The sequence below is a fragment of the Candidatus Nitrosopumilus sp. bin_68KS genome (assembly GCF_054095825.1).
On the sequence record NZ_JBSWSP010000021.1, the window covers coordinates 1 to 54993 of the forward strand.

General features: G+C 34.7%; 75 protein-coding genes and 2 tRNA genes (1 of these 77 only partly in view). 51 read left to right on the forward strand and 26 right to left on the reverse strand.

The genetic code is table 11. From position 1 onward, the window contains the following. The 4 genes from ACW9W3_RS08350 to ACW9W3_RS08365 all read right to left on the reverse strand — a co-directional run. On the reverse strand, positions 1 to 91 hold a 91-nt coding region (locus tag ACW9W3_RS08350; RefSeq protein ID WP_457765768.1), incomplete at its 3' end, for a VOC family protein. A gap of 44 nt (positions 92 to 135) precedes the next feature. Then, entirely contained in the window at positions 136 to 615 is a 480-nt protein-coding gene (locus ACW9W3_RS08355; RefSeq protein ID WP_457765690.1) for a 50S ribosomal protein L11, read from the reverse strand. A gap of 35 nt (positions 616 to 650) precedes the next feature. Next, positions 651 to 1109, reverse strand: a complete 459-nt coding sequence (locus tag ACW9W3_RS08360) for a transcription elongation factor Spt5 (RefSeq protein WP_457765691.1) — start codon at positions 1107 to 1109, stop codon at positions 651 to 653. A gap of 2 nt (positions 1110 to 1111) precedes the next feature. After that, positions 1112 to 1285, reverse strand: coding sequence for a protein translocase SEC61 complex subunit gamma (locus ACW9W3_RS08365; protein ID WP_457765692.1), 174 nt, complete (start codon positions 1283 to 1285; stop codon positions 1112 to 1114). A gap of 39 nt (positions 1286 to 1324) precedes the next feature. Between ACW9W3_RS08365 and ACW9W3_RS08370 the strand changes: the two genes are divergently transcribed. Both ACW9W3_RS08370 and ACW9W3_RS08375 read left to right on the forward strand, forming a co-directional pair. Then, the gene (locus ACW9W3_RS08370) at positions 1325 to 2101 is read left to right on the forward strand and encodes a D-aminoacyl-tRNA deacylase (RefSeq protein WP_457765693.1); all 777 of its coding nucleotides are present in this window, start codon (positions 1325 to 1327) and stop codon (positions 2099 to 2101) included. Further along, complete coding sequence (locus ACW9W3_RS08375; protein WP_457765694.1) at positions 2098 to 2397, forward strand: methylated-DNA--[protein]-cysteine S-methyltransferase; 300 nt, start codon at positions 2098 to 2100, stop codon at positions 2395 to 2397. Before ACW9W3_RS08370 ends, ACW9W3_RS08375 begins: the two co-directional genes overlap by 4 nt. Here ACW9W3_RS08375 and ACW9W3_RS08380 read toward each other — a convergent pair. Both ACW9W3_RS08380 and ACW9W3_RS08385 read right to left on the reverse strand, forming a co-directional pair. Further along, positions 2394 to 2849: a 50S ribosomal protein L19e gene (locus ACW9W3_RS08380; protein ID WP_457765695.1), complete on the reverse strand. Its 456-nt coding sequence runs from the start codon at positions 2847 to 2849 to the stop codon at positions 2394 to 2396. The two genes, ACW9W3_RS08375 and ACW9W3_RS08380, sit on opposite strands and share 4 nt — an antisense overlap. Then, complete coding sequence (locus ACW9W3_RS08385; RefSeq protein WP_457765696.1) at positions 2833 to 3237, reverse strand: 50S ribosomal protein L32e; 405 nt, start codon at positions 3235 to 3237, stop codon at positions 2833 to 2835. The genes ACW9W3_RS08380 and ACW9W3_RS08385 overlap by 17 nt, the downstream gene beginning before the upstream one ends. Before the next feature lie 148 nt (positions 3238 to 3385). Between ACW9W3_RS08385 and pckA the strand changes: the two genes are divergently transcribed. Next, complete coding sequence (pckA, locus tag ACW9W3_RS08390; RefSeq protein ID WP_457765769.1) at positions 3386 to 4990, forward strand: phosphoenolpyruvate carboxykinase (ATP); 1605 nt, start codon at positions 3386 to 3388, stop codon at positions 4988 to 4990. 1 nt (position 4991) lies between these two features. Here the strand turns inward: pckA and ACW9W3_RS08395 are convergent, their stop codons facing one another. Then, a complete protein-coding gene (locus ACW9W3_RS08395; protein ID WP_457765697.1) occupies positions 4992 to 7013 on the reverse strand; it encodes a S8 family serine peptidase in 2022 nt (673 codons plus the stop codon). A 78-nt stretch (positions 7014 to 7091) separates the two neighbouring features. Here ACW9W3_RS08395 and ACW9W3_RS08400 point away from each other — a divergent pair, with 78 nt between their 5' ends. The 18 genes from ACW9W3_RS08400 (at position 7092) to ACW9W3_RS08485 (ending at position 18692) form a co-directional block, all read left to right on the forward strand. Continuing rightward, on the forward strand, positions 7092 to 7712 hold the full coding sequence (locus tag ACW9W3_RS08400; protein WP_457765698.1) for a superoxide dismutase: 621 nt from the start codon (positions 7092 to 7094) through the stop codon (positions 7710 to 7712). 93 nt (positions 7713 to 7805) lie between these two features. After that, a complete protein-coding gene (gene pfdA / locus ACW9W3_RS08405; RefSeq protein WP_457765699.1) occupies positions 7806 to 8231 on the forward strand; it encodes a prefoldin subunit alpha in 426 nt (141 codons plus the stop codon). 3 nt (positions 8232 to 8234) lie between these two features. Then, on the forward strand, positions 8235 to 9602 hold the full coding sequence (ftsY, locus tag ACW9W3_RS08410) for a signal recognition particle-docking protein FtsY (protein ID WP_457765700.1): 1368 nt from the start codon (positions 8235 to 8237) through the stop codon (positions 9600 to 9602). Continuing rightward, positions 9599 to 10513 (forward strand): ornithine carbamoyltransferase, encoded by a 915-nt coding sequence (gene argF / locus ACW9W3_RS08415; RefSeq protein ID WP_457765701.1) that lies wholly within the window; start codon positions 9599 to 9601, stop codon positions 10511 to 10513. The genes ftsY and argF overlap by 4 nt, the downstream gene beginning before the upstream one ends. A 36-nt stretch (positions 10514 to 10549) precedes the next feature. After that, positions 10550 to 11032, forward strand: a complete 483-nt coding sequence (locus tag ACW9W3_RS08420) for a 50S ribosomal protein L18 (RefSeq protein ID WP_457765702.1) — start codon at positions 10550 to 10552, stop codon at positions 11030 to 11032. 2 nt (positions 11033 to 11034) lie between these two features. Then, complete coding sequence (locus ACW9W3_RS08425) at positions 11035 to 11754, forward strand: 30S ribosomal protein S5 (protein ID WP_457765703.1); 720 nt, start codon at positions 11035 to 11037, stop codon at positions 11752 to 11754. A 6-nt stretch (positions 11755 to 11760) separates the two neighbouring features. Beyond that, positions 11761 to 12228, forward strand: a complete 468-nt coding sequence (locus ACW9W3_RS08430; RefSeq protein WP_457765704.1) for a 50S ribosomal protein L30 — start codon at positions 11761 to 11763, stop codon at positions 12226 to 12228. Position 12229: 1 nt separating this feature from the next. Next, positions 12230 to 12655, forward strand: coding sequence for an uL15 family ribosomal protein (locus tag ACW9W3_RS08435; RefSeq protein WP_457765705.1), 426 nt, complete (start codon positions 12230 to 12232; stop codon positions 12653 to 12655). After that, entirely contained in the window at positions 12648 to 14078 is a 1431-nt protein-coding gene (gene secY, locus ACW9W3_RS08440; RefSeq protein WP_457765706.1) for a preprotein translocase subunit SecY, read from the forward strand. Before ACW9W3_RS08435 ends, secY begins: the two co-directional genes overlap by 8 nt. Beyond that, positions 14056 to 14643, forward strand: coding sequence for an adenylate kinase (locus ACW9W3_RS08445; protein ID WP_457765707.1), 588 nt, complete (start codon positions 14056 to 14058; stop codon positions 14641 to 14643). Before secY ends, ACW9W3_RS08445 begins: the two co-directional genes overlap by 23 nt. Positions 14644 to 14646: 3 nt before the next feature. Continuing rightward, a complete protein-coding gene (locus ACW9W3_RS08450) occupies positions 14647 to 15276 on the forward strand; it encodes an EMC3/TMCO1 family protein (RefSeq protein ID WP_457765708.1) in 630 nt (209 codons plus the stop codon). Then, positions 15273 to 15833, forward strand: coding sequence for a cytidylate kinase-like family protein (locus tag ACW9W3_RS08455; protein ID WP_457765709.1), 561 nt, complete (start codon positions 15273 to 15275; stop codon positions 15831 to 15833). The genes ACW9W3_RS08450 and ACW9W3_RS08455 overlap by 4 nt, the downstream gene beginning before the upstream one ends. Continuing rightward, positions 15830 to 16831, forward strand: a complete 1002-nt coding sequence (locus tag ACW9W3_RS08460; RefSeq protein WP_457765710.1) for an RNA-guided pseudouridylation complex pseudouridine synthase subunit Cbf5 — start codon at positions 15830 to 15832, stop codon at positions 16829 to 16831. Before ACW9W3_RS08455 ends, ACW9W3_RS08460 begins: the two co-directional genes overlap by 4 nt. 21 nt (positions 16832 to 16852) lie before the next feature. Beyond that, positions 16853 to 17299 (forward strand): hypothetical protein, encoded by a 447-nt coding sequence (locus tag ACW9W3_RS08465; RefSeq protein WP_457765711.1) that lies wholly within the window; start codon positions 16853 to 16855, stop codon positions 17297 to 17299. Positions 17300 to 17361: 62 nt separating this feature from the next. Beyond that, positions 17362 to 17463: transfer RNA gene (locus ACW9W3_RS08470), tRNA-Ser, on the forward strand. Between the two features lie 107 nt (positions 17464 to 17570). Continuing rightward, positions 17571 to 17873, forward strand: coding sequence for a hypothetical protein (locus ACW9W3_RS08475; protein WP_457765712.1), 303 nt, complete (start codon positions 17571 to 17573; stop codon positions 17871 to 17873). Between the two features lie 76 nt (positions 17874 to 17949). Further along, positions 17950 to 18249, forward strand: coding sequence for a hypothetical protein (locus tag ACW9W3_RS08480; RefSeq protein WP_457765713.1), 300 nt, complete (start codon positions 17950 to 17952; stop codon positions 18247 to 18249). A gap of 134 nt (positions 18250 to 18383) precedes the next feature. Further along, positions 18384 to 18692: a hypothetical protein gene (locus ACW9W3_RS08485; RefSeq protein WP_457765714.1), complete on the forward strand. Its 309-nt coding sequence runs from the start codon at positions 18384 to 18386 to the stop codon at positions 18690 to 18692. Between the two features lie 66 nt (positions 18693 to 18758). On the opposite strand, the gene ACW9W3_RS08490 is transcribed toward ACW9W3_RS08485, so the two are convergent. The 3 genes from ACW9W3_RS08490 to ACW9W3_RS08500 all read right to left on the reverse strand — a co-directional run bounded on the left by ACW9W3_RS08490 (position 18759) and on the right by ACW9W3_RS08500 (position 22289). Continuing rightward, the gene (locus tag ACW9W3_RS08490) at positions 18759 to 20366 is read right to left on the reverse strand and encodes a hypothetical protein (protein ID WP_457765715.1); all 1608 of its coding nucleotides are present in this window, start codon (positions 20364 to 20366) and stop codon (positions 18759 to 18761) included. A gap of 51 nt (positions 20367 to 20417) precedes the next feature. Then, the gene (locus tag ACW9W3_RS08495; protein WP_457765716.1) at positions 20418 to 20861 is read right to left on the reverse strand and encodes a universal stress protein; all 444 of its coding nucleotides are present in this window, start codon (positions 20859 to 20861) and stop codon (positions 20418 to 20420) included. Between the two features lie 117 nt (positions 20862 to 20978). Then, positions 20979 to 22289, reverse strand: coding sequence for an NAD(P)/FAD-dependent oxidoreductase (locus ACW9W3_RS08500; RefSeq protein ID WP_457765717.1), 1311 nt, complete (start codon positions 22287 to 22289; stop codon positions 20979 to 20981). 86 nt (positions 22290 to 22375) lie between these two features. On the opposite strand from ACW9W3_RS08500, the gene ACW9W3_RS08505 reads away from it, so the two are divergent. After that, positions 22376 to 22657: a hypothetical protein gene (locus ACW9W3_RS08505; RefSeq protein ID WP_457765718.1), complete on the forward strand. Its 282-nt coding sequence runs from the start codon at positions 22376 to 22378 to the stop codon at positions 22655 to 22657. Between the two features lie 26 nt (positions 22658 to 22683). Next, complete coding sequence (locus ACW9W3_RS08510; protein WP_457765770.1) at positions 22684 to 23058, forward strand: ChuX/HutX family heme-like substrate-binding protein; 375 nt, start codon at positions 22684 to 22686, stop codon at positions 23056 to 23058. A 37-nt stretch (positions 23059 to 23095) separates the two neighbouring features. Here ACW9W3_RS08510 and ACW9W3_RS08515 read toward each other — a convergent pair whose 3' ends face one another. Continuing rightward, a complete protein-coding gene (locus ACW9W3_RS08515) occupies positions 23096 to 23242 on the reverse strand; it encodes a hypothetical protein (protein WP_457765719.1) in 147 nt (48 codons plus the stop codon). A 9-nt stretch (positions 23243 to 23251) separates the two neighbouring features. Next, a complete protein-coding gene (locus ACW9W3_RS08520) occupies positions 23252 to 24220 on the reverse strand; it encodes a 2-hydroxyacid dehydrogenase (protein ID WP_457765720.1) in 969 nt (322 codons plus the stop codon). A gap of 52 nt (positions 24221 to 24272) precedes the next feature. Here ACW9W3_RS08520 and ACW9W3_RS08525 point away from each other — a divergent pair, with 52 nt between their 5' ends. The 4 genes from ACW9W3_RS08525 to ACW9W3_RS08540 are packed head-to-tail and all read left to right on the forward strand — an operon-like array spanning position 24273 to position 27825. After that, positions 24273 to 24422: a hypothetical protein gene (locus ACW9W3_RS08525; RefSeq protein WP_179372231.1), complete on the forward strand. Its 150-nt coding sequence runs from the start codon at positions 24273 to 24275 to the stop codon at positions 24420 to 24422. A 49-nt stretch (positions 24423 to 24471) separates the two neighbouring features. Continuing rightward, a complete protein-coding gene (locus ACW9W3_RS08530; protein WP_457765721.1) occupies positions 24472 to 26382 on the forward strand; it encodes a 2-oxoacid:ferredoxin oxidoreductase subunit alpha in 1911 nt (636 codons plus the stop codon). Further along, positions 26372 to 27334, forward strand: coding sequence for a 2-oxoacid:ferredoxin oxidoreductase subunit beta (locus ACW9W3_RS08535; RefSeq protein ID WP_457765722.1), 963 nt, complete (start codon positions 26372 to 26374; stop codon positions 27332 to 27334). The genes ACW9W3_RS08530 and ACW9W3_RS08535 overlap by 11 nt, the downstream gene beginning before the upstream one ends. 50 nt (positions 27335 to 27384) lie before the next feature. Further along, a complete protein-coding gene (locus tag ACW9W3_RS08540) occupies positions 27385 to 27825 on the forward strand; it encodes a hypothetical protein (protein ID WP_457765723.1) in 441 nt (146 codons plus the stop codon). Here the strand turns inward: ACW9W3_RS08540 and ACW9W3_RS08545 are convergent. Continuing rightward, the gene (locus ACW9W3_RS08545; protein WP_457765724.1) at positions 27818 to 28351 is read right to left on the reverse strand and encodes a hypothetical protein; all 534 of its coding nucleotides are present in this window, start codon (positions 28349 to 28351) and stop codon (positions 27818 to 27820) included. The two genes, ACW9W3_RS08540 and ACW9W3_RS08545, sit on opposite strands and share 8 nt — an antisense overlap. A 98-nt stretch (positions 28352 to 28449) precedes the next feature. Here ACW9W3_RS08545 and ACW9W3_RS08550 point away from each other — a divergent pair, with 98 nt between their 5' ends. Next, the gene (locus tag ACW9W3_RS08550) at positions 28450 to 28776 is read left to right on the forward strand and encodes a hypothetical protein (RefSeq protein ID WP_457765725.1); all 327 of its coding nucleotides are present in this window, start codon (positions 28450 to 28452) and stop codon (positions 28774 to 28776) included. Positions 28777 to 28778: 2 nt separating this feature from the next. Here the strand turns inward: ACW9W3_RS08550 and ACW9W3_RS08555 are convergent, their stop codons facing one another. Continuing rightward, positions 28779 to 29333, reverse strand: coding sequence for a hypothetical protein (locus ACW9W3_RS08555; RefSeq protein ID WP_457765726.1), 555 nt, complete (start codon positions 29331 to 29333; stop codon positions 28779 to 28781). A gap of 53 nt (positions 29334 to 29386) precedes the next feature. Next, positions 29387 to 30157, reverse strand: coding sequence for a coenzyme F420-0:L-glutamate ligase (locus ACW9W3_RS08560; RefSeq protein ID WP_457765727.1), 771 nt, complete (start codon positions 30155 to 30157; stop codon positions 29387 to 29389). 110 nt (positions 30158 to 30267) lie between these two features. Between ACW9W3_RS08560 and ACW9W3_RS08565 the strand changes: the two genes are divergently transcribed. From ACW9W3_RS08565 to leuD, 6 genes are all read left to right on the forward strand, one after another. Further along, positions 30268 to 31326 (forward strand): baeRF10 domain-containing protein, encoded by a 1059-nt coding sequence (locus ACW9W3_RS08565; RefSeq protein ID WP_457765728.1) that lies wholly within the window; start codon positions 30268 to 30270, stop codon positions 31324 to 31326. Between the two features lie 76 nt (positions 31327 to 31402). Further along, entirely contained in the window at positions 31403 to 31621 is a 219-nt protein-coding gene (locus tag ACW9W3_RS08570) for a hypothetical protein (protein ID WP_457765729.1), read from the forward strand. Between the two features lie 56 nt (positions 31622 to 31677). Then, on the forward strand, positions 31678 to 32949 hold the full coding sequence (locus tag ACW9W3_RS08575) for a 3-isopropylmalate dehydratase large subunit (protein WP_457765730.1): 1272 nt from the start codon (positions 31678 to 31680) through the stop codon (positions 32947 to 32949). Beyond that, positions 32946 to 33437, forward strand: a complete 492-nt coding sequence (locus tag ACW9W3_RS08580) for a LeuD/DmdB family oxidoreductase small subunit (protein ID WP_457765731.1) — start codon at positions 32946 to 32948, stop codon at positions 33435 to 33437. The genes ACW9W3_RS08575 and ACW9W3_RS08580 overlap by 4 nt, the downstream gene beginning before the upstream one ends. A 1-nt stretch (position 33438) precedes the next feature. Then, positions 33439 to 34854 carry a 3-isopropylmalate dehydratase large subunit gene (gene leuC, locus ACW9W3_RS08585; protein WP_457765732.1) on the forward strand — a complete coding sequence of 472 codons (1416 nt, stop codon included), beginning with the start codon at positions 33439 to 33441 and terminating at the stop codon, positions 34852 to 34854. 1 nt (position 34855) lies between these two features. Further along, a complete protein-coding gene (gene leuD, locus ACW9W3_RS08590) occupies positions 34856 to 35440 on the forward strand; it encodes a 3-isopropylmalate dehydratase small subunit (RefSeq protein WP_457765733.1) in 585 nt (194 codons plus the stop codon). Here the strand turns inward: leuD and ACW9W3_RS08595 are convergent. Genes ACW9W3_RS08595 through ACW9W3_RS08615 form a run of 5 tightly spaced genes read right to left on the reverse strand, consistent with a single transcriptional unit; the run spans position 35418 to position 38108 of the window. After that, positions 35418 to 36137: a nucleotidyltransferase family protein gene (locus ACW9W3_RS08595; protein WP_457765734.1), complete on the reverse strand. Its 720-nt coding sequence runs from the start codon at positions 36135 to 36137 to the stop codon at positions 35418 to 35420. The genes leuD and ACW9W3_RS08595 overlap by 23 nt on opposite strands. Positions 36138 to 36140: 3 nt before the next feature. Further along, entirely contained in the window at positions 36141 to 36590 is a 450-nt protein-coding gene (gene rpsI, locus ACW9W3_RS08600; RefSeq protein WP_457765735.1) for a 30S ribosomal protein S9, read from the reverse strand. Further along, the gene (gene rplM / locus ACW9W3_RS08605; RefSeq protein ID WP_457765771.1) at positions 36587 to 37051 is read right to left on the reverse strand and encodes a 50S ribosomal protein L13; all 465 of its coding nucleotides are present in this window, start codon (positions 37049 to 37051) and stop codon (positions 36587 to 36589) included. The genes rpsI and rplM overlap by 4 nt, the downstream gene beginning before the upstream one ends. Positions 37052 to 37076: 25 nt before the next feature. Further along, positions 37077 to 37424, reverse strand: a complete 348-nt coding sequence (locus ACW9W3_RS08610; protein ID WP_082052001.1) for a 50S ribosomal protein L18e — start codon at positions 37422 to 37424, stop codon at positions 37077 to 37079. Positions 37425 to 37469: 45 nt separating this feature from the next. Next, complete coding sequence (locus ACW9W3_RS08615) at positions 37470 to 38108, reverse strand: DNA-directed RNA polymerase subunit D (RefSeq protein ID WP_457765736.1); 639 nt, start codon at positions 38106 to 38108, stop codon at positions 37470 to 37472. 87 nt (positions 38109 to 38195) lie between these two features. Here ACW9W3_RS08615 and ACW9W3_RS08620 point away from each other — a divergent pair, with 87 nt between their 5' ends. From ACW9W3_RS08620 to ACW9W3_RS08660, 9 genes are read left to right on the forward strand one after another with little or no spacing between them, the layout of a single operon-like run. Beyond that, the gene (locus tag ACW9W3_RS08620) at positions 38196 to 38882 is read left to right on the forward strand and encodes a ribosome assembly factor SBDS (protein ID WP_457765737.1); all 687 of its coding nucleotides are present in this window, start codon (positions 38196 to 38198) and stop codon (positions 38880 to 38882) included. Beyond that, entirely contained in the window at positions 38882 to 39562 is a 681-nt protein-coding gene (gene rrp4 / locus ACW9W3_RS08625) for an exosome complex RNA-binding protein Rrp4 (RefSeq protein WP_048117294.1), read from the forward strand. The genes ACW9W3_RS08620 and rrp4 overlap by 1 nt, the downstream gene beginning before the upstream one ends. After that, entirely contained in the window at positions 39562 to 40296 is a 735-nt protein-coding gene (rrp41, locus tag ACW9W3_RS08630) for an exosome complex exonuclease Rrp41 (RefSeq protein ID WP_457765738.1), read from the forward strand. Before rrp4 ends, rrp41 begins: the two co-directional genes overlap by 1 nt. A 2-nt stretch (positions 40297 to 40298) precedes the next feature. Continuing rightward, complete coding sequence (rrp42, locus tag ACW9W3_RS08635; protein WP_457765739.1) at positions 40299 to 41117, forward strand: exosome complex protein Rrp42; 819 nt, start codon at positions 40299 to 40301, stop codon at positions 41115 to 41117. A 1-nt stretch (position 41118) separates the two neighbouring features. Continuing rightward, on the forward strand, positions 41119 to 41331 hold the full coding sequence (locus ACW9W3_RS08640) for an eL43 family ribosomal protein (RefSeq protein WP_048117285.1): 213 nt from the start codon (positions 41119 to 41121) through the stop codon (positions 41329 to 41331). After that, a complete protein-coding gene (locus ACW9W3_RS08645; RefSeq protein ID WP_457765740.1) occupies positions 41315 to 41560 on the forward strand; it encodes a KEOPS complex subunit Pcc1 in 246 nt (81 codons plus the stop codon). The genes ACW9W3_RS08640 and ACW9W3_RS08645 overlap by 17 nt, the downstream gene beginning before the upstream one ends. Before the next feature lie 23 nt (positions 41561 to 41583). Beyond that, positions 41584 to 41976: a prefoldin subunit beta gene (locus ACW9W3_RS08650; protein ID WP_457765741.1), complete on the forward strand. Its 393-nt coding sequence runs from the start codon at positions 41584 to 41586 to the stop codon at positions 41974 to 41976. Positions 41977 to 42028: 52 nt separating this feature from the next. Beyond that, the gene (locus ACW9W3_RS08655; protein ID WP_457765742.1) at positions 42029 to 42715 is read left to right on the forward strand and encodes an ERCC4 domain-containing protein; all 687 of its coding nucleotides are present in this window, start codon (positions 42029 to 42031) and stop codon (positions 42713 to 42715) included. Between the two features lie 33 nt (positions 42716 to 42748). Further along, the gene (locus ACW9W3_RS08660) at positions 42749 to 43507 is read left to right on the forward strand and encodes a sulfurtransferase (RefSeq protein ID WP_457765743.1); all 759 of its coding nucleotides are present in this window, start codon (positions 42749 to 42751) and stop codon (positions 43505 to 43507) included. Here ACW9W3_RS08660 and ACW9W3_RS08665 read toward each other — a convergent pair. Next, positions 43493 to 43972, reverse strand: coding sequence for an NOB1 family endonuclease (locus tag ACW9W3_RS08665; RefSeq protein ID WP_457765744.1), 480 nt, complete (start codon positions 43970 to 43972; stop codon positions 43493 to 43495). The two genes, ACW9W3_RS08660 and ACW9W3_RS08665, sit on opposite strands and share 15 nt — an antisense overlap. After that, positions 43962 to 44777 carry an NAD(+)/NADH kinase gene (locus tag ACW9W3_RS08670; protein WP_457765745.1) on the reverse strand — a complete coding sequence of 272 codons (816 nt, stop codon included), beginning with the start codon at positions 44775 to 44777 and terminating at the stop codon, positions 43962 to 43964. The genes ACW9W3_RS08665 and ACW9W3_RS08670 overlap by 11 nt, the downstream gene beginning before the upstream one ends. Positions 44778 to 44870: 93 nt before the next feature. Here ACW9W3_RS08670 and ACW9W3_RS08675 point away from each other — a divergent pair, with 93 nt between their 5' ends. From ACW9W3_RS08675 to ACW9W3_RS08690, 4 genes are read left to right on the forward strand one after another with little or no spacing between them, the layout of a single operon-like run. Beyond that, on the forward strand, positions 44871 to 45716 hold the full coding sequence (locus tag ACW9W3_RS08675) for a sulfurtransferase (protein ID WP_457765746.1): 846 nt from the start codon (positions 44871 to 44873) through the stop codon (positions 45714 to 45716). A gap of 1 nt (position 45717) precedes the next feature. Further along, entirely contained in the window at positions 45718 to 46026 is a 309-nt protein-coding gene (locus ACW9W3_RS08680) for a hypothetical protein (RefSeq protein ID WP_457765747.1), read from the forward strand. Positions 46027 to 46062: 36 nt separating this feature from the next. Continuing rightward, entirely contained in the window at positions 46063 to 47010 is a 948-nt protein-coding gene (locus ACW9W3_RS08685; RefSeq protein WP_457765748.1) for a 4Fe-4S dicluster domain-containing protein, read from the forward strand. A gap of 51 nt (positions 47011 to 47061) precedes the next feature. Next, positions 47062 to 49128: a cellulose synthase family protein gene (locus tag ACW9W3_RS08690; protein WP_457765749.1), complete on the forward strand. Its 2067-nt coding sequence runs from the start codon at positions 47062 to 47064 to the stop codon at positions 49126 to 49128. On the opposite strand, the gene ACW9W3_RS08695 is transcribed toward ACW9W3_RS08690, so the two are convergent. After that, positions 49125 to 50651, reverse strand: coding sequence for a chemotaxis protein (locus tag ACW9W3_RS08695; protein ID WP_457765750.1), 1527 nt, complete (start codon positions 50649 to 50651; stop codon positions 49125 to 49127). The genes ACW9W3_RS08690 and ACW9W3_RS08695 overlap by 4 nt on opposite strands. 425 nt (positions 50652 to 51076) lie before the next feature. Between ACW9W3_RS08695 and ACW9W3_RS08700 the strand changes: the two genes are divergently transcribed. Then, a complete protein-coding gene (locus tag ACW9W3_RS08700; RefSeq protein WP_457765751.1) occupies positions 51077 to 52405 on the forward strand; it encodes a cation:proton antiporter domain-containing protein in 1329 nt (442 codons plus the stop codon). Continuing rightward, positions 52398 to 52829, forward strand: a complete 432-nt coding sequence (locus ACW9W3_RS08705; RefSeq protein WP_457765752.1) for a hypothetical protein — start codon at positions 52398 to 52400, stop codon at positions 52827 to 52829. The genes ACW9W3_RS08700 and ACW9W3_RS08705 overlap by 8 nt, the downstream gene beginning before the upstream one ends. Position 52830: 1 nt before the next feature. On the opposite strand, the gene ACW9W3_RS08710 is transcribed toward ACW9W3_RS08705, so the two are convergent. Continuing rightward, positions 52831 to 52907 (reverse strand) — tRNA-Gly (locus ACW9W3_RS08710). A gap of 63 nt (positions 52908 to 52970) precedes the next feature. On the opposite strand from ACW9W3_RS08710, the gene ACW9W3_RS08715 reads away from it, so the two are divergent. Next, positions 52971 to 53234 carry a hypothetical protein gene (locus ACW9W3_RS08715; RefSeq protein WP_457765753.1) on the forward strand — a complete coding sequence of 88 codons (264 nt, stop codon included), beginning with the start codon at positions 52971 to 52973 and terminating at the stop codon, positions 53232 to 53234. Here ACW9W3_RS08715 and ACW9W3_RS08720 read toward each other — a convergent pair. Next, positions 53226 to 53735 carry a 50S ribosomal protein L16 gene (locus tag ACW9W3_RS08720; protein ID WP_457765754.1) on the reverse strand — a complete coding sequence of 170 codons (510 nt, stop codon included), beginning with the start codon at positions 53733 to 53735 and terminating at the stop codon, positions 53226 to 53228. The genes ACW9W3_RS08715 and ACW9W3_RS08720 overlap by 9 nt on opposite strands. Before the next feature lie 98 nt (positions 53736 to 53833). On the opposite strand from ACW9W3_RS08720, the gene endA reads away from it, so the two are divergent. Beyond that, positions 53834 to 54397, forward strand: a complete 564-nt coding sequence (gene endA, locus ACW9W3_RS08725) for a tRNA-intron lyase (RefSeq protein ID WP_457765755.1) — start codon at positions 53834 to 53836, stop codon at positions 54395 to 54397. Here the strand turns inward: endA and ACW9W3_RS08730 are convergent. Continuing rightward, positions 54394 to 54993 carry the 3' portion of a DNA repair helicase gene (locus tag ACW9W3_RS08730; protein WP_457765756.1) on the reverse strand. It continues 57 nt past the right edge of the window, so 600 of the gene's 657 nt are visible here — the last part of the coding sequence; its start codon lies beyond the right edge, outside the window — the gene reads right to left on this strand; it ends in the stop codon at positions 54394 to 54396. The two genes, endA and ACW9W3_RS08730, sit on opposite strands and share 4 nt — an antisense overlap.

Sequence of the window (54993 nt, forward strand, 5' to 3'; positions counted from 1 at the left end):
TTGCTATTTGCCAACCAAACACATCTTGATAGAATTTTTGTGCTCTACCTTGATCATCATATGGAATTTCAAAGTGTGAAACTTTGTTCATAAATATTAAAAACAGTGATTATTGATAATCTTTTTTCCAGATATTTATTGGAATTTTGCATCCCATTTACCTTCATTGATTTCTGCAGTCATCTCTTTTGGTGTCTTTCCTTCTATTTTGACTCCTAATGCAAGACATGTACCAATGATTGTCTTTGAAACTGATTTTAGTGATGTGGCATAAGATTTCTCTAGTTTTGTATTTGCAACTTTGATTACTGCATCAAGTGTAACATCTCCTGCCCACTGAGTACCCGATGCACCTGAGCCTTTTTGGATACCTGCTTCTTTCATGATTAATGCGGCAGCTGATGGGATACCGATTTCAATTTCATATTTTTTTGTATCAGTATCAACAATTACCGTAACTGGAACTTTCATTCCCTCAAAGTCTTTTGTTTTATCATTAATTGCCTGAATAACTTCCATGATGTTGACACCTAGTGGTCCTAGTGCTGGACCTAACGGTGGACCTGCTGATGCTCCTCCGCCTGTTACAAGTGATGATACTTTTTGTTCTCCCATGTTAAATCAAACTCAAATTGAAAATTTAATCCTTCCTAAGCCTCACTTGAGAGTTTTAGGTAGTTTGCGTCTACTGTTACTGGCAATTGATATGATGCATCCAGTAAAACTACGGTTGCCTCTTCTTTGTCAACATCAATTCTTGTGATCGTTGCCTTCATTCCCTTGAATGGACCTCCTGTAATTTCTACGATATTATCTACTGCTAATTGTGAAACTGTTGATTTCTTGATTAGATATCCTTCGATATCTTTGAATTCTAATTCTCCTCTTAATTGACCGCGAATATGTCTTACACCTTCAACTGCCATATATGCATCACTAGGATTGATTGCTTCAATTACAACATATCCCTTGAGATTGTCTACTAGTAATACTGATTGAATGTTAATTTGATTGGCATTAGCTTTTGCTTCTAATAATCTCATGACCACTTTTTCTTGTCCTCCAGTGGTTCTGATTGCAAACAAATGAGATTTTATTTCCTCTGACAATTTTACCGTCCAAATGTAATTACCGAAAAGACAAACTGTATGGTAAATCCAATTAGTCCAACTCCACCAATTCCCAATAATACTAGTCTTAGATGTTGTTGGTACTCGTCTTTGTCTGGTTTTTTGGCCATTTTCATGGTATTTACCATATTCTTCAAAGTCTGCCTAGGGTTCATTGGTGGAAATTAATAGGGTGTCCTTATATTCCTTATCTCATGGAACTACTAATTGCGTATCAAGAAGACCCGGCTGGCCACAATATGGCAAAATTTCTTTCAAAGGAAATGACCAAAGACGGTGATGTTTTTCGTGGAAAATATTATGATTTACTAATTATTCCAACTCCTGCAATTTCAGCTGATTGGTTAGAAGAAAAATATGACTATGATGGATTTGTTTTTCTCTCAAAACATGCAGCAGAGTCTGGACAGTTAGCTCTGACTTGTCATAGTACGGGAAATTTCTCAGAGGCCAAGTTTGGAGGAAATGACAGACAAGTTGCAATACCTCATCCTGATCTTCAAAAAGCATATCTTCAAACATTAAAGAAAAACCGCTCAAAGTTTTCAGATTTTCAAATTACTATAGAGGCCACACATCATGGTCCTACTGCATTGAAAAAACCATCCATTTTCATAGAGATTGGTACTACTGAAAAACAATGGACTGATGAATCATTGTGTCATTCTGTTGCAATACTAGTTCATCAGGTAATGTCTCAGACAATTCCTGAAAATCCAGTCGCCATTTGCTTTGGTGGAACTCACTACCCTTCAAAGTTTACAGATGAATTACTAGATGGAAAATATGCACTTGGAACTGTAATTCCAAAACATGCATTAGAAAATCTTGATTCAGAACTATTCTCTCATATTTTATTGCAAAACAAAATGGCAACTACTGCACTATTAGATTGGAAAGGCTTGGGCTCTGATAAACAAAAAGTACTTGATTTGCTTGAAACAACAAATCTTGAGGTAATCAAACTTTGAATCTTGAACAAAAGATTTACAAAAAATTACTCGAAGTACCTAAAGGCCAAATCACAACATATGGTGATCTTGCAAAAGCCGTTGGATTAAAAAATGGACAGAGAGTTGTTGGAAAAATTATGAACAAAAATCCATATCCTGTAATCATTCCATGTCATAGAGTTGTAATGTCTACAGGTAAAATTGGAGGCTATGCATATGGAGAGCACATCAAGACCAAGATGCTCAGCGATGAAGGTATCAAGATTAAGAATGGTAAAATTGTGAATTTAGAAAATACAGTTTATCGGTTCTAGTCTTTTCTCTTTTCTTTGATTTCATCCATGAGTAGTCTTAGGTGTGCTTTGTTTCTAACAGTATTACCACCTACTTTTTTGTAGAGTTCCCAGAATTCTGGATTTGTTAAATCTTTTCTGTCTTTTGCAATCTTTAGTAATCTTCTCAATGAACGAACTTTAGCAACATAAACTTCCTTTTTGCCAACTCTTGCACCTTTTCTACCTTGTTTTGATCCTTGAGTTGTACCTCTCTTCTTTCTCTGGTCTTTTTTGAATTGTGCTCTACCTCTAGATGTTCCAACAAATGGTTTTATCTTGATTGTATTTGCAGTGATAAGACTACGGATGTTTTCTCTAGTAATTGCATCTGCAATATCATCTAGGTGATCCGTATCAAATTTAATTCTGTGAATTCCAACTCCAGTGACTCTAGATGCGAGTCTCTTTTTTGCGTTAAGATTTACTACCAATTGCACTCACTCTTGCATTAAAAATTTTAAATTTCTTTTCAATTGCTTTTACAATGATTTCCTTTCTCTTTCTAGTTCCAACACTGTGTCCGAATCTAACTCCATCTGTTTTTGGATCTAGTTTTTCCAAGTCTGATAAATTGAATACTAAATTATCTGTATATCCTGATGGGTGCAATCCTCTTGCTTCTTTTGGTCCTCCATATCCGACTTTGACAAGTCCTGGACGGCCTCTACTTTTTTGTTTTCTCTGGTGATGATCGATACCCTTTGGTTTTCTCCAGTTAGTCTGTAATCTAACATAACGCCAGCTTTCTGGTCTTACAAAGTCTGGATTGTGTTCTTTTACTTCCTGTCGCTTTGCAATCTTGTCCTTGTTGATAGGCATCAATTTGAGTCTTGAATTTTGGAATAAATACGTTCCTAGACAAAAAAATAATTTCCTATAAGAAAAAGATAATAAGGAAACTTTGGGCGGATCGATATCTCATGAACCAGCCTGGGGTTGATAAAATTATTTTTGGAGGCCAAATCCTCTGACCCAAGTCGTAGGTAATGCAGTAACTGACAAATTTTCTAACCAGCTAAAAGAGTTTGGAATCAATCCATCCAAAGTCCACAGAAATCTAAGCGTAGAGGAGATGGTCTCAATTGCAGTTGAGCGAAAAGAGGGAGTAGTAAATTCCACAGGCTCACTTTCAGTCAATACTGGAAAATATACTGGCCGATCCCCTGATGACCGATTTATTGTATTTGATGATAAAACCCATGATGCAATTGATTGGGGTAAAATTAATCACCAATTCCCAACTGACAAATTTGAGAAACTCTTAGAGAAAATGAAAAACTTTGTTGATAACAAGGAGCTTTATGTCTTTGATGGTTTTGTTGGGGCAGACCCTGAAACCCGTTTACCAATTAGGGTGATAAATGATCATGTCTGGCAAAATATGTTCTCAAGGAATTTGTTTATTCGACCAACAAAAGATGAACTTGAAAACCATGAACCCGAATTTACCATTTTATGTATTAACGACTTTGTAGCAGATCCGGAAATTGATGGAACAAGAACTGATGTCTTTATCTTAATTGATTTGACTAGGAAAATTGTTTTGATTGGCGGAACAGAATATGCCGGTGAAATGAAAAAGTCAATGTTTGGTGTAATGAATTTCTTACTACCTGACCGTGGAATCTTCCCAATGCACTGCTCTGCAAACATTGGAGAGAAAGGTGACACTGCATTGTTCTTTGGATTGTCTGGCACTGGAAAGACTACGCTTTCAGCAGATCCAAATCGTAAACTAATTGGTGATGATGAACATGGTTGGTCTGATAATGGAACTTTTAATTTTGAAGGTGGATGTTATGCAAAGTGTATCAATCTTAGTCAAGAAGCAGAACCTGAAATTTGGAACGCAATCAAACCTGGCGCAGTTTTAGAAAATGTAGTACTCAAAGACAATGTACCTGATTATGATGATAACACATTAACTGAAAACACTAGAGTTGCATATCCCCTTGACTTTATTCCCGGTGCTGTAATTCCAAGTGTTGGGGGGAATCCCAAAGTAATCGTATTTCTGACAGCAGACGCACTAGGTGTTTTGCCACCTGTTTCTAGATTGACAAAAGAGGGGGCAATGTTTCATTTCATGTCCGGTTATACCAGTAAATTGGCAGGAACCGAACGAGGAATCAAAGAACCCAAATCTGTATTTTCTGAGTGTTTTGGGGCTCCATTCATGCCTAGACCTGCCTCAGTTTATGCCAAATTATTAGGTGATAAAATTAATCAGCATAATACTGTGGTTTATCTTGTAAACACTGGGTGGTCTGGCGGTCCATACGGTGAAGGACAAAGAATCAAGATAAAATACAGTAGAGCAATGGTTTCTGCTGCACTTTCTGGTGCACTTGATATTGTAAAGTATCGTCATGATGATTTGTTTAATTTGGATATTCCAACTGAAGTCGAAGGCGTTCCATCAGAAATTTTAGATCCAAAAAATACTTGGACTGATAAGGACTCGTATGATTTATCTGCAAAGAAACTAGCTAAGATGTTCACTGAGAATTTCAGTAAGTTTGAAAATGTCTCACCTGAAATTATTGAGGCAGGTCCTAAAATACTACAATAGATTATCTTCTTTTAATTAATCCAAAAATTCCAATAGCTACTATTATTACTGCAATGATTCCGATCTGTTTTTCTGGAACATCAAGGTCTAATCTCTGAATATTATTTGGAACTGTAGTTATCTGAATTGTATTGTATGCACTTGTAGAGTTTTGGTCTGTTTTGATTTTAGCTTCAATCCAGTAATCTGAATTCTCAAAAATATCAATTGTTGAATTTTTGTTTGGTAACATAGTTGTAGTATCTACTTTACCGTCTCTGCTATTTGTAACTGAAATTTTTGCAAAATTCCATTTCTCTGGATGATAAATTTCAAAGATTAGTTTTTGATTTTGTTGAATTACAGAAACAGAGCCTTGAGTATAGTGAACTAGTATTGGAATGGTATACTGAGTATCATCATGATGAATGATAATTTTCCCTTCATGATCACCAAAGTTTTCGCCAGTCATACTTAGTTTGAATTTTAAATTATTTTCTTCAAGAATGTGTGCAAATTGAATAAATTCTGGACCCTCAAATTTTACATCCAAATTATCTAGGGTTCCATCAATGAGTTTTAGTTGCAGTTGTTTTTCTGCAATTTTGTTATCTGATGGAATACTAATTACAAAATTCGGTGGCATTATGATTAGATTGGCTCCGTATGCCTTTGCGATATCAAGCCTTCCCGCCCCTGCATCATTTAGAGAGAATTGCTGGCCGTAGGCATCAGATACAGGCACAACTGTAGTTAGTAATAGCGATTTTATCTCATGGTGGTGGAGTAGTGGGTTTTTCTGCAGTAACAGTGCTGCTGCCCCACTTACATGGGGTGCAGCATAACTTGTTCCGCTAGTGAAATTATACCCTGCATTGTTTTGAGTGGTATTGATGTATGCACCAGGGGCAACAAGTTCGGGCTTTATGTAAAATGGTGAAACAGGACCACGGGAGCTAAAATGAGCTACAAAGTCTGGATTGTAAAACAGATGCATTGATGCATGATTTTCATTTTTGATTGATTCAATAATTTCTAGTCCTTCTTCTCTATCAATTGATACTACTGGAATTTGTGGTGAATAGTCTGATTCAATAAACTCGTGAATTAATTCTCCAAGAAAAATTCCTGGAACATTATTGTATACTATCAAAGCTTTGGCTCCTGCATTTGCAGCATTATTTTCTTTTATTGAAAAATACAGCATCTCTCCTTCAACGTCACTTCCTCTCTCAACTATTACTATTGCATCTTTGACATCCATTCCCTCAAAGTCTTTTAATTTTCCATGCTCCGCAAAAATTATTTTTCCAGTAATTGGGTCTTGCAATTTTGTAGATCCGACCATTGGAATTACTGTAAATGGTTTGTCATTAACTTCTAGTGTTGCAACCAAGCTTGACGTGAGATTGTTGTATGTTGCACCAACTGTAACTGAACCATAATTTCTTCCAGGACTTCCAATTGTTTGCAATTCTGGACCGTCATTTCCAGCTGCAGTTACTACAAAAATTTCTTTGTCTAATGCAAGATTTACTGCACGGTCAATCTTTGAATTTGTTTTGTTAACTCCCAAACTAATGTTGATTATGTCTGCATCATCCTCAATTGCTTTCTCAATTGCTCGAATAATTAGATCTGATGATACTCCTTCACCATTTTCTGAAACTTTGTATGCGAGAATTTTGGCTTTTGGTGCAACACCTTTGGCTTGTCCATCAGCTGCAATCACTCCTGCAACTTGAGTGCCATGTCCATTAGTATCAAGTGGTGGTTTGCCCTCGTCGATGAAATTGTACCCTCCTATGACTTTGCCATCAGGTCCCCAACCTAACAAATCTGGATGATTATAATCCACACCCGTATCAATTACTGCGATTTTGATTCCTTCCCCATTAATTCCATCCATTCTGGGAATGTCAGTTCCGATGAATGGAACGCTCTTGTCCAAATATACTCTAATTTCATCTTCTGCAAAAAAGGACTCGAAGAAAACAAATCCTGCGGTAATCACAAGTATTAATGAAAATGCTAGAATTTTCACAAATTTTTTCAGCATTTTTACAAGTAAAAATGAATTGCTTCGTAAAGCAATAAATTGAATTAAGATCTCTTTGATTCTATGGGAAAATACACTCTTCCTGAAATGCCATATGCATATGATGCACTAGAACCTCACATTGACGCAAAAACAATGGAGATTCATCACACAAAACATCATCAAGCATACACTGACAAACTAAATGCAGCCCTTGAAGCATGTCCTGCTGATATTCAATCAAAAGACATACTTGAGATTCTAGCTGATATCAAATCAGTACCAGATGCTCAAAGAGGTGCAGTTAATTTCAATGGTGGTGGATTTGATAACCACAGGCTATTTTGGAACAACATGAAAGCAAACGGAGGCGGTGAACCAGGAGGATCAATTGCTGATGCAATTAACAGTTCTTTTGGAAGCTTCGCTGAGTTTAAAGAGAAATTTTCATCCACTACAGCAGTAATACAAGGTAGCGGTTGGGGATGGTTAGTTTACAACCCTTCATCAAGTAAGGTTGAATACAAATCAATGCCAAACCAAACAAGTCCAAGAACTGAAGGACTTATACCATTATTGGGCTGTGATGTTTGGGAACATGCATACTATCTAAACTACCAAAACAAAAGACCCGACTATATTGCCGCATGGTGGAATGTAGTAAACTGGGATGAGGTAGAATCTAGATTCTCTAAAGCAAAATAAAGTTCAATCTTTATTTTTTTCTTCATTTTCTATTTTTGATTTCACACTTGCTCATGAATGAATTTATAACCTTCTGAGGGGGGTTGGTTGTAAATGAGTGAAGAACAGGCCGAGCAATTAATGCAGCAAATGCAAATGCTTGAGACATATTTTTCTGATTTATCTCAAAGAGAAGGAACCTTCTACAGTATTTTGAGAGAAGCAACTGCCGCAATTGAATCAATCCAGTCACTTGGTAAAAGTCCTGAATCAGAAACTCTAGTTCCAATTGGAATGGGAACTTATGTTCCAACAAAGATTTCATCAAATAGCAAAATCATTTTAAATATTGGATCTGGAGTGGCAGTTGAAAAAGATTTTCCTTCTGCAATTAATTATCTTGAAGCAAGAATTAAAGAAATAGAAATTGCTTTGCAAGATACTGCTGCAAAGAAACAAGATGCAGCAAATCGATTAGAGCAAGGAAAAGCCCAAATGAATCAAATGATGCAGGCAATGCAACAACCAAAATCGGGATAAACTATGTTTGATAAACTTCGTAGTGCATTTTCAAATGCAGCGAAAAGTCTTGGTGAAAAAGAACTAAATGAAAAAGATATTGAAGATATTTTATTTGAATTAGAAATTTCTCTTATGGAGTCTGATGTAGCAACCGAGGTAATTGATTCTATCAAAGCAGATCTCAAAACAAAACTAATTGGCTCTAAAGTTGATAAAAAAGAAATTGAAAAATTTGTCAAAGACAGTTTGATTTCAAGTATCTCTACACTATTTGATGCTGCAGGTACTTATGATCTGTTTGCAAAAATTGATGAAAAAAAGAAACAAGGAAAACCCTTTTTGATTTTGTTTGTTGGAATTAACGGAACTGGCAAAACTACATCACTGGCAAAAATGGCACATTTGTTGCAACAAGCAAAATATTCTGTAGTAGTAGCTGCTGCTGACACTTTCCGTGCAGGTGCAATTGAGCAATTGCGAGAGCACACTAATCGACTTAATCTGAAACTTGTTGCTCAAAACTACGAATCAGATCCTGCTGCTGTTGCACGAGACGCTGTTCTTTATGCAAATTCTCACAGAACAGATTGTGTATTAATTGACACTGCAGGAAGAATGCAAACAAGCAAAAACTTGATGGAGCAAATTGCAAAAATCACCAAAGTTGTAAATCCTGATATGAAAATTTTTGTCGGTGACTCTTTGGCAGGAAATGATACTGTGAATCAAGCACGAGAGTTTTATGAGCATGTAAAATTCGATGCCTCTATTTTGACAAAGAGTGATGCTGATGCTAAAGGTGGGGCTGCACTATCTATTGTAAAAATAACTTCAACTCCTGTTCTTTATGTTGGAACTGGGCAAGAATACTCTGATCTAAAGGCTTTTGATAAAACAACTTTTCTTGAAACTGTTTTTGGCTCATTAGATAACGTTGAGATAAAAAAAGACAAAGAACCTGAACCAACACCAGAACCTGAACCAACACCAGAACCTGAACCAACACCAGAACCTGAACCAACACCAGAACCTGAACCAACACCAGAACCTGAACCAACACCAGAACCTGAACCAACACCAGAACCAACACAAATTTCTTCAGATGATCCATTTGATGGAATCAAGGATGATGATATTGCAATTTATTCAGATCTGTTTGATGTTCCACCACCTGAAAGAGACAGTGAAGCAGTAAAACTAGGAAATAAAATCCGTCAATGGATAAAAGACGGCAGACCAAAACCTGGTGAATCAAAACAAGATATTGAAGAAGATATTGAAGAAGATCTTGAAGATGAGGTTGAAGATGATGCTAAGGATTTACAAAAACATGATAAAGAAGAAAAATCTAAAAAGAAACGAGGTATGTTTGGATTCTTTAAGAAATGAAACTCAAAACAAAAAACTTACTCACTTTAGCGGAACTATCTCCAAAGGAATTTTTAGGATTAATTGATGACTCCATTAAACTAAAAAAAGAACTCAAAAAAGGAACTACCAAACCTATTTTGAAAAATAAAACTCTGGCAATGATATTTCAAAAGCCATCTACTCGAACTCGTGTGAGTTTTGAAACAGGAATGTTTCAGCTAGGCGGTCACGCAATTAATTTATCAGCAAATGACATGCAGCTATCCAGAGGAGAGACAGTTGAGGATACTGCAAAGACTCTGTCAAGATATACTGATTGTATTATGGCGCGAGTCTACTCTCATGATTTAATTGAAAAATTATCAGAACACTCTAGTGTGCCTGTAATTAATGGACTCTCTGATTCATTTCATCCTTGTCAAATATTGGCAGACTTTATGACCATTAAAGAAAAAAAGAAAAAACTCAAGGGACTAAAGATTGCCTGGGTTGGAGATGGAAATAATGTATGCAACTCTATGATTTATGGTGCCGCACTATCTGAAATTGACATGTCTATTGCAACTCCAAAAGAATTTCAACCTGACAAAGGCGTTGTAAAACAAGCAAAGAAATCAACTAACATTGAATTAACTGTTGATCCGCTTATCGCAACTAAAAATGCAGATGTTATAGTTACTGACACCTATTCTTCAATTCACAACAGTGATCCAAAACGAATCAAAAAATTCCTTCCAAAATATCAAGTCAGTTCAAAACTAATGAAGTCTGCAAATACTAATGCGATCTTTATGCATTGTCTTCCAGCAAAAAGAGAACAAGAAGTTACAACATCTGTAATTGATGGAAGTCAGTCTGTTGTTTGGGATGAGGCAGAAAATCGTTTACATACACAGAAGGCTTTGCTTGCGGCTCTAATTCGCGCTTAACGTATATAAGAGCAGATTCAAACTCGGTTTCTATAGATGGCCTATTCGAAAATATTGCGTAGACTTAGAGAGGAAAAGACCAATTACAAAAAACGTGGCACCATGTTGATGGGTAAACGTGATTTTATCACTGTAAATATTACTAATGAAAACACTCAAGTCCAAATTCTAACACCTGGAATGGAAGGCGATAAAGTAGTTGCATCTGCACATTCTAGATATCTCCTTGAGAAAGGATGGAAGGGTTCTAGAAAAAGTGTACCTGCAGCATATCTTACTGGATACTTGGCAGGAAAAAAAGCACTTGGTAAAGGCGCAAAGGATGCAATTCTTTACACCGGAACTAGACGTTACACTCAAAGAATGGCAGCAGCCCTCAAAGGAGTCATTGACGCAGGAGTACAAGTGCCAGCAAATGATGAAACATTTCCACCCGAGAATAGACTCAACGGTGAACATCTTACAGTAAAAAATGAAGTATCAAAAATGAAATCTACAATTGACAGCGAGGTAAAGTAGAGATGAGCCAAGCTGCACAATCTAAAGGTAAACCTGGACAAAGAGGACGAGGTCCACCAATTTACGGTAGTGGTCCACCAGGTGGAGTTAAAGGTGGAGATCGTCCAAGAAGACCAAGGCGAGAACCAGAAGAAGAAGTTTGGGTTCCAAAAACAATCTTAGGTCAAAAAGTCTCATCAGGTGAAATTACATCACTGGAGGAAATTATAGAATCAGGATTAAGAATTCAAGAGTCAGGAATTATCAAAAAACTACTACCCGACTTGAAAAGTGAAGTAGTAGATGTTGGTATAATTCAAAAAATGACTTCAAATGGACAGTCAACTAGATTCAAAGCAATTGTTGCAGCTGGTAATGAAAATGGTTACTTGGGAATTGGCCAAGGAAAATCAAAACAGATGAGAATTGCAATTGAAAAAGCAACCAGTCAAGCTTTCCTAAATGTTAATCCAATCAAACTAGGATGTGGTAGTTGGGAATGTAGATGTGATCAAAAACATTCAGTTCCATTCAAAGTAAAGGGAAAAGGTGGAAGTGTTACAATTGAAATTATTCCTGCACCTAGAGGACTAGGACTTGTTGCAGGTGGTAAAATTAAACGATTATTGGAATTAGCAGGTCTAAAAGATGCATGGACTACTGCAAAGGGCTCCACTCCTACAATGAACTCTACTTCTAAAGCAATTCTGGACTGTCTAAGACAGACATTTAGTCAAGGTTGATAGAAAATGGCAAATGCATATCTTGTTGTTAGAATAAAAGGTCAAGCTGACTGTCCTTACTGGGCAACTCACACTATGATGCTACTAAAATTAGATAAAAAATACCGTGCAACAATTTTGCCTGCCAAAGAAAATACTTTGGGAATGCTAAGAAAAGTACAGCACTATGTTTCTTGGATTGAACTTGATGCATCATTGGCAAAAGAACTCATTGATAAAAAGGCAAGAAAAGGTGGTTATCAGAAAATTACTCCAGAAGATCTTAAAGAACTAGGATTTGCAAGTTCTGATGAATTAGGAACTGCATTAGCAGAAGGAAAAGCTACACTATCTAAATTAAAACCACTAAAACCCTGGTTTGCTCTAGCACCTCCAAGACTTGGATTCAAAAGAAGTACCAAGAGACTTTATGGAAACAAGGGCATACTTGGGCAAAACAAAGAACTTGACGCAATTGTTAGGAGAATGATTTGAGATGGCAACAAGATTAAGAAAAACAAGACGACTTAGAGGCGGAAGACACATGGGATGGGGACAAGTAGGTCAACACCGCGCAAGTGGTCACAAAGGTGGTCTTGGAGTTACCGGTATGCTAAAGCATCATTGGAGTTCTACTTTAAAATATGAACCAGATCACTATGGTCATGAAGCACCTAAACGCCCTCACCCAAATATTACAAAAACATGGACTAGCATCAGAGATCTTGATGACTTGTTCTTAAAGTTCGGTAAAGAAGAAGGAGGTAAGAAAATCGTAGACCTTACAAGTCAAGGCTACGAAAAACTCCTTGGTGGCGGAAAAATCACAAATACCTATTCCGTCAAAGTAAAACAATTCACTGCAACTGCAGAAGAAAAGCTAAAAGCTGTTGGGGGAGAGGTGTTATCTGATAATGGCTGAGGGTACAATTACCAGTGTTATTCGAAAAATAGTTTTCAAAGCAGAACCATATCTTCCGCAAGTTCCAAAACCAAAAAAGAAAATTCCATTACCAACTAGACTGTTATGGTGTGGAGTCGCATTACTAATTTACATGATAATGGGTCAGACTCCCTTATTTGGAGCAACAGCTCCGCAGTTTGACTTTTTAGCATTTGCCAGAGTAATTTTTGCATCTCAACAAGGAACTCTTGTTGAATTAGGAATTGGACCCATAGTTACTGCTGGACTTTTAATGCAATTGCTGAGAGGTTCAGACATTCTGAAATTTGATTTCAAAAAACCCGAAGAGAGAGGAATCTTTCAGACTGCAACTAAAATTGTAACCTACATTGTAATTGTCGCAGAATCAATCGTATATGCCACTGCAGTATATGGACCTGGAGTTACGGAGCCGTACTTTCTGTATGTCATGATAGGGCAGCTGATGGCAGCGTCGATTATTATCATGTTCTTAGACGAATTAATTCAGAAAGGCTGGGGTCTGGGCAGTGGAATCAGTCTTTTCATTATGGCAGGTGTTGCACAACAAATTCTTTGGAGTTTGTTTAGTCCGTTGCCTGCAGGTGATGGAGGAACGATTGGTATCATTCCGTATCTTGGACAATCAATAATGACTGGAGATTTGTCAAATGTATTCTTCCGTTCAAATCAACTTCCGAGTGTCTTTGGCATATTCCTGACAGCTGGAATCTTGTTGATCTTAGTATTCACACAAGGAATGAAAATTGAAATTCCAATTGTATCTACAAAATACAGAGGTTTCAATGCAGTCTATCCTATCAAATTGATGTATGTTTCAAACATTCCGGTAATTTTGGCATCGGCCCTTACGGCAAATGCTGTTTTCATATTCCAAATGTTGTGGGCAAACATGAACCCGAGAAATAATAATTTCTTCATGAACTTTGTTGCACAGTTTGACCCGACAAGTCCATCTACTCCTGTAGGTGGTATTATCTATTACATCACACCCCCCAGAGGTTTGGATGTTGCAGCATTGGATCCAATGCGTGCAGTAGGATATGTGTTGTTTATGGTAGGAATCGTTGTAGTGTTTGGAAGACTATGGGTAGAACTTGGTGGTTTATCTCCAAAGAGTGCAGCTCAGAACTTACTTGATGCTGATGTGCAGATTCCTGGATTTAGAAGATCAAACAAACCAGTTGAAGCATTATTGAACAAATACATTCCATCAGTTACAATTATTGGCTCTATGATTTTGGGGCTCTTAGCAGGTGTATCTGATGTTTTAGGTGTGTTTGGTTCTGGTATTGGAATTTTACTTATGGTAGATATTCTCATCAACTATTACACACAGTTAGTAAGAGAACAAGTAGAAGTCGTCATGCCGCGTTTGGGTGCTTTGCTTGGTAGAAAATAAGCGAATAATCCTTGTTGGAATTCCAGGTGTAGGAAAAACTACTATTTTAAAAAAAATGGTAGAAATCCTAAAAAATCGTAATAAAACTGTCCACGTAGTAAGTTTTGGAACTTTGATGTTTGAAGTTGCAAAAGAAAATGGTCTCAAAGACCGAGATGAACTCAGACATTTACCTGTGTCCAAACAACAACACCTTCAAAAAATTGCTGCTGAAAAAATTGCAGCATATGGTGAGCAAGTGATAATTGTAGATACTCATGCATTTATCAATTCCCCTGAAGGTTACTATCCTGGATTACCAGAACATGTATTGAAAATTATTAAACCCACCAACTTTGTTTCAGTTTCAGCAAAACCTGAAGAAATCTATAACAGGCGAATGACAGATGAAACACGAAATCGTGATAAAATCACTTTACCAAATATCAATAAAGAACTAGATATTCAATCTGCAATGATCTCTACATGTACTGTACTTACAGGCTCGCCTGTAAAACATATTCTTAATAGAGAAGGAAAGATTGATGAAGCCATAGACAAAATAATCAATGCGATAGGACTGTAAAAAATGGACATTAACTTTATTCTACTATTTCTCGATTCAATCCCTCTACAGTTTGATATTTTTGGTGGAGAGGGAAGACAAGCACTTGGAAGCGATGATCCAATAATTAAGGGAATTATTCTTTCAATGTTTGCAGTTTCTGGATTTGGAATAATGTTGAATCTCTTCAATGCTGCAGTCAGAAAGAAGATGGTTGACCAAACAAAGCTAAAACGTATTATGAAAGAGACACGTGGATGGCAAAAAGAAAGAATGGCTGCCATGAGAGCAAAAGATACTGCAAAAGCAGCAGAACTTGGCAAAAAATCTGCATACATGAACAAAATGTCAATGGAGATGATGCAGATGAATATGCGTCCAATGATGATCACTTTTGTACCTTTAATTTTGATATTTTATCTTGTACTGCCTCAATTATTTTCTTATACTGTGGCATTATCTCCAATCCCACTAAATGTAATCCCAGGTGATTTCTTTCAACTAACATGTACAGCAGAACATGCAGCAATTGAAGGCGATCCTTGCTTTGGTCAAGAAAATTCTTTGTATCTCTGGGCTTGGTACTTTCTTTCATCTATTGCATTTAGTGGCATTATTATGAAACTGACGAAAACCTCTATGGATCTCAGTTGACAAAATCTATAGTAATTTCGGGTCCTCCTGCAGTAGGTAAAACAACTGTTGCCAAAGGATTGGCTGAAGAATTTCAACTAGAGTATCTCAGTGGTGGTGATGTTCTAAAAGAGATGGCAATAGACGAAGGGTATCACTCTGAAGGCGATGATTGGTGGGATACTGATGAAGGAATGAGTTTTCTTAATAAACGTGAAAATGATTCAAAATATGATAGAGCATTAGATGAAAAATTAACTAAACTTTTCAAACAAGGTGGTGTAGTGATCACTAGTTACACTTTGCCTTGGTTGATCTCAGATGGAATTAAAATTTGGTTGGAAGGTTCTCATGAAAGCAGTACAAAAAGAATGCAAACAAGGGATAACATGAGTCCACAACAAGCATACGAAATTACAAAAGAGAGATTTGATAAAAATAAGGCATTGTACAAAAAACTTTATGATTTTGATTTTGGTGAGGACAAATCTGTGTTTGATTTAATTATTAACACGGATCATCTATCTGCCAAACAAGTAATTGATGTTGCAAAAGAAACTGTGAGAAAACTGCTATGACACTAAAACAACTTGAAAATCTAATTGAAATTGATCAAGATATTACTGATGATGCATTTGGGACCTACTATGATAAACGATCACTTGAGCAATTACTAAACTATGGAATCATTTTATTGGACAAACCTCCGGGTCCTACAAGTCATGAGACAGTAGCTTGGGCCAAAAGAATTTTGAAACTACCAAAGATTGGTCACAGTGGAACACTTGATCCTCAGGTTTCTGGAGTATTGCCGCTAGGATTAGGTGAGGCAACAAAAGCATTGGGTGTTTTATTATTGGGACCTAAAGAATATGTTGGATTAGGACGTGTGCATTCACTCCCATCAAAAGAAAAACTATCTGAAACAATTAATTTGTTCAAAGGTGAGATTTTCCAAAAGCCACCACAACGTTCAGCAGTTGTAAGACAAACAAGAACTAGAACTATTTATGAATTTGAATTAATAGAACAAAAAGAAAGATTACTGCTAACTCGCGTGTTATGTGAGGCTGGAACCTATATTAGAAAATTATACTATGACATTGGCGAAGTTCTAGGACCTGGAGCTACCATGATTGAGCTTAGAAGATCTAGGGTCGACCAATTTTATGAAACAGATGGTCTTGTAACTCTTCATGAATTGGCAAATGCATTTGCGTTGTGGGAAGAGAATAAAGATGAATCAAGATTGATGAAAATGATAAAACCCGTAGAATATGCGCTAAGTGAATTAAAATCTATAGTAATTCGGGATTCTGCAGTAGATGCAATGTGTCATGGAGCTCAACTTGCAATTCCTGGAATTTTAAAAATTTCTCCAAATCTCAAGAAAGGTGATCTTGTTGGGATATATACGCAAAAAGGAGAAGCAGTAGCTCTGGCTGAATCCACAATGTCTGAAGAAGAGATTCGTGATGCTACAAAAGGATATGCATTTGAAACAAAGAGAATCATTATGGCTCCAAACACTTATCCTAAAAAATGGAGAACAAAGCCTATTCATCCAAAGGATTAACTAAATAATTATTCTAAAATCATGTTAGCAAAAAGCCTTGTAATTTTTATTGCGATTGGAGTAGTTTCAGGATTTGCTTATGGTGTTTATTTGATGGATGTAAAAACTACACATCAATTAGAGTATGTTGATGGTCCTTCAATTTCTTTGGTTACTGAAAAATTTGATTTTAAAAAAGGCGAGGAGATTAAAGTTCGAATTGTAAATTCTGGCACAACTCCAATAATTTTCTCTGATACATCATATGGTCTTAGAATTACAGGACTATCAGGAATATTGATGTACACACCAGTTAGCTTACAAGTTGTTTCAAATCTTGCACCTGGTGATGAAATTGAATTATTCTGGGATCAAATAAAAAATGATGGTGATACAGCTTTGGAGGGATTATACAAAATATCTGCAAAGGGACTAGATGAGAAAGGAAACCCAGTAGAGAAATCAACTACAGTAACCATTTGGAAGTAGGCTGTCAAAAGTAACATAATTTATAATCACATTTTACCGAGTATTTTTGTCGTTAGACTTGTGCCGGGGTCGCCTAGCCTGGTAGGGCGCGCGCCTGGAAATTGTTAAACCATAAAGCGCGTTCTCGCAAGGGAACGGGAGTTCAAATCTCCCTCCCGGCGCCATCTACTCAATATGATGTAGAACCAAAATATGATATACCTTTCATATTTGAAAACCAATCTTGGGAAATGTATGTGTGGTTTATAGTTGATTTTAACTTAGAAACAATATGTCTGCCGTAAATAACAGATCGGATAAGAAATCAAGTAAAAATACCACGTTCATAATTGCAGGAGTGATTGTATTGGGTGCAGTACTTTTATTTTCATATTTGATGTTCTATACATCACCAGAACACACTATGGAGATGGTTAAGGTAATTGCAATAACTGAAAATGGTTGTATTGCTGAAACCATGGATGGCTTTGCAGTAAACATTGGTGATTGCAATGCAGAGCCAGGAAAATATGTTAATGCTCTAGTTGACCAAAAAACAAAAGAACGTGCTGCTTTGATGAATCCAACAAATTAATTTTTTTTAAAAACATCATTTTATTTAAAATTATTTCAATTAAAATTGTTTTATACTAATTTATGTATTTTATTTTATGTCGATACGAAAACCTATAATTAAAAGACCAAAAGTCCCAAAAATAAAAAAACCATTAATATCTAAACGTAAACGTATCGTTAAAAAAACTCCTTCTTTTTCACTAGGTAGAATAAAGTCTACAATTACTACAAAAAAACCAGATATGCGCAAAAAAACTACTAAAACACCTCTAGGAACATGTTATCTTGAAAATAATTGCAAAGGTGTTCTTGCAAGAAAAGTAACTAAAGCACAATGTAAAAATCAAGGTGGAAAAAGTTGGAAGAAAGCAGGTGGAATGTGTGAAAAATTATAATTATTAAAATAACAAGCGATCATTTGAAATTAATTTTTTCCAAATAATTTTTAATTTATAGTAAAAATCTTTGAGTTGACCTGAAAAATTTCTGACGTACATGCTATTTACTTTACCTAATTTTGGATTTAATCATGGCAGCAAGAAAACGAACAGCCAAAAGAAAACCAACTAGAAAAATCAAAAAGGCTGTAAGAAAAACTACTAGCAAAGCCAAAAGAGCTGTTACAAAAGGCAAGAAATCTGTGAGAAAAGTAAAACGCACAGTAAGTAAGGCAAAGAAACGTGCTCAACTAGTAGCAAACAAAAGAAAAAGAGAACTTCTCCAAGCAGATAACAAGATCAAAAGCGTAAAGAAGGCTCTGAAAAATGCAGAAAAATCTGCTCGCAAAAAGAAAGCAAATTATCAAAAAGCATTGAAGAAAGCAACAAACACTAAATGATTTTGATAATGCATTCTATTTTTTCTTAATTAATTTTTTAACCATTTGCTATTGTGATTTAAAATATTAATTCACTCGAATTATTCCCTGACTGATCAAAAATTCAATCCCTTTTACAAAATCTCGCTCAGAAATCAAACCTTCTGACCACCAACCAGCGTTATTTTTTACCCAAATTGGAATATCTTGCGATTCTGTATAATCTGACTCTGTTACTGTGACACTCAGAATTTCTTCTTTAATTAGAAATTGAATGGATTGAACAAATTCTTGATCACCTACAATTCCTTCTGACCACCAACCAGCATTATTTTTAATCCATGATGGAACAGAGGAGTTCAATTTTTCTTGTGATGATGATTGAGATATGTTGAAATCTGCTTTTGATGTGAAAAACTCTGCAAAATTTTGTGAGTTTTGGCCAGTTAGAATTAATTTCAATTGATATTTCTCATTATTTGGAATCAAAATTGATTCTTGAATTACTCCGTATGGGAGTAGAATTCCAAGATGTTTTTGTGATGTTCCGATATTTGACCAAATCTCTTTACCTGTAGAATCCGTCATACTGTATGCAAACAGAATGTTTTCTGCAGGATTTCTATTTCCATCAAAAAACGAAAATGTGAATGGGATTTTTTTACCTGCCTCTAACTTTGAATCCCATGAGACATTTGCGGAAAAACCATTATCAAAATTAAAATCAAGATTGTGTAGATTTATTGCATCACCTGATACAATTTCGATTTTTAATGGATGATCTGAACCATGTTTACTTTCTAATAATGCTAGTTCTTCATTGGGTATGTCAATCTTAATGATGTTTTCATTTGGTGAAGAACTATCAAATTTAATTAAATCGTTTTGTAATTTGACTCCTTCTACAAACACTTCAACATCATACCCTTGATTAAATGACAAAAAATCTTTTTGCATGATGATTAATTGCTTTGTGTTAACATCGTGGTGCTGAGCATGATTATTAGCTAAATGTAATTCATATGATATCTTTGATGATGTTTCATCATAACTAAAATTTGAAATTTCACTATGGTGTGATTTAATTTCTATGGGATATTCTTGAGCATTTGCTGTTTTTATTTGAAATATTTCTTTTTGTGGGATGCTCACAAAAGTTTCAAAAAGAATGTCTTTTACTGTCATTGTTTTGGGATTTGTTGCACCAACAATTGATACTTTGACATTGTATTGCCCACTTTTATCAAAAACAGGTCCTTGAATTACTGGAAGTGATTCACCTCTTGCATAATATGCTCCTGCAATTGCATGTTTTTCACCATAATACTTTGTACATTTCCAAAGTTCTTTTTCTTGACAGTCTGTTTTTGGTTTGATTTCTAAATCTAATTTACCGTCATCATCGTAAAAATATTCATTGGCAACAAGATTTTCTTCATGGAAAATTTGAACACGATATGTTACGCTTTTGATGTTTGTATTGGTATCACTATCAAAGAATCTGATTGACAAGTTTGGATTTTTGGAATCTGAAAATGAATAATCCTCTGGAGATAATATTGTGCTTAAAGCAACTTTTAATCCATCAAAATCAACTGGTGGTGCCAAAGAACCTGAATGATGCTGTGCATATGCAGGAGAGAATGTAACTAGAAACAAAATTGCAACTATTCCTAATATCCACTTTTCAATCATTTTTTTAGATTTTCTAAAGTTATTAAAATACGATTGTAAATATGGATTTTCTTAGGGCTTTGTAGTTAAAAGGTGACAATGTGATTCATGATGGATGGTGTTTATAATGTCGTCATATAGGGACATTTCTACCATAGATAGTTTGGGATAGTCTACAATTAAGAGATCAATTTTATTCTCTTTGACATAATCAATCACCCAATGCGAAACAGAATCAGTTAACGCAAATTTTGTTTTAATGTTTATCCCTTGATCTTGAGCAATTTTTTTCCAATTATCCAACTCTGCCTTTAATTTTGTAATTTGTCCTTGAGCAATTTTTTTATCTGATTTTGTTTCAAAAAAATAGAATTTTGGTTGAATTTTATACATACATTCAATGATTGTCAAGTTTGAATCTATTTTTTTTGCTAGTTCAAGTCCTACATCAAATGATTTTTTTGTGTGGGTTGGGGTGATTATTGCAACTGCTATATTTTTGAAGTTTTTTGACATGTGTTTGTTAAGAATTGTTTTTATTTTCAAGTATTAAATTATTTGATTTGCTTTAGATTATTCAAAATAATGATAATTCTATATAATAAAAACAAGTTTAACTGAACAATTTTTTGATTATTTCTCTAATTTCTCTATGATTTCAGAAAATTTCCATGGGCCACATTGTGCATCAAGATTTTCACTTTGAAATAACCCTTTATTGTTTAGGTGATTAATGATATGTGATGCAAAGGGCAGTGCACCAGTGGCACCTGGCGAATTATAATTTAGAATATGAAATGATGCATCACCATCAATTAAAATTACATCTGGTACGAACTTTCCATTCTCATCAATTACTGACGATCTAATTCCTGCAGTCCCTTTCTCCGTAATTTTATCTGCATCAATCTTTGGTAGAAATCTTCTCACTCTGTCTATCATTGCTGATTTTGACATTGATGATTGAATCTCATTTATGGCAAGCTCTTGGAATTGTTTATCAAAAATTGCTTTTCTTGCACCAGAACCTAACATCTCTAACATCTTTGGGATAAACTCTTTGATGTTTTCTATTTTGTTGTATCCGTATGGACTAAACACAGGAACTGCATTTGGACCAATCTCACAACTTCCATCAACTCTGATTATCCAATGAGGATCTAAAAATGGATAATCTGGAAATTCTGGCACAGAGTATACACTTGTTTTAGTCAAGTGATGGTATTCTTTTGGGGCTCTCCAATATTCTCCTCTAAAATGAACATCGGTAAGTTTTTCTGCAACTCTCATGTCATGTGCTATGTTAATTGCCTCGCCTCCTGCGGCATTTATTAGAAAATTTGCAAATATTTCATGTTCACCATCTAGTGTGATTTTCCATTTGCCATTTTCTTTTTTGATTTTTGTTACCTTTGTATCTAAAATGAATTTAGTTCCACTAGATTCACTGTCTTTCATTACTGAATCTGTGAATATTGAATAATCTGTTGATCCGTCTTTGTAAACATATAGTGCTGACTCACATTTTATTTCAGGTTCGATTTTTTTTAACTCTGCACTATCCATTAGTTTGATATCTTTATCTTCTAAACCATTTTGCTTACCCCACTTTAGATATTTTTCAAGAACTGAGTGACCTTTTTTGTCCAAGGCAACTTCTATCACCCCATCTTTTTTGAATGGTAAATTTCTTAATTTCGAATATTCTTCCCACATTTCATATCCATGAAAAGCAGATTTTGCAAACAATTTTTTCTTTTCAGGATTGTACAAATATGGTGCATGAACTTTTCCTGTGTTTCTGCCACTAGTATGAAATGCAACGTTATGTTCTTGCTCAATTACTGCGATTTTTTTTGATTTGTTTATGTGTGATAGAAAATATGATATTGATGTGCCGAGAATCCCTCCCCCAATAATTATTACATCAAAATTATGTACCATTGACCTTCTTTTGATACGTTTTTCTCAATAATAAATCGAATCTATGATAATTAAGATTAATATCCAATAAAATTCCAATTAAACTTGTGTTACCTGATAGATGCTCAGTAATGGAAGAAGGAAAACAATGCGTTAATCCTCCAGAATTTATTGTATCAATTGTAGCTGATCAAGATGAATACATGTTTGGAGTCACATGCCAAAAACACAAGAATATAGTTTCAGGTAAAATTGGAATGCTTCAAAATGAAGGGAAAATCCTTGATGGTAAAATTATCTTTTCACCTGTTAAAGCAGTTGGAACTGATTGTGTACATGGTGATTCAGACGATTTTGTTCAAATTGACATGAAACCTTCTAAAAATTGAAATAATTTTGTTTTGAATAGATTATGATGCTTTTTGAATTGTTATCTGAGATAGTTGAAAATGATAATGTTTTACTCATTGTAAAAAATAATGGTGCTACAAGTGAAACTCGAAGCAATTCACTTAGTATTAGACAAAAAGAAAAATGGATCACTATAGGAGATAATGATGGTCCTGCACACATGCATGTGAATTCAGAAATAATAAAGTCTGCAAAATTTGTTCAAGATGTAAGACCTGAAAGAACAAGTTTTAGTGTACAGTTCTTTGATGACCATGGAGAACGTGTTTTATCTGCATTTTTTACAAAAATGTATGATGAGTCTAAAAAATTGATTCCTACAAGAAAAAAGGCCTATGATACATTAAACCAAAAATATTCCTCTAAAATTAAATTTTAAAAAAAACCTTGTCTGAAAAAGACAAGGAGAAAAAATACTATTCTAGTTCTTTTTTCTTCTTTTCTTTCTCAGATTGTAATTTAGCTAATTCTAATTCTTCATTAGTATGTTTGAATTTTTTCAATCTATTATTACATCGTGTTTTGAATATAAAAACCGCACATTGTTTTAGATGATCACTCAAGCGTAAAATTCAGTACCCTACTGAATAGATCGGCTTTTTTCCATTCATTCCTAAATTTAGATTTTTGACCGTAATTTGGGCCATCTTAGCCCTAGTCTCTTTTGTTGAACTTCCAATGTGTGGTGCAAGCACGACATTTTGTAATTTTGTTAATGGGTTTTTTGAATTCATTGGTTCTTCTTCAAAAACATCTAACCCTGCACCTGCAAGAATGTTTTTCTTGAGTGCTACTGCAAGATCTTTTTCATTTACTATCTTTCCTCTTGCAGTGTTGATTAGAAATGATGATTTTTTCATTTTTCTAAAAACTTTCATGTCAAACAAATGATCTGTCTCCATTGTGTGGGGAACATGAATTGATATTACATCACTTTGTGAAACTAGTTTTTCAAATGAGACATATTTTACGCCCAATATTTTTTCTTTTGACTTTGAGATGCGATTTCTATTATGATAGATAATTTTCATATCAAATGCTTTTGCTCTTTTTGCAAGTGTTCCTCCTATTCTTCCTAGACCTAAAATTCCAAGAGTCTTTCCTTGCAGATCCACTCCAACATAATCATGAGCTCCGTAGATGACTTTCCATTTACCTTCTCGAATAATTCTGTCACCTTCAGAAACTCGTCTTAACGCGTCTAACAATAAAGTGAATGCCAAATCTGCTGTTGCGTCAGTTAGTACTTCTGGAGTGTATCCTACACGAATTTTCTTTTTCTTGGCATAATTGACATCAATATGATCAAAACCTACACTGTAGGTACTTATCACTTTTAGATTCTTTGCTAAATCAATGGTCTCTTTATTGATTTTATCATATGGGAAACAGATGAGCCCATCTGCCTGTTTAATTTTTGATCGTAGCTTTGTTTGAGGAATTGGAATTTTCCCCAAATGAACTTCCACCTGGTATTTTTTCTTTAATTCTTTTAATGCAAAATCATGCAAAGTTCTAGTAAGAAAGACTTTATTTTTCATCAGTCTTGAGATTCATCTCAAACCATTTATACGATTTCTTTCTAAATGACTCATGTCTTCTAAAGCCGAAGAAGAAGAGGAAGATTTTGCCATTTGTGTAGAATGCGGTAATTCTATTGACAAATGTGGATGTGTATGTCCTTATTGTGGAGAACGCGATAAATGCGAATGTGCATTGTTTGATGCAGCTACCGGGGGTTGATCATTTTGATAATACAGAATATTATACTTCAAAGAAGAGGTAATTTACTGTGAGTACAGCAGATTTTACTTGGTTAATAGGTGGCCCACAAGGTAGTGGTGTAGAATCTGGAGCAAATATCTTCTCAAAAGTTTGCGCTGAGATGGGATATCAGATATTTGGTAAAAGAGAATTTTATTCTAACATAAAGGGTGAACATAGTTACTTTACAGTAAGAATCTGTGATAAGAAAATTAATTCAAATATTAACGATGTGACTTTAATGGTATCCTTCGATGCTGAAACAATCTTTCGTCATTATGATGAAGTAGTTTCTGGTGGAGGAATTATTTATGATTCTGATTTAGAAAAATCAAAAACTGATGATGTTCATACACTTGATGCACCATTCAAAGGAAGATTGCATCAAGAATTAAAATCAAAAAATAAACCATTTACAATTACAGGTGTTTTAGAAATTGCAAAAGAAAAAGGAGTTAAACTATATCCTGTATCTTTCAAATCAATTCTTGCAACACTTGCTGAAGAACTAGAAAACCCAAGACTCAAAGGATTGGTTAGAATGTTTAATGTGATTGGCGTTGCATTGTCTTTAGGTTTAGTACAGATGCCCCCTGACTCGCTGAACAAAACTATTGGTGATATTTTTTCAAAAAAACCAGAGATTGCAAAAATTAATCAAGAGACTGCAACTTATTCATACAATTATGCAGCCGCAAAGTTTGATTCATTTAATCATTTACTAACAGGAACTGAAAAAGAACCTGACACAATTCTAGTTCAAGGTTTTCAGGGAACAGCATTGGGTAAGATGGCATGTGGTTGTAGAATGCAACCGTACTATCCAATTACCCCCGCATCTGATGAATCAGTATTTCTTGAATCAAATGAAATAGTTGAAGTTACCGGTGATAGATTGGGTTCAACTGCAGTAATTCAATGCGAAGATGAAATCTCTGCAATGGGAATGACTATTGGTGCGGCATTAACTGGAACACGTGCTGCAACATGTACTTCAGGTCCAGGGTTTGCACTAATGACTGAAATGTTGGGGTGGGCTGGAATGAATGAAGTTCCTGTAGTAATTACAAATTACCAAAGAAGTGGTCCTTCAACTGGACTTCCAACAAGACATGGTCAAGACGATTTACTCTTTGCAATATATGCAGGCCATGGAGATTTTCCAAAGATTGTTTATGCGTCAGGTGACATTGAGGAGAGCTTTTACGATACTGGTAATGTTTTTAATTATGCCGATATTTTCCAAGTTCCAGTAATTCACATGATGGATAAATTCCATGCAAGCTCTGTAATTACTTGCAAAAGATTTGATCCTACAAAAATTACAATTAATCGAGGTAAATTATTAGAAAAAATAGACGGTGAGTATAGACGATTTGCATTTACTGATGATGGAATCTCTCCACGTTCTAGATTGGGATTGGATAATGGTGTATTTTGGAATACAGGTGATGAATCAGATGAATTCGGTCACATTACAGAAGATCCGATTTTACGTGTAAAAATGATGGATAAAAGAATGTCTAGGCTAGATTTAATTCTAAAAGAGATTCCTCAATCAGAACAAGCATTATCATTTGGAGTTGAAGAGCACACAATTATTTCATGGGGCTCTGCCAAAGGTCCTATTCTTGATGCCATTGATATGCTAAAAAAAGAAGGAATCTCAATTGGTTATGTTCAAATCAAATTGATGAATCCATTCCCAGCTGAATATGTGACAGAATTGCTTAAAGATGCAAAGACCATAATCGACATTGAAGCAAATCATTCTGGACAACTAGGAAAACTATTCAAACAAAACGTAAGTCGTGATATTGATTACTTCATCTTAAAATACTCTGGAAGAGCAATGACTAGTACTGAAGTTTATGATTCACTTAAAAAAATCGTTGAAGGAAAAGCTGACAAACGGGAGGTCTTAATGCATGGCGCTTAAACTTGCTGACTATAAGACCGATGTACACAATGACTGGTGTCCTGGGTGTGGAGATTTTGGAATTGTAAATGCAATACAGATGGCCTTAGCTGAGATGGGGATAGAGCGAGACAAAGCAACAATCTTTTCAGGAATTGGTTGTTCAGGCAAAACATCACATTTTATCAACACTTATGGTGTTCATACACTACATGGACGTGTTTTGACATTTGCACAAGGTGCAAAGATTGCAAATCCTGAAATGACAGTAATTGCAGCTGGTGGAGATGGTGACGGTCTTGGAATTGGTGCTGGACATTTTGTAGCAGCTGGTCGACGTAATGTCGATATGACTTACATTATTTTTGATAATGGTGTTTATGGGTTGACAAAGGGACAGGCATCTCCTACACTAAAACTAGGAGAGCAGACAAAGTCATTGCCTTCTCCAAATACAAATTTCAATGTTAATCCAATTGGTCTTGCAGTTGCAAGTGGTTTTACATTTGTTGCACGTGGGTATTCTTATGATATTAAACATCTAAAAGACTTGATAATTCAAGCAGTAAAACACAAAGGACTATCTTTTTTGGATGTGCTGCAACCATGCCCTACTTACAATGATATCAATACAAGAGATTGGTATGCCGGAACTGATCTAGTTGATGAGGCACAAAAAAGACATTCGAGAATTTACAAACTAGAAGAGCAAGGATATGATCCTGTTGTACATTATGATTCAGTACCTGAAGTAAATGAAAAATTATCTCAATCTCTCATTAAATCACTAGAGTGGGATAATAAGATTCCAACTGGAGTCTTTTACAAAAATGAATTAATCTCACCTTACACCCAAAGGCTACAAGACAAGATTCCAAACTATTATGAAAACCCACCTGCAAAACAAAACATTTCCCAAAATGGTAAACCAATCACTGATATTTCTGCAATTTTAGATTCCCTGCAAGTATAATTCTCACTTTAAACCTAACAAGTTATAGGCAAGTTTCATAGTAGTGTATTTTGCATTTGAATATTTACGAGGCAAATAAAATATTTCGAAAATCAATTATCAAGGGGTTCTTTGAACCCCAACTACTAAATCTTGATTTTAAAAAGTCTGCAATAAAACATCCTTTAATTAATGATGATGGTCTCATGCAGTCTGATTTACTTCATGTTTTCTTCGACGTAGATACGGGATGTGATTATCCTGATGGAGATGAATGGTTTATTGTGGAGTTATTATTTCCCCATGATGTATCTCTTCCTGATAATTTGAAAGGTGCTGATTATTTTACAACTCTCTCAGTCGAAGAGGGTAAAACATTTTGGCATCATCGTGAACTAATTCGCTTCAAATATGGAAAATCAAAAAAACTTGATGATGCTTTAGAATTTCTTGAGTCAAAATACAAAGAACTTCATGAATTACTAGAACCCTTGCAAAAAGATCTTAAATAATTTCTTTCCAAGCAGTTCCACTAAAAATAAATTGTTTATTTTCAGATGATGCAGTATCTAGTCTCCATCTAATTGATTTTGAATCAAACTTGTAGATGATTTCTGAAATTTCTGAAGGAAGTTTTTGAGGATCAAGATGATGTGGAATTAATTCTAAAACAAAATCTATCTTTTCAATTGCATTATCGAACCATTGTTTATCGTCCACATCTACACTGAAAACAATTCTAGGATTTCCTGCAAAATTAATTTTAACCTTTAATGCATTACCACTACCTCTTCTCCTCTTCATCTCCTTGAAAACTGATTTTACATTCTCCCATCGTTTAAAGTCAAACCATTGAAAGAATTCTTCATTAAATGCAAGTGGAATTTCCATTTCTAGTGAACTTACAAAATCATCGTCATCTTGTTCAATCTCATCTTGAATAATTGTAAAATGTGAGTTTAGAAATCCATAAAGTACTTCGATTTCCCACGGAGAAATTCCATAATATGTTAGTGTTGTTTTTAGTGCATCTACCATACTGTGAATTCTAAAAAATTGTAATTAAAGCTTCAAACCTTGTAAAATGGGACAAATTGACCTTAAAATTAAAATTACATGGATGAATTTCTATATTTATGAAGAAAGAATTTGTAGTAAAAAGTATTGATTCAGCACCTGATGGGGCACCATATGTTGTAGTATCACTATCATCCATTAAAGATCTTAAAGAATCCACTCAAAATCCTCCATCTCCTTTTGGCACTCCTAAAGTCATGGGATTCTCAAACATGAATGACATGATGAAGGATCTTAACAAAATGATGTCTGGAATGGGTGGTGGAATGGGAATGCAAGGTGTAACTCAATTAAAACTTGAAATGCATGAATACAAAGAGATGGGTCTATCAGTTGGAGATAAAGTCTTTTTGGAAATGACTAAAGCTGAAAGTCTGGGCGTTTAAATTTACCAGATTGTGTTAAAATATTTCCAACCATAAAATGCAGCAATAGTTCCAATTACAAATAACATTGGTTTCCATGCAAATACTGGGATGCTTGGTGTTGCAAGTTTGACTTTATAATTATCTGCAATTGCATTGACATTTTTTTTAATTTTATCATGCCAAAAACTGTACTCTATATGATATTTTTTTAGAATCTCTTCTACTTCGTAAACCACTGGGGTTCTCTGTGAGAATAAATGTTGAAGATAATCTCTTGATACTTCAACTTCGGCATGAATTCCGATTAACCCTTTTTTCAGATCAACCATTCTGATGTGCATCTCCCATGGTTTTTTTAATTTTAAATTTAGGCCACTTCCGATTTGCCCTGGTTGTTTATGTTCAAGTTTTACTTTGGTAAATCCTTCTTCAGTAAAGATTTTCATTAATTCTTCAAAACTATTCTTTACTACTACGTGAAGTTGTTCAACTCCATGTTTACTGTCAACATCAATTTTATGTTTTAATCCATCAAGAAATGAAACTGTCTTTGGGTATGTCGTAAGATACTCCATTATTTTTCCACCAGAAAACCTCTATTTAAAGCAGAACCAAAAAACCCATATTGTTATGGTGTATTTGCTAACCCTCTAACATAGACGCACTGATCTGGGGATATTGCCATCTCTGAAGGACTGATCTTTCTATCAGTAAGTTTAGCTTCTGAGTTTCTAACTATTGCAAATGGTTTTGATTCTCCGCCTTCACCCATTTTGTAATTGGCAATTGTTGCAATGTTATCAACTACTGCTTGAAATGTAACCTTTAGTGGATTGCCATCTAAATCTTTTTTTGCTCTCATATCTAAAACTGGCTCAATACCTGCACAAGCAACTGCAACGCCAGAAGTTCCAATTCTTGCAGGCATTAATCTACTATCTACAAGAATTATTCCGACATGAATTAACATTTTTAAGAAAATCTTTCTGCGAATTTGTTCTGATATGAGATAGGGATTTTGAGGATAAAGAATTGCTTTGCCTTTTTTTGCATTAGATTTGTCAATGCCTGCATTTGGTGCCATAATGTTGTCTGCTGATGTAATCACAAATCCTCCTATTCCGCCAAAGATTTTGTCTGATTCTCTGATAATAATTTCTGCAATTTCAGGTTTTAATTGATATTTTTTTGAAATCGTTAATCCTTCTTCTGATATTTTGATTTTTGAAAGATCTATAATCCTTCCTTGTGAGTTTGAAATGTATTTTGTAGAAATTACTAAAACATCACCTTCTTGTAATTTTGTATTGTTTTTTTCCAAAGTTTCAAGTAATGCCTCAAAAATATCAAATGATTCTTGCTTTCTTTCAGCTAAAAGTGGTAAAACTGTCAATTCCATGGTATTTCCAAAACTCTGTTTCTTTTTTATTGTTATGAACAATGTTTTCGAAAGATAAAATGATAATCAAATATGCTATTAGTTATTTATGACAGAAAAAAAGCACACTTGTGAAAAATATTCCAAATCCTGATGAAATAACTCCTCTTGAATGGCTATCGATTAATCAATTTCTATATGAGATTAAGCAGATTAACTCTCCTTGCATCTCAGTGTATTACCCATATGGAAAGGGACCTGAAACCATATCTTTACTTGAGGAAACGAAACGAAATGAGTCATTTGAAAAAATTGAGGCAAAAATTGAAAAGAAAATATTCCAACTCAAAGAAAATCCTGTTTCTGCTGGTAAATTAACAAAAACGTTGTGTATTTTTGGATGGATAGAAAATAACAAGGTACACATCAAAGTGATTGGAACTTCAAAAAAACTTCCATATATCTACATGGCAAGTAAAAAGCCGTTTATCAAACCATTCAAGGATATTCTAAAAACCAATCATAATGTTTTGCTCATTACACTAGATCAAAAATCTGCAAGAATACAAAAATTTTATGGGAGCCAGATTGTTTTAGAATCAAAACTTAGAATTGACTTGCAAGGGAGACACCGAAAGGGAGGACAAAGTCAAGGTAGATTTCTTAGGGCAAGACAAACCAAAATTCATGTTTTCTTTAAAAAAATTGCAAATAAAGTCAGAGAGATGGATTCAAATTCAGATTTAATTCTGTTAGGTGGAAATGGTTCTGCAAAAACAGAATTTTATGGAGAACTTAATTCAGAGTTGGCAAAAAAATGCAGATTTGTTGAAAACTTGTCTTTTTCTACATCAAACAAAGAAATTGAAAAGAAACTAATTCATCATCTTTATCAGCACAGAAAAAAATATGTTGCAGAAATTATTGAAACATATGAAAATCTAGTCAAACAAGGGCTTACTGAAAAAAGAAATGACGTAATTTTCAAGGCTTTGGAAATTGGAGCAGTAAGTACTCTAATCGTTTCATCCAATTACTACACTGATTCTCAATTTAAAAGAATTCTAAAGATGTTAGAGATTGCAAAAAATACTTCATGTAAAATAGAATTTGCATCTTCCCAAAAAATCATCCAAAAATTAGAACTTGATGATTCTGTTTTGGCAATATTAAGATACAAAATAAAATAATTTTTAAAATTTGAATTTAATTTTTTTGTAATGATTTGATAGTGATGCTTTTAGATCATTAAATCAAAAAACATTCATGACTGATTGTGTACAAACTTGGAGAAGAAAATTACGAATTAAAGAATTAGCAAATATTGCAAAAGAAAAACTAGAATCAGGCATAGAAATTAATGTTGTTTACGACCTTTTAGATGAAATAATGGTTTCCAAATGGAGATCAATTCCTACTACTAGGCGACAGTATCTTGAATCTGTAAAGCAAGTTCTAGTAAATCAGAATGTACTTACTAAATGATCTGAAACTTAGAGATTCTGTAAAGCTTTTAATCTGTAGAGCTGGCTTTTTGAAATATGAATATAGTTGAGAAGATTCTTGCACGTGCATCCGGAAAGTCTTCAGTTGCGCCTGATGATGTAATTTTTGCCAATGTTGACAAGGCCATGGTTCATGATGTCTCAGGACCTGGTGTAATCAAGGTATTTGAAAAACTAAAGAAACAAGGGATTTCAGTTGATAAATTATGGGATCCAACTAAGGTTTGGGTAGCAGAAGATCATTTTGTGCCTTCAGCAGAAAAAGTATCGGCTGAAAATATTGTGAAACTATCAAAATTTACTAAACAATATGGAATTGAAAAACATTTCAAGTATGGTATGGGACAGTACGGGATTTGTCACACTATTTCTCATGAGGAGGCAATGGTGTTGCCCGGTGAGGTCTATGTTGGTGGTGATTCACATACAAACACTACAGGTGCATTAGGTGCATTTGCATGTGGATTGGGACATACTGATGTTGCATATGTTTTACTTAATGGAAAGATTTGGTTTAAGGTTCCTAAAACTATGTACTTTAAGCTAAATGGAAAACTGCCCGATCATGTGATGGCAAAAGATTTGATTCTAAAAATTATCGGTGATATTGGAACTGATGGAGGTGCTTACAAAACCATGCAGTTTGGCGGTACTGGAATTGATGAAATGTCAGTTGAGAGTAGATTAACAATGTGTAATATGACTACAGAGGCTGGTGCTAAAAATGGAATTGTAGAGCCTGATCAAAAAGTAGTTGATTATCTCTCAAGCCGTGGAGCCACTAATTTTAATTTAGTAAAAGGAGATGATAATGCAGAATATTCCAAAGTCTTTGAATATGAAGCATCAGAGATGGAGCCCACAGTAGCAAAACCATTCTCTCCTGAAAATATTTCAATTGTAAGAGAAGCTCCTAATGTTGAATTGGATAAATCATACATTGGTTCATGCACTGGTGCAAAATATGAAGACTTGGAAGCTGCTGCAAAAATTCTCAAAGGTAGGACCGTTAAGATTAGAACAGAAATTTTGCCTGCAGCAATTTCAATTTACAAACGTGCAATGGAAAATGGATTATTGAAAATATTCTTAGATGCTGGTGTCACAGTTGGGCCCCCAACATGCGGTGCATGCTGTGGTGCTCACATGGGGGTCTTGGCAAAAGATGAAATCTGCATCAGTACTACTAATAGAAATTTCCCAGGAAGAATGGGGCATGTTGAATCTCAAACATACCTTGCTTCTCCACTAGTTGCAGCAGCATCTGCCGTTACTGGCAAAATCACTGATCCGAGGGATTTGAAATGAAAGGAAACATCATAAAATACGCACAAGATAACATCGACACTGATGTAATTATTCCTGGCCAGTATCTAAAAGTGCACGATTATGCAGAACTTGCAACACATGCAATGGAAGGATTGGATCCTAATTTTCATTCCAAAGTAAAAGAAGGTGATTTTATTTTATCTGGTAAAAATTTTGGTTGTGGTTCAAGTCGAGAACATGCCCCGATTGCCTTGTCTCATTCTGGAATAAAGGCTGTACTTGCATTATCCTTTGCAAGAATTTTTTACAGAAATGCAGTAGATGGTGCATTTTTGTTACCCATTGAAATTGATCAAGATGCATATGATGGAATCTCCGAAGGAGATGAGATAGACATTGATGTTTCTGCAAATGAAATTAAAAATCTCACAAAAAACCAGACATACAAAATGAAACCATTTTCAGAAATTATTGGAAAAATTATTGCTGCAGGTGGTCTCTTCAAGTACAAGCCAGACCAGGATTAAAATGGGAAAAACACTTTTTGAAAAAATTTGGGAATCCCACGTCATAGTTGAAAAACCAAATAATCCTTCTTTAATCTACATTGATAGACATTTGGTTCACGAAGTAACATCTCCACAAGCTTTTGATGGATTAAGACTCAATAATAGAAAGGTTCGAAGACCAGATCTTACTATAGCTACTATGGATCATAATGTCCCAACAAATGATAGATCTCTTCCAATTTTGGATCAAACATCTGCAATTCAAATTCAAACTCTGGAAAAAAATTGTAAAGATTTTGGAATCACTTTATTTGATATTAACAGCCCCAATCAAGGAATAGTTCATGTGATTGGTCCTCAATTAGGAATCACTTTACCTGGCTCCACAATAGTTTGTGGAGATAGCCATACATCAACTCATGGAGCATTTGGAGCACTAGCATTAGGTATTGGAACAAGTGATGTTGAACATGTCTTGGCATCACAAACTATGTGGCTAGAAAAACCAAAACCCTTTGAAATCAGAGTAGAGGGAAAAAGAAAGAATCCTCGTGCAGTTACTGCAAAAGATATTGTTCTCTCAATTATCAAAAATATCGGTACTGGGGGTGGTACAGGCACAGTAATTGAGTATAGGGGAGAGGGAATAGAGGATCTTTCCATGGAACAAAGAATGACTATTTGCAATATGTCCATTGAGGCAGGGGCACGAGCAGGTTTGATTGCACCTGATGAGAAAACATTTGATTATCTTAGAGGTAGAAAATACACTCCAAAAAATTATGAATCTCTAGTTGAACAATGGCGTGAACATCTAAAGACTGACAGTGATGCAACATTTGAGAAACAATTTATTTTACATATTGATGATATTGCACCACAAGTAAGTTGGGGAACAAATCCTGGGATGACTTGTGATGTAACTGAATCAGTTCCATCCCCTGATGATTTTGCAAAAGGTGATCCTAATCAAAAGAAAGGTGCAGAAAAAGCCCTTGATTATATGGGCCTCAGACCGGGAACTCCAATTGAAGATATTAAAATTGATAGAGTGTTTATTGGTTCGTGCACCAATGCAAGATTAGAAGATCTTATTGAAGCATCAAAAGTTATCAAGGGACAAAAAATTTCACCTGACGTTAGAGCAATGGTGGTTCCAGGTTCTCAAATGGTAAAAAAACAAGCAGAAGAAATGGGTCTTGATAAAATTTTCATTGATGCTAATTTTGAATGGAGAGAAGCAGGATGTAGCATGTGTCTTGGAATGAATCCTGATATATTATCTCCTGGTGAAAGATGTGCGAGTACATCAAACAGAAACTTTGAAGGAAGACAAGGAACTGGTGGGCGAACTCACTTGGTTAGTCCCGTTATGGCAGCAGCTGCTGCAATAAATGGACACTTTATAGATGTGAGGAAATTGGATTTGAATTAAAATGGAACCCTTCAAAAACATCTCAAGCATAATTACTCCGCTAGACAAAGTAAATGTGGATACTGATCAAATTGTTCCAAAACAATTCCTAAAATTAGTACAAAAATCCGGCTTTGGAAAATTCTTGTTCTTTAATTGGAGGTATGATGAGGCAGAAAACAAAAAACCTGATTTTGTCTTAAATGATTCAAAATATGATGGCTCTCAAATCCTAGTTACAGGAGATAATTTTGGGTGCGGTTCTAGTCGTGAGCATGCTGTTTGGGCTCTAAAAGACTATGGTTTTTCAGTGATTATTTCACCCTCTTTTGCTGATATCTTCTTTAGCAACTGCTTCAAAAATGGACTTTTACCAATTTCTCTTGATGAAAAAACAGTTGATCTTCTACAAAAAGAAACAGATCCAATCAGTGTTGATTTGGAAAACCAAACCATCAATACTTCCACTCAAGAAATTCATTTTGAGATTGATTCTCACATGAAAAAAATCCTCTTAGAAGGATTAGATGATATTGCTCAAACATTTCAATACGAAGACAAAATTACAGAGTTTGAAAAAAATTCTAAAATCCCATCTGTTTTATAATCTTCTTTACTGTTTTCTCATTTCTCTCTAAAACCATTGGGGATTCTGCATCAATCCATTCTGCTTCTCCAATGTCATATGCGCTAATTTTTCCTTCCTTTGATAGTTGTTGTAAAATATCAAATGACAAATTGATCTCTTTTTGTTTTGACTTTGCCTTTATTCTTTTAATCACATCAGAGCCTAACATGTAGATTCCTAGACATTCTGAGAGTTGTAATTTCATTAATGGTTTTTCTCTGAATTCTTTAATTATTCCATCTTCAACTACTGCAAACCCTGTTTCTTCTTTTCTTTTCGTTCTTGTTGCAATGCATGCCGTACTTTTTTTATCCATAAATTGCTCATACATTTTTTTTAGATTTATGGCACACAAATTATCTACAAACCACAAGACAAATTCCGATTCACCTTTGAGTTTATTTTCAATGTGTAGTAAATCTCCCCCTGTACCGCTTTGTGAGTCTTGAACAAATGTGATGCCTTTTTGATTCTCATAATAGTTTTTGATCTGACCTCCTAACCCTGTAAAATCAGAAATTATGATTACTTCTTTTATGAAACTAAATGTTTTTAGATATTTTATAACAAAATCAATTAGTGGTTTTCCATCAATTGGCGTCATTGCCTTTGGAAAGTACTCGGTGTATGGCTTGCCTCTAGTTCCTTTGCCGCCAGCTAAAATTATGGCCTTCACAGTCTAACGGTATGATTTTTGCTTTCTTCTTCTTGCACCAGGTCCGCCAAATTTCTTTGGTTCTTTCTGTCTGGCGTCTCCACTGACTAGGTATTTGTCAAATTCAGTGATTCGTTTTCGAAGATCATCTCTAGTAGATTTTGGAAGTGGATGTTCTTTTGGTTCTTTCTTAGACTTGGTCCATCCAATTAGTGCTCTGGTAATTCCAGTTGCAGTTGCACTGGCTTGACCCATAAAACCTCCGCCTCTAACTCTAACAGAAATATCAATTTTGTCCCTCAAATCACCCGTAATTTCTAGTGGTCCTAAAATTACTTCACGTGCAGTCTCTTGAGGAATCATCTCTACTGGAACATTGTTAATTCTTACTTTGCCTTTTCCTTTAGTAATGTACACATGGGCACTAGCTCTTTTTCTAGTTGCAAAATAAATTTCAGTTTTTGGAGTTGTCATTCAGTCCACCCAATCACTCTGCATAATTCGCCCAATGTTGTATAGTTTGCTGCAGTTCTTTTAATTATTGCTTTCTCAAATTGAATTTTTTCAAGTGATTTAATTTGTTTTGGAGAGCCAATGTATGTTCTTAATCTTTGATATGATTCTTTTCCAGATGGTTTTCTATCAAATGGTAACATTTGACGAATCATTTTTGCAATCAAAGTATCGGGCCTTCTATAGTGGACCGGTCCATGTTTGTAATTGATAATACTGTTAATCTCTAAAAATTCTCTATACTCTTTGATTTGGTTTGCTCTTGTGCCGCTCATCATAATTTTTTCACAATTGACAACTGAAACCCTGTTTCCTTGAATGAGTAATTTTGCAACATAAGATGATAGTCTTCCTGCAATGTGATTTGTTGCATCTACAACAATTGGTCTGTCTGTTCTAACAACTGTTTCTTGTTTAGACATTCTTGTGGATTTGTTTATTCTACCATTAGCCAAGTAGTACAACTCCTTTTCCTGTTGGGTTTTGCTCAATCAAATCTGAATAACTGATAATTTTTCCACCTTTTTCTATGATTTTACTTGCAGCAGAATTTGAAATTGCAAATGAGAATAATGTAATTTTGTGAGGAACAATGCCTGTTCCAAGAACTTTTCCTGGAAATACTACTGTATCATTTTCTTTTGTTAATTGACCGATTCTATTCAAGTTTAGATCTCTTCTTGCTATGGATGGCTTTAATGCATATTCGGCTAATTTTGCCCAAATTGGAGCATCATTTTTAGCTGATGCTTTTTTAAGATCTTTTGCCATGCGTATAACTACTTGATTAGTCATGTGAATAATCCGCCTTGAAACCCAAATATAATGTCTATGCTTATTTTACTCTTGAATCTGGTCAATCGTTTCTTTGAATTGACCTAAGTTGTTGCTAACTTCATCTACTCCTGCAAGAATAATTTGCTCAGGATTTAATGATCCTGTTGACTCTACTGTGAGAATTTTTTCATCTTCTTTATCCGTGTCAATAATTGTAGAAATATTTGCAGAATTCCATTTTGCATGTTCTGTTCCACGTCCAAGTCTTGCATAACATTCAATTTTGATTCGTTGACCTGGAGCTAATTGGACAATAGGGATTTTGTCTGAAACTGGTTTTATTGACTCATCCTCAGAAGATAACTCATTTGAAAGGATGGTTCTTGTGACGTCCGAGTCGCCAGAATCTAAAACTAACATTACTCTACAATTTGTACATCCGGTTTCACTTTTACAATCACATTTTGATGGTTCATTAAATCTACTCAAATCTGTCTTTAAAGGAATTAATCCTAGTCTGTGAGCAAGCCCTTCATCCGGTAGCACCGAAGAATTTTCAAGTATGTCAACCGTATCAATAGCAAATACTGGTACACCATTAAGACATACACGTCTGAGTGCATTTGCATATTGCAATGGTACTCCTTTTAGCTTTACAGCTATTTTCTGATTATCTTTGCTAATTACCTCTAAGGATGACAAATCTTGTAAAAAATCTTCAAAGTCCACATAAAAATCTAGCTAGTTTTACGTATAGATAAATACCAAATTATCGTAGATGTTTTAGACATGGCAGATTATACCTTGGTTAGATACTCCTTTGAGGGAGAAAAGTTTGAAATTATGGTAAAGCCAGATCCTGCTTTAGATTATCGGTTAGGTAAGAAAAAGGATATATCATCAATCTTAGTCTCTGATGAAATTTATACTGATGCTAGTAAAGGTACCAGGCCCACTGCTGAGAAATTACAGCATGCTTTCAAAACTGAAGACTCAGCAGAAATTGCTGAGATAATTCTCAAGAAAGGAGATTTGAATCTCACAACTGATCAAAGAAAAAAAATGATTGAAGAGAAACGAAAACAGATTGTAACCTTTATTGCTAAAACATATGTCGATCCTAGGACTCATCTTCCACATCCCCCATTAAGAATCGAGCAGGCCATGAAAGATGGTAGAGTATCAATTGATCCTCACAAAACTGTAGATGAACAGGTAAAAGATCTAGTTGAAAAACTGCGTTCTATAATTGCTCTAAAATCTGAGAATCTTAAATTAGAAATTACAATTCCTGCACAATATGCATCTCAATCTTATGCAGTTTTAAAATCAGTAGGTTCTCTTTCCAAAGAAGAATGGCAAAATAATGGTTCACTAAAAGCAATACTTGAAATACCCGCTGCAGCAAGGCCAAACGTGATTGATAGATTGGGCTCTATAACCAAAGGTTCTGCTACAGTTGAGGTAATGAAATAATGGATAATAAAAGAAAATACGTTATTCCAGGCGATGTAGTAACTACAGGCCCATTTAGACCTGAACAAAATGTAGAACTTCAAGGAAATAAGATAATCTCAACTACTATTGGAATTTCTGAAATTTATGATGATTCAGTTAAGGTGATCCCACTTACCGGAAAATATATTCCAAAAATCAATGATTTAGTTATAGGTAAAGTAATTTCTCATACTTCTCTTTCATGGGAGCTTGACATTAATTCATGCTATGTTGGATTCCTACCTGCCCAAGATGTATTTGGACGAGACTTTTCTGCTCATGCCGATGAACTTTCATCCAAACTAAAGTCCGGTGACTTGGTTGCAGCAAGAATTGCAAATTTTGATAGAACACGTGATCCACTAGTTACAATTTCTGATAGAGATTTAGGTAAAATTGATACTGGAGACTTGGTAAAAATCTCTCCAAGCAAGGTTCCACGCCTAATTGGAAAAAGAGGCACTATGATCCAGATGATCGAGATGGCAACTGATGCTGCAATTACAATTGGTCAGAATGGCTGGGTGGTTGTTTCATGCGAGTCTCCCGAGGGATTATTAAAGGCTAAAAAGGCAATCGAAATGGTTAATGAAAAAGCACATGTTGCTAATTTGACTGATCAAGTGAAAGAAATGTTAGAATCAAAAGGTGAATCATAATGGGCGGAAGAGACGCAACAATGGTCCTATTGGACGAGAATGGTATACGTTGTGATGGCCGTAAAGTAGATGAGCCAAGACGAATAATGATTAAAGCTGGAGGACTTAAAAATGCAGATGGCTCTGCTTACATTGAATTTGGTGATAATAAAATACTAGTTGGTGTTTTTGGCCCAAGAGATGTTCACCCAAAACATATGTCAAATACTGATACTGGGATTTTAAGAGTTAGATATCATATGGAGCCTTTCTCTGTTGGAGAAAGAAAAAACCCTGCTCCTTCAAGAAGAGAGATTGAAATTTCCAAAGTAATCAAAGAAGCATTAGAACCTGCAGTTATGCTAGAAAAATTCCCAAGAACTGCAGTTGATGTTTTCATTGAAGTTTTACAAGCCGATGGTGGAACTCGTTGTGCTGCACTTTCAGCAGCATCAGTTGCACTAGCCGATGCTGGAATTCCAATGAGAGATATGGTTGCAGCTTGTGCAGCAGGAAAAGTTGCAGATACTATAGTTTTAGATGTTAACAATGAAGAAGATCAGGCAGGTCAAGCAGATATGCCAATTGGTTATATGCCCAGTCTTGAAAAAATTACATTATTACAATTAGATGGTGTTCTTACTCCTGAAGAATACAAAAAATGTGTTAAAGTTGGAGTTGATGGATGTAAAATTGTTTATGAACTTCAAAAGAAAGCACTTCAAGACAAATACTTTGGAAACGGAGCCGATTAAAAATGACATCTACCTCTGTCCTTGACGATCTAAAGAAATCCCAAATTCTTCAGTTACTTGACCAAGGAAAAAGAGTAGATGGTAGATCTCTTGATGAACCAAGAGAAATTAGAATTGAAACAAATGCTATTCCAAAAGCAAACGGTTCTGCAAGAGTTTTTCTTGGTGATACAGAAGTAGTTTGCGGAGTAAAAATTCAACCAGATAGACCTTTTCCTGATACTGGTGACAAAGGTCTTTTCATTTGTACCGCTGAACTTTTACCACTTTCACATCCTACTGTAGAAACTGGACCTCCACAACCACACGTTATTGAATTAGCAAGAGTTGTTGATAGAGGAATTAGAGAAAGTCACATGGTTGATGTTTCGCAATTAGTAATAGAGAAAGACAAATCAGTTATCGGTGTTTTTGCTGACAATGTTGTAGTTGATTATGATGGAAATCTCTTTGATGCTTGCTCTTATGCTAGTGTAGCTGCATTACTTACCTCAAAAACTCCAAAATGGAATTGGGTTAATGATATGCCTGCACTTGTAGAGGGTGAAGACACTCCCTTACCAATTACTACAATCCCAGTATCTGTAACTATGGGAAAAATAGGAAACCACATTATTGTTGATCCAAATGGCGATGAATGGGAAAGTATGGATGCTAGAATTACAATTACTACTGATGGCGATGGAAATATCTGTGCATTACAAAAAGGTGGATTTGATGGATTCACACAAGAAGAAATTAACCAATGTGGTGAAATTTCAGTTAGAGTAGGTGCAAAAATAAGAGAAAAATTAAAACAAGCCCAAACGGCAGGTCAATAAAATGGCAAAAGCAAAAAAATCACTTAAAGGATTGGGAGCTCGTTACGGAATTAAGCTTAGAAAACAATATACAAAAATCCATCTCCAACTCAAAGAAAAAAGAACCTGTCCTGAATGTGGCTCAAAAACTTTTGGTAGGGATGCTGTTGGTATCTGGTCTTGCAAAAAATGCAGCTATAAAGTAGCCGGAACTGCATATGACATTAAACTTTAGTGCAAAAATCATAGTTGATGCAAAAGACAAGAGTAAGGCAATTTATGATTCTGTAAATACTGATAACGAATTTTATCCTGAAAATCCTGTAAAAACCAAGATACTGTTTAATGGAAAAATTGAGATTACATCTGAATCCCCACAACTAACTCATCTCCGAGCAAATCTTAATTCGACTCTTAGACTAATCCAGGCAAGTTATGATTCAATTGAATCGGTAAAGATATAATGAAACAAAATTTTTGATTAGTTATGTCATCACCACAAATGCCTCCGTGGCTTCAAGAGCAAATTATGAAACTGCAACAATCTCAACAGAATCTTCAAGCAGTTATGACACAAAAACAACATCTTGAGATGGAAAAAGCAGAAACAGCAAAGGCATTAGATGAATTGAAAAAAGTTACAGATAGTGATGCCGTCTTTAAACAAGCTGGAACTGTTTTGATAAAATCAACCAAACAACAACTAATTGATGAATTAGAAGAGAAAGCAGAAATGGCAAAAACACGTGTAACTGTACTTGATAAACAAGAAGAACGTCTTAAAGAATCTCTTAAAGAACAAGAAACAAAAATTACCGAAATGATGAAAGGGGGTTCAGAAAATCCCGCACCACCAACAGAAGATAATCCTAGAAAATAATCTTCCATACCATTTCACATAAGATATTAACAATTCATTCCAAATACTATTTGTGAAATTAGAGAATCTTCGAATTATTGTGGATGAGAGGGAACGTAAAAGTGGAATTCCTGAACTCTTAAAATCCGTTGGAATGAATCTTGAGATGAAAACACTTCCTATTGGTGATTACATTGTTGCTCCTGAAACAATTATTGAACGAAAAAGCATTCGTGATCTAATGGCTTCTGTATTTGATGGAAGACTTTTTGATCAATGTTCAAGATTAAAGGAACATTTTGAGAATCCTATTGTTCTCATGGAGGGAAATGTAGATGAGATTGAAGAAATTACTGAAAATCCTTTGATTTTCTATGGTGCAATTTCTACAGTAGTTCTTGATTTTAAAATTCCAGTTATTCCTACTCCGAGTGCTGCACACACTGCTAAATTATTGGTATCGATGTGTTCTAGAAAAGAATCCCACAAAGGACCCTATCTGAAAAAAATAAAAAAATCATCTGATCTAGAACGGCAACAATTATCATCACTTTGCAGTTTACCTGGAATTGGAGAAAAATTTGCAGTTAGAATGCTTGAGAAGTTTGGAACTCCACTGAAAGTTTTTACTGCGACAACTGCTGATTTGGCAAAAGTTGAAGGATTAGGGGAAGCACGAGCAAAGAAAATAAAAACCGTTCTTGATTCAAAAAGTAAACATCTGAAAAAATCTAACCAAAAAACTTTACATGATGAATGATACAAATTAATAATTTAGAAAAGATGAATTATCATGTTAGTAACAGTTGATTGGCTCAAAGAACATCAATTTGATCCTGAAGTTGTGATTATAGATACCCGTCCAAAAACAATGTTTCTTTATGGGCATCTTTCAAATGCTCAATCTCTTTCAATAGAACAGGTAATTCGATTTGATGAATTTGGCTCTAATTTGGTAATTGAACAAGAAAAAATCATTGAACTCTTTAGCAATATGGGAATTGATGAAACAAAAACTGTCATATTAATTGGAGATGCTATGGATCCATCTGTTGCAAGAATTGTTTGGACATTTTTATATTATGGACATGAAAAAACATACCTTCTAAATTCAAATTCATCTGATTTACAAAAACATGGATTTGAATTAAAGCGCCAAACAACAATTCCAAAATCTACAAAATTTACTCCAACAATAAATGACAAAATTCGAATAGAATCTGACTTTCTAAAAGATCATTTGACTAGTTTTGAAATTTTAGATGCACGAAGTCCTCAAGAATTTATGGGTGGGCATCTGCCCAACTCAAAACTTATTCCATTTACTGAAGGTATTGGCTATGATGGAAATTTATTTCGCACCAAAGAATTTCTTGATGATTTATTTTTACAAAATAATGTCTCAAAAGACAAAGAGATAGTTTGTTATTGCATGCATGGACACCGGGCATCAAATCTATTTTTACAACTCAAAATTGCAGGATTTGAAAACATAAAACTCTATGATGGTTCATTTGCAGAATGGAATGGAAAAAAATTACCCCTTGAGTAATTTTCTCTTTAATGGAGTTCCGCACATTGGACATTCGCTCCCTGATTGATGGTTTGTTCTACATCCAGGACAATAATGAACCCATTTTCCAACATCAGTAATGCCTTGAGTCATTATTGGCGATATTTTCAAACCTATATTTCTTGCAACATTTGAAATTGCAAAATCGTCGCTAATTATCTCTCCATTTAGTTCAATACACAATGCAATTATCGATACATCTTGTTTTGATAGTTGCTGATAGTCTCCAGTATCCCTTGCAGCTTTTACAGCTGCTACCGTTGATTCCTTGTCAGGCTCTCGAATTTTTAATCTATTTGTTTCAAGTAAAGTTCCAAGTGCATCTTGATTTTTTTTAATATGTTTTATTTCATCATATACTAGAGAAGTTGTGTAACAATCATCTGCTGATCCAAATGGAACCCCTGCATAAAATGCACTAGCGTCTAAAATTCTAAAATCCAAGTTTACTCATTTGCCTTAGCCCCCGTTTTTTTAATCTAACAAAGACTGCCGGTTTGTTGTATTTTTTGATAATGATTGGTTCTTCATAACCTGCAGTTTTGATCACTTGTGCATCCATTGCAATGTTGCAATCATGCGAACAACTTATTTCAATTTTCTCATCTGGCACTACAATTGATGCTAATCTGTATACTGGTGCGACAGGTGTGATTATTAAAACATTCAAACTTTCATGTAAAATTGGACCTCCTAATGAAAATGAATGACCTGTTGATCCACTAGGTGTTGCAATGATTACGCCATCCATTTTTTGTGTTACTGTATCATTTTGAAATTTGATTTCAATCTGTGCAGTTTTAGTCAAGTTCACTCTACTGATGTATATTTCATTTAATGCAGGTGGGAATTCTACTCCCCCACATGATGCCACTACTCTAATTCGTTTATCTAAAAAGAAATTATCTTTTAAAATTTGATTTATCGCATCATCTATTTCTTCAATTGTGATTTCAGCTAAAATACCTCTGTTACCCCCTACGTTTATAGTCAAAATTGGTGTCTCATTTTGGAGATTTCTAAAAACTCTGAGTGTTGTACCATCGCCCCCAAGGGTAATTACTAGGTCTAGTTTTATTTTTTTTAATTCTGATAAATCTTCAATCTCTATTGCCCCTTCGACCTCGATTGGAGAAATTGTATATACTGTAGAGTTTTTTGCCAAAAACTTTTTTACGACATCCTTTGCAGCCTTTTCTGAATCTTTTGAACCTACTTTACTTACCACTGCAACTTTTTGAAGCTTCAAGCAGTTCTACTGAATTCCATTGTACTTAAAAATGATATTTTTGAGGATTTTTGGAAAAAAACAAATAAGTATGAAAACAATGGCAAAAATATCATGAGTTACGCACATCCTGAAGTTTTAGTTGATACTGAATGGGTATCACAAAACCCTCCAAACGAAAATAGAAAATTAGTAGAAGTTGATTATGATCCTGTCAATGGATATCAAAAAGGTCACATAAATGGCGCAACTCTGATTTGGTGGAAACGTGACATTAATGATCCAGTTACAAGAGATATAATCGGCAAAAAACAGTTTGAGGCTTTAATGGCTAAAAATGGAATTACAGCTGATACTGAAGTAATTCTTTACGGTGATTTTAACAACTGGTTTGCAGCATTTGTTTTTTGGGTTTTCAAAATTTATGGCCATGAGAATATCAAAATTATGAATGGTGGTAGAAAGAAATGGGAGTTAGAAAATAAAGATTATACTACTGATGAACCACAATTGCCACCAACAAAATACATTGCACAACCTCCAGATGAAGGGCTCCGAGCTTATCTATTTGATGTAAGTCGTGCATTAGACAAAGAAGATACTGTAATGGTTGATGTCAGATCACCTGCAGAATTTACTGGTCAAATTACAGCTCCTCCAGAATATCCAATGGAACATGCACAAAGGGGCGGACATATTCCAGGTGCAAACAATATTCCATGGGCAACTGCAGTAAATGATGCTGATGGAACTTTCAAAACAATTGAAGAACTAAGACAGAACTATGAACCAAAAGGTGTCACTCCTGATAAAGATGTGATTTGTTATTGTAGAATTGGCGAAAGATCTTCTCATAGCTGGTTTGTTCTAAAATACCTACTTGGTTATCCCAAGGTTCGAAACTATGATGGTTCTTGGACTGAATGGGGTAACATGATAGGAAATCCTGTGGAAAAATAAATTGCTATTAGACCTTCCGATTCTTGAGAAAGGCAGTTTCTATTTTATCAAGGATGGTATCACTAATTTCATTTTAGAGGATAAAACAAAAAGAGGTCTCACCATTAAGGAGACTTCAATTGATGAGAAATTAAACGTCAAAGCCGACAAGGGAATGATCCATGATATGGATGGGATTGGCCATTGGGTTGTAATTAGATGGTACTTTCCAAAGGATTCACACGATCAATCCAAAGTTTTAGAGCATGCTGAAGCCATGGAAAAAAAATACACCGAACTCAGAGAGTTAACGTGTCCAGACGATGACTGATAACCTTTTTAACTAAAATCAAATTATCAAGATTAGATGTCTTTACTTTTAAAAGATCGAGTTTACACCATGGAGGCCCCAACAGCAAAGCGTGGAGTTTATCCTTTACATGGATACAAACTTGGATTATACCGATTACCAATTAAATTAGAAGAACCAGTGGAACTGAAATCCGTACATGATGGTCTCAAAAAAGCATTTGAAATGGACATGTATGCAGATAGGATTTACGCTACATATCGTTGGAAGGAGCAAAACATGGATGATGTTGATGCTAAAGGATACGAAGAAGTTGATCTTTCAGTAACTGTGGAAATTGTTACTGGCGAAGTTGTTGATATTATTTATCAAATATTTCCAATTGAAAAATTCGGTGATCCAAATTGGGTCAAGGACTATAGAAAGAAAGCAGACCATTTTGCAAAAATGGTAATTGATACTATTTTACGAAATACTATTTTGGCCGACAAGATGGTATCTCATTTTGCAAAGACTGAAAAGATTTCTGAAGTTGCTGCAATCCAAAAACTAGAAGAATTGACCCCCTTAGCAAAAATTGTTCTTGGTGCAAAACCAAAACCAGTTGAAGCAAAAGATGATGATGTTGAAGAAGATGAAGGTGATATTGAAATTCCAGATGGTGCAAAACCAGGTCCTATTGATGTGGAATTTAAAGCAAAAATAAAACCATCTGCTGCATATGAAGCACCAGAACATACCATCAAGACTTGGGGACGAAAAGGTACAAGCAACGGAATCATGGGTGTTTGGGGAGAGTTTGTTTCAGTAGATTATGATATTTGTATTGCAGATGGTGGTTGTATTGAAGCATGTCCCGTAGGAGTCTATGAGTGGTTTGACACTCCTGGAAATCCTGCATCTGACAAAAAACCCCTAATGTCAAAAGAACCTGACTGTATCTTTTGTCTTGCATGTGAGGGTGTGTGCCCACCACAGGCAATCAAGATCTTTGAGCAGAAATAATCTATTATTGCAACTATAAATAGCGACTAGTCATTTTGAGAGATTAGGGATATGGCAATCAATCCTTTCACAGCGTTTGTTTTTGATCTTTTCATCTTATCTGCTATTATTATTACTGCGTATACCTGTAATTTTTACTATCTCGCATTTCTTTCAAGAAAAAGAAATGAGATTCTAACAACAACTGATTGGGGTGATCCGACAATCACTATCCAACTCCCAATATACAATGAAAAATATGTTGCAAAAAGATTGGTAGATGCAGTTTGCAATTTGGATTACCCAAAAGACAAAATGAGAATTATGGTATTGGATGATTCAGATGATGACACAGTTGATTTACTTGCAGATGCAGTTGATGATTACAAAAATCAGGGATTTCAAATAGAGCATATACGACGTGAAACTAGAAGTGGTTACAAGGCCGGTGCACTAAAACATGCAATGAAATCAACTGACACAGAACTTGTTGCAATTTTTGATGCTGATTTTATTCCGCCAACATGGTTTCTTAAACGTGCAATACCTCACTTTACAAATTCAAAGATTGGCCTAGTTCAATGTAGATGGGGACATGTAAATGAAAACTATTCAGCAATAACTCAAGCACAAGCACTTAGTCTTGATTTTCATTTTCTAATAGAACAAAAAGCTAAAAGCAATTCTCATTTATTTATGAATTTTAATGGTACTGCAGGAATCTGGAGATGTGATTGCATCGAAGATGCAGGAGGGTGGCATACTGCAACACTAGTTGAAGATCTTGATCTTAGTTATCGGGCACAAATGAAAGGCTGGAAGTGTCTGTTTCTTCCTGACATTGTAGTTGATGCAGAGCTTCCTGTACAGATGAATGCTGCAAAAAGACAACAATTCCGTTGGGCAAAAGGCTCCATTCAGTGTGCAATCAAATTACTTTCTGATATTGCACTAAAACGTAAAGTTGCAGTTGAAGCTAAAATTCAGGCATTTATTCAATTGACTCGTCATATAGTTTACCCATTAATGTTGATACAATTTTTGGCTTTACCAATTTTACTTGCAGGACAAGTTAATCTTTATGTGATTAGTTTTTTGCCTGCAATTACTATTGCAACATATCTTGCAATGGGACCTGGTGCTTATATTATGATCATGCAAGGTATGTATAAAAAATCTTGGAAGTCTAAATCTAAGATACTGCCAGCACTATTAATTTACAATGCTGGAATGTCTGTAAATAATACAGTTGCAGTATTTGATGCAGTTGTTGGAAAGAAAAATGAATTTCTTAGAACTCCAAAATATGGGATGCTAAAAACAAAAGATGATTGGAAAGATAATGCATACAATTTACCTTTCTCACAAGTTACGTTACTTGAGATCTTTTTTGGAGTATATGGTATATTGGGAATATTCATCGCTGTTTTTTCCAATAATCCTATCTTTGTCCCTATTATTGGGTTACAGGCAACAGGATTTTTCTATATTGCATACATGAGCTTGTCTCATACGCGATTTAAAAGAAATAAATCAAGTAAACCACGACCAAAAACTAAGAAGGAAAAAATGGCAAACACTGTTTACAAACTTTCTATGATTGGAATTGTAGGAATTATTATTTTTGGAGGATTTATGGCGATTTATGGATATAATACTGACATCTATCCTCTAGATAGAATTAGAGGTCATCTTGATGGTATTGTCGGGTCATCTGATCCTGTTGCAATCAAGAATCATCTAACTGCTATTCAAGAAGATTTAGCCCTAGTTATGGAAAAAGTACCTGAAAAAACTGATGTAAATGGCGAAGTAATTTCTAAAAACCCTGTTTGGATATTTGCTACAGAATCTACAAACTTGCTTAGAATACAAAATGATGTAAATACATTAGTTGCAAGTATTGAAAAAATTTCAACTGTCCCAAAGGATAGTTCTGCATATCATACAGGAATGCTAGATATCAACGATAGAGCAATATCCTTGAAAACCAATATTATGGATGCAACACCATACATGTACGTTAGTGTTGCAAATATTATGTTTAGTACAATTTGGATTGCAGCAATATTGGGAATCTTTGCTGCATTAAAGAAAAAGAAACAACAATTCAAAGAAATTGATGAGTCTGGAGTTTAAGGAATGTTTAGATCCTTTCTTAGTTCATCGACTGCTCTAATTCCATAAATGTCTCTTACTTGTTGAATTCTAATTGTTTCTTTTAACATGTCTCTGCCTATTGCATTAGTTAAAATTGAATATACATCACTGAATCTAACTTCCCATCTATCTGCACAATCAAGCATTTTACTTACTGCCCATTGTCTTACTTCTTGCGGGAGTGGAATCTTTTCACCTGCTTCTATGGAAATCTTATCAAATAGATTCACAATGTCTGCCGTTTGTGCTGCCATGTTTTCAATGTCTTTTAATTCACCATATTTTGATTCAGAATTCATTCTAACATTTGATTGATATTCTGAAAGTTTTAGCAATGCCATCATTTCTTTAGATGAATCACTTGTGGCCTTGTTTGTGACATTTTTAATTGACTGTATTTCTTCAAATAATTTTTCTGATTTTTTATGAAATTCTGCAGTTGATGCATCTTGTCTTTTTAGAATGTCTGATGCTGAGGCTATTTTTTGTTCAATACTATTTGTTTTATCAAAGACATTCTGTTTGAAATTTGAAATGTCCTCTTGGACTGATTTGAGACCCTCACCAACAAATGCTGTTGAATCTGCTCTATGTGATAATCCTCCAATCTCAGTCTCGATTTTATCTATTTTTCCTCCCAAATCCCTCATAGTCTGCACACTAAGGTTTTCAGCAGATTTTGCATTTTCAGAGATTGTATCAAATTGCTGTTTTAGCCCATCAATTACTCCTCCAAGTGAATCAATTTTTGATGCTTTTGAAGAGATTGAATCAATTGTAACTTTGATTGCTTCTAATTCTGCATTAAGATCTGTTGTTGAGATTGCACTTTCTGCAATTCTTTCAAATTCTTGCTTGAGGCTTTGTATGATTTGATTTCCAGTATCAAGTTTTGCAGTTTTATCTGAAATTTCCTCTAGATTATTTTTTAACTTATTCATCTCAGAACTAATTTCTAAAAATGAATCTGTTTTCCCAGAAACTTTTCTCATGTCATCTCTCACTTCATCAATTCTTTGTGCAATTTTTATAATCATTTGAGAATTATTCTTAATTGAATTCATACTATCTTGTACTTGCTGAGATAATTCTTGAGGCTTTGTTGTTTTTTGAATCTCAGAAATTTTATTTATTTCATCTTGTAGTTTTGTAGTTTGCTCATTTATTTTACTTACAAGATTTGTTTGAGTTCTAACTTGATTTAATCCTGCATATAGTTTTTGAGTATCATCTTCTATAATGTTGATTTGTTTTGATTGCTTTTGAATATATTCTAGTGTTGATGAAAGTGTATCAATCATACCTTTCATTGACAATAGTACTTTTTGATTTTCTCCAAAAATTTTTGACATTACTTTGATCTCTTTTTGTAATGCCTTATTCGAATCTGAAACCGATGCCACTTTCTTTAATAATGCTGATGGTGTTGGTTCTTTCGAAACTTTTTTGACAGCTTTTTTTGGTGTTGTTGATGCCTTTTTTGTTGTGGTTTTAGCAGCCATATACAATCAATTAAAAAATGATGATAAAAAAGTTGGGTCTAAAATAAAAAATGTAATGAGTTACTTGTTTACAACAGTTGGTTCGTGTAGTAACTCATGAAAGGTCTTCTCAGCCAATCCATTTGCTGTTTCGATAAACCCTCTTGTACAATATTCACATTGAATCATATAGTACGGTATAGTACCGTACTATTAATACTCAGGTGATTATGACGTAACCAATGTTGCAGTCAGATACCCCAGGTCGTTTCTCCACATAATATTCAGATGACCTAATCATCACTCTGCAAAATCATTATGATAAATGATCATAAAGAGGTTAAAGATTATGCCTATTGAGGCTATTCTCAGATATTTGTCATTTGTTTATTTTAATTTCAAATTCTATCAGAAATCATTTTTAAAGAAATTTGTTAATTGAATACATGCAAAACATTTCACTTCAGTTAGATACTAGTGAAATTCATAGCTCACTTAACACAACTGTAAATAGTTTAATTGAACAAATCACTCCTGAACTTCCGCATGCATCATTTGTCACTGATTTAGCATTTATCATGATAATTGGTGCCGTAGTTACCCTAGCTTTTTTTAAAATCCGCCAACCGCTAATAATTGGATATCTTTTTGCTGGAATGCTTATTGGTCCTCTCTCCCCGTTTTGGTCATGGGTGCTACCTGAGGGTGGTCCTTCTACTGATTCTTTGGGTGGTGTGGGAATACTATCTAACATTTCAGCATTGAATCTTTTTGCTGAGATTGGTGTAATTTTACTTCTTTTTGTAATTGGAATTGAATTTCCATATGCAAAGATCAAAAGTATTGGAAGAGTCGCAGTAGGTGTTGGAACTTTGGGATTATTTTCTACTTTAGGTGTGGTATTTTATGCTGCAACTACATTGGGTTTGGGCTTTTTAGATGCATTGTTTATTTCAGCAGCACTATCTATTTCCAGTACTGCAATAATTGTCAAAATTTTAGAAGAGATGGGGAGGATCAGAAACGAATCTTCTATTCTTGTTTTGGGAATTTTGATTGTAGAGGATATTATTGCCGTTATTCTAATTTCATCTTTACAGTCAATTGCTTTAGTTGGAACCATCTCTATTGAATCAGTTATTATCATTGCACTGGTTGCTGCTGGTCTAATAGTTGGAACATTTACCATTGGAACTAGAGTAATTCCGCCATTAATTGATAAAGTTGCAGCAGCTGAGCATCGTGAGATTTTACTGCTCAGTGTTTTAGGTGTATGTTTTGGATATGCACTACTAGCAAACATTGTTGGATTATCTGTTGCCATAGGGGCATTTTTGGCAGGTGTGCTAGTAGCTGAATCAAAATCTGCCGAAGTAGCAAAATTACTTGCCAGTCCAATAAAAGACATGTTTGTGGCAATTTTCTTTATTTCCGTTGGTGCCTTGATGGATGTATCTGAACTTGAAAACTATATTTTCATTGCAATTGCCTTGATAGCAGTTGCAACAGGAATGAAGTTTGGTGGGAATTTGGTTGGAAATATTATCTTTCAACAAAGACGTGGTAAAGCAATTCGTTCTGCATTTACGTTAGCTGCTCCAAGGGGTGAATTTTCAATTGTGATTGTAAAGGTTGGAGTCGATATAGGGGCAGTTAGTGCTTTCTTATTCCCGTTAATTGGTATTATTTCTATCATCACTGCTTTTATTTCCCCCTTTTTAGTAAAAGCTGGAGATAAAATAGTACCTAAAGTAGAGGAAAAGAAAGATGTCTGATGAATTAAAAAAACTAATGGAACAAGCACACGATGGAATCACTACTTTTGATTTTGACGGTAAAGAAACATCTTGTATAATTATTGAAGAAAAAAAATATGATGATATGCTCGCCAAGGTTGCAGGACAGTCTTTGTCTATTAACACTGATCTTAACATATTACAAGATGGATTAGGAAATGTTTTCGTTGAAGTTGTATTGACATTCTCAAAAGGAAACATTGTTGAAAAGTTTTTGATTAATGCAAAAACACATCTTGACTTTTTTGTAACTCTATCAAAAACATCTATGTTTGCACTATCTTCACCCAAATCAAATTATGGAAAAGATAATGTGTTTATGATACAATTACCGCGTCCAGAAAAAGCTCAGGATGCATTAGAAATTATCAAAAACGCACTAATTCCAAAAAATCAAAAGTAGATGGTGCAGTTACCGGGATTTGAACCCGGGTCACGTACTTGGCAAGCACGAGTACTAACCAGACTGTACTATAACTGCAACAACCCTAGAGGTTGAATTTGGATATTAAACTGTTTTTAACTATTCCAATCAAGATATTCTATGGATGAAACTCTTCTTGATAAAATAGAACAAAAAATCCAAGATTCACTTTCAAACAAAGATGAAATTAAAGAATTAATTAAATTACTTTCAAACATTGATGATTCAAAATCATTTGCCCTTGGTGTAATTGTTGGACGAATCTACAATGCTTTCTATTACCAATCAAAAAGAATTCTGAATCGTGAACCAACAAAAGATGAATTTAATGAATTTTTAGAATTTGTTAAAAGTAAAAGATCTGATTTGGAAAATTTATGGTGATTGTTTATTCCACTCTATTACTTTGATGGTTGGGGTTCCTGGTAATTTTACACATGCACCGTGAAGTGCTTTTTTAGCTGCTTCTAAATATGGCTCAGTATCTACAAACATTTCCATGATGCATTGTCCTTGTTTTACTCTAGCTCCTAAGCTAACTGCTTTACCCCATGATCTTCGCATTCCTTCAGAAACCCTATCTGCACCTGCAGTTGCAATCTGTTTGTTTTCTCGAAGTAAATTATGTGGATAAATTCTTAATCTTGAATAGTAACCTGTTTCACCAGTAGTCTTTTCCAGTGTTTTGTTTGCTGCCAATCTAGTTGATTCAATTGCCATATGTCTGATCTGGATCTTTTCATTGATTAGTAACTGAACACAATATTTGTAAACTCCTCTTTTACCACCTTGAAATTTTGCAATTTTGATCTGTGGTTTGCCTTTAATGTACTCCTTTCTAGTGAATACTTGTCCAGTTGCAGTTCTATAATTGGCTCCATGCATTATGTTCTCAAACCAAAAGGCCCATATTTTAACGGTGAGTCAATATCTGCCTATATTTTCCAATGCTTATATGGAAATCCTTTGATTTTCTCATCATCATGGAAGAGACTCCTCTAGTAAACGGTGAGATGATTTCTGAGCAAACTTGTATTTCTGATAAAAATATGATTCATGAACTTGATCTAAAGGGATATGGTGAAATTGAAAATGAAAAATTATTTTTAAAACAATTTGAAACTTTATTTTTATTATATTCTAAAAGGCTGATTTTAAAGAAAGGAAAAAAACAAATTGATTTTGACACTTTTATGAATATATGTCAAAAAACTGATTCTGATATTCTTACTAAATTTTTAATTTATCGTGATCTACGAAATCGTGGATATGTTGTAAAAGATGGGTTTGGATTTGGTTCTGACTTTAGAGTCTATGAAAGGGGACATTTCGGCGAGAAGGGTGCAAAATTTCTAATCTTTGGACTCAATGAAGGCCAACAAGAGAAGGTGGGCAATCTACAAAAAAAGATTGAAGATATTACTCAAATGGGAAAAGAACCAATAATTGCAGTAATTGAGCGCCGAGGTGAAGTTATCTACTATAAAATTAATCGAATGAATTTCTATGAAAATAAATCTAGATTAGAAGAATCATTCCAAATCTAATCTTGTAATATCCATTCTGATGAATATTTTAAAAGATTATTCTCCTCTGCAAACATAAAATCATACACATCTACATATTTTGTTTTATTATCCCAAAGATCCTGAAAATCTTTCATCTTTCTTTCAACTCTTGATTTATCATTCCATGATGTAAACACATCTACTGATTCAAAATCTCTTGATTTAGTCGAAAATGATTCTCTTGATGTTCCAGTAAATGCAACTGCTTCATCATCGACATCTCTGAAAATACCAATTCTCTCAGAGAACGAATTTGAAACTTTCTCTGAATTTGTTATTGCAATCTTTAATTCAATTTGTCCATTATTTACAATGTCTTGAATTTTTTGAATTTTGGTGTCTTTGATAAATTTCCCTTCAAATGATTTGGTAAATTTTTCAGAAAATAATTTTGTAATTAGGTTGAGATCCCCTGATTTGAATCTGTGACCTGTGATCATTCTTAATTTAGCCTTGCCTCCTGCAAAATTATCAAATGCCATTGAAATTGTAGCTAAAGTTTGAATTGATAACAAATCAACACATCTATCATATTCTATACACTGACTTAGGCAAGGAAAGAAGAATTCTGTTAC

Bases quoted from the DNA above. Each gene is read 5' to 3' on its own strand.
- ACW9W3_RS08355 (WP_457765690.1), bottom strand. From the start codon at position 615: ATGGGAGAACAAAAAGTATCATCACTTGTAACAGGCGGAGGAGCATCA.
- ACW9W3_RS08365 (WP_457765692.1), bottom strand. From the start codon at position 1,285: ATGAACCCTAGGCAGACTTTGAAGAATATGGTAAATACCATGAAAATG.
- ACW9W3_RS08370 (WP_457765693.1), top strand. From the start codon at position 1,325: ATGGAACTACTAATTGCGTATCAAGAAGACCCGGCTGGCCACAATATG.
- ACW9W3_RS08385 (WP_457765696.1), bottom strand. From the start codon at position 3,237: ATGCCTATCAACAAGGACAAGATTGCAAAGCGACAGGAAGTAAAAGAA.
- ACW9W3_RS08400 (WP_457765698.1), top strand. From the start codon at position 7,092: ATGGGAAAATACACTCTTCCTGAAATGCCATATGCATATGATGCACTA.
- pfdA (WP_457765699.1), top strand. From the start codon at position 7,806: ATGAGTGAAGAACAGGCCGAGCAATTAATGCAGCAAATGCAAATGCTT.
- ftsY (WP_457765700.1), top strand. From the start codon at position 8,235: ATGTTTGATAAACTTCGTAGTGCATTTTCAAATGCAGCGAAAAGTCTT.
- argF (WP_457765701.1), top strand. From the start codon at position 9,599: ATGAAACTCAAAACAAAAAACTTACTCACTTTAGCGGAACTATCTCCA.
- ACW9W3_RS08420 (WP_457765702.1), top strand. From the start codon at position 10,550: ATGGCCTATTCGAAAATATTGCGTAGACTTAGAGAGGAAAAGACCAAT.
- ACW9W3_RS08425 (WP_457765703.1), top strand. From the start codon at position 11,035: ATGAGCCAAGCTGCACAATCTAAAGGTAAACCTGGACAAAGAGGACGA.
- ACW9W3_RS08430 (WP_457765704.1), top strand. From the start codon at position 11,761: ATGGCAAATGCATATCTTGTTGTTAGAATAAAAGGTCAAGCTGACTGT.
- ACW9W3_RS08435 (WP_457765705.1), top strand. From the start codon at position 12,230: ATGGCAACAAGATTAAGAAAAACAAGACGACTTAGAGGCGGAAGACAC.
- secY (WP_457765706.1), top strand. From the start codon at position 12,648: ATGGCTGAGGGTACAATTACCAGTGTTATTCGAAAAATAGTTTTCAAA.
- ACW9W3_RS08450 (WP_457765708.1), top strand. From the start codon at position 14,647: ATGGACATTAACTTTATTCTACTATTTCTCGATTCAATCCCTCTACAG.
- ACW9W3_RS08460 (WP_457765710.1), top strand. From the start codon at position 15,830: ATGACACTAAAACAACTTGAAAATCTAATTGAAATTGATCAAGATATT.
- ACW9W3_RS08465 (WP_457765711.1), top strand. From the start codon at position 16,853: ATGTTAGCAAAAAGCCTTGTAATTTTTATTGCGATTGGAGTAGTTTCA.
- ACW9W3_RS08475 (WP_457765712.1), top strand. From the start codon at position 17,571: ATGTCTGCCGTAAATAACAGATCGGATAAGAAATCAAGTAAAAATACC.
- ACW9W3_RS08480 (WP_457765713.1), top strand. From the start codon at position 17,950: ATGTCGATACGAAAACCTATAATTAAAAGACCAAAAGTCCCAAAAATA.
- ACW9W3_RS08485 (WP_457765714.1), top strand. From the start codon at position 18,384: ATGGCAGCAAGAAAACGAACAGCCAAAAGAAAACCAACTAGAAAAATC.
- ACW9W3_RS08490 (WP_457765715.1), bottom strand. From the start codon at position 20,366: ATGATTGAAAAGTGGATATTAGGAATAGTTGCAATTTTGTTTCTAGTT.
- ACW9W3_RS08495 (WP_457765716.1), bottom strand. From the start codon at position 20,861: ATGTCAAAAAACTTCAAAAATATAGCAGTTGCAATAATCACCCCAACC.
- ACW9W3_RS08500 (WP_457765717.1), bottom strand. From the start codon at position 22,289: ATGGTACATAATTTTGATGTAATAATTATTGGGGGAGGGATTCTCGGC.
- ACW9W3_RS08510 (WP_457765770.1), top strand. From the start codon at position 22,684: ATGCTTTTTGAATTGTTATCTGAGATAGTTGAAAATGATAATGTTTTA.
- ACW9W3_RS08520 (WP_457765720.1), bottom strand. From the start codon at position 24,220: ATGAAAAATAAAGTCTTTCTTACTAGAACTTTGCATGATTTTGCATTA.
- ACW9W3_RS08525 (WP_179372231.1), top strand. From the start codon at position 24,273: ATGTCTTCTAAAGCCGAAGAAGAAGAGGAAGATTTTGCCATTTGTGTA.
- ACW9W3_RS08535 (WP_457765722.1), top strand. From the start codon at position 26,372: ATGGCGCTTAAACTTGCTGACTATAAGACCGATGTACACAATGACTGG.
- ACW9W3_RS08545 (WP_457765724.1), bottom strand. From the start codon at position 28,351: ATGGTAGATGCACTAAAAACAACACTAACATATTATGGAATTTCTCCG.
- ACW9W3_RS08550 (WP_457765725.1), top strand. From the start codon at position 28,450: ATGAAGAAAGAATTTGTAGTAAAAAGTATTGATTCAGCACCTGATGGG.
- ACW9W3_RS08555 (WP_457765726.1), bottom strand. From the start codon at position 29,333: ATGGAGTATCTTACGACATACCCAAAGACAGTTTCATTTCTTGATGGA.
- ACW9W3_RS08560 (WP_457765727.1), bottom strand. From the start codon at position 30,157: ATGGAATTGACAGTTTTACCACTTTTAGCTGAAAGAAAGCAAGAATCA.
- ACW9W3_RS08570 (WP_457765729.1), top strand. From the start codon at position 31,403: ATGACTGATTGTGTACAAACTTGGAGAAGAAAATTACGAATTAAAGAA.
- ACW9W3_RS08575 (WP_457765730.1), top strand. From the start codon at position 31,678: ATGAATATAGTTGAGAAGATTCTTGCACGTGCATCCGGAAAGTCTTCA.
- ACW9W3_RS08580 (WP_457765731.1), top strand. From the start codon at position 32,946: ATGAAAGGAAACATCATAAAATACGCACAAGATAACATCGACACTGAT.
- leuC (WP_457765732.1), top strand. From the start codon at position 33,439: ATGGGAAAAACACTTTTTGAAAAAATTTGGGAATCCCACGTCATAGTT.
- leuD (WP_457765733.1), top strand. From the start codon at position 34,856: ATGGAACCCTTCAAAAACATCTCAAGCATAATTACTCCGCTAGACAAA.
- rpsI (WP_457765735.1), bottom strand. From the start codon at position 36,590: ATGACAACTCCAAAAACTGAAATTTATTTTGCAACTAGAAAAAGAGCT.
- rplM (WP_457765771.1), bottom strand. From the start codon at position 37,051: ATGTCTAAACAAGAAACAGTTGTTAGAACAGACAGACCAATTGTTGTA.
- ACW9W3_RS08610 (WP_082052001.1), bottom strand. From the start codon at position 37,424: ATGACTAATCAAGTAGTTATACGCATGGCAAAAGATCTTAAAAAAGCA.
- ACW9W3_RS08620 (WP_457765737.1), top strand. From the start codon at position 38,196: ATGGCAGATTATACCTTGGTTAGATACTCCTTTGAGGGAGAAAAGTTT.
- rrp4 (WP_048117294.1), top strand. From the start codon at position 38,882: ATGGATAATAAAAGAAAATACGTTATTCCAGGCGATGTAGTAACTACA.
- rrp41 (WP_457765738.1), top strand. From the start codon at position 39,562: ATGGGCGGAAGAGACGCAACAATGGTCCTATTGGACGAGAATGGTATA.
- rrp42 (WP_457765739.1), top strand. From the start codon at position 40,299: ATGACATCTACCTCTGTCCTTGACGATCTAAAGAAATCCCAAATTCTT.
- ACW9W3_RS08640 (WP_048117285.1), top strand. From the start codon at position 41,119: ATGGCAAAAGCAAAAAAATCACTTAAAGGATTGGGAGCTCGTTACGGA.
- ACW9W3_RS08645 (WP_457765740.1), top strand. From the start codon at position 41,315: ATGACATTAAACTTTAGTGCAAAAATCATAGTTGATGCAAAAGACAAG.
- ACW9W3_RS08650 (WP_457765741.1), top strand. From the start codon at position 41,584: ATGTCATCACCACAAATGCCTCCGTGGCTTCAAGAGCAAATTATGAAA.
- ACW9W3_RS08660 (WP_457765743.1), top strand. From the start codon at position 42,749: ATGTTAGTAACAGTTGATTGGCTCAAAGAACATCAATTTGATCCTGAA.
- ACW9W3_RS08675 (WP_457765746.1), top strand. From the start codon at position 44,871: ATGAGTTACGCACATCCTGAAGTTTTAGTTGATACTGAATGGGTATCA.
- ACW9W3_RS08685 (WP_457765748.1), top strand. From the start codon at position 46,063: ATGTCTTTACTTTTAAAAGATCGAGTTTACACCATGGAGGCCCCAACA.
- ACW9W3_RS08690 (WP_457765749.1), top strand. From the start codon at position 47,062: ATGGCAATCAATCCTTTCACAGCGTTTGTTTTTGATCTTTTCATCTTA.
- ACW9W3_RS08695 (WP_457765750.1), bottom strand. From the start codon at position 50,651: ATGGCTGCTAAAACCACAACAAAAAAGGCATCAACAACACCAAAAAAA.
- ACW9W3_RS08700 (WP_457765751.1), top strand. From the start codon at position 51,077: ATGCAAAACATTTCACTTCAGTTAGATACTAGTGAAATTCATAGCTCA.
- ACW9W3_RS08705 (WP_457765752.1), top strand. From the start codon at position 52,398: ATGTCTGATGAATTAAAAAAACTAATGGAACAAGCACACGATGGAATC.
- ACW9W3_RS08715 (WP_457765753.1), top strand. From the start codon at position 52,971: ATGGATGAAACTCTTCTTGATAAAATAGAACAAAAAATCCAAGATTCA.
- ACW9W3_RS08720 (WP_457765754.1), bottom strand. From the start codon at position 53,735: ATGCATGGAGCCAATTATAGAACTGCAACTGGACAAGTATTCACTAGA.
- endA (WP_457765755.1), top strand. From the start codon at position 53,834: ATGGAAGAGACTCCTCTAGTAAACGGTGAGATGATTTCTGAGCAAACT.